53 protein-coding genes, 1 tRNA gene and 1 pseudogene are annotated in these 46,589 nt (G+C 70.6%); 19 read left to right on the top strand and 36 right to left on the bottom strand.

Translation table 11 applies throughout. The features are described from left to right. Nucleotides 1-177: 177 nt before the first annotated feature. The 5 genes from rplA to QM595_RS05120 form a co-directional block, all read right to left on the bottom strand. Nucleotides 178-891, bottom strand: coding sequence for a 50S ribosomal protein L1 (rplA, locus tag QM595_RS05140; protein WP_415170451.1), 714 nt, complete (start codon nucleotides 889-891; stop codon nucleotides 178-180). Nucleotides 892-985: 94 nt separating this feature from the next. Then, the gene (rplK, locus tag QM595_RS05135) at nucleotides 986-1,417 is read right to left on the bottom strand and encodes a 50S ribosomal protein L11 (protein WP_415170450.1); all 432 of its coding nucleotides are present in this window, start codon (nucleotides 1,415-1,417) and stop codon (nucleotides 986-988) included. A 70-nt stretch (nucleotides 1,418-1,487) separates the two neighbouring features. Continuing rightward, a complete protein-coding gene (gene nusG / locus QM595_RS05130) occupies nucleotides 1,488-2,264 on the bottom strand; it encodes a transcription termination/antitermination protein NusG (RefSeq protein ID WP_415170449.1) in 777 nt (258 codons plus the stop codon). A 21-nt stretch (nucleotides 2,265-2,285) separates the two neighbouring features. Continuing rightward, nucleotides 2,286-2,531, bottom strand: coding sequence for a preprotein translocase subunit SecE (gene secE / locus QM595_RS05125; protein ID WP_415170448.1), 246 nt, complete (start codon nucleotides 2,529-2,531; stop codon nucleotides 2,286-2,288). 25 nt (nucleotides 2,532-2,556) lie between these two features. After that, a tRNA-Trp gene (locus QM595_RS05120) sits at nucleotides 2,557-2,629 on the bottom strand. Nucleotides 2,630-2,963: 334 nt separating this feature from the next. Between QM595_RS05120 and QM595_RS05115 the strand changes: the two genes are divergently transcribed. Beyond that, entirely contained in the window at nucleotides 2,964-3,167 is a 204-nt protein-coding gene (locus QM595_RS05115) for a cold-shock protein (protein ID WP_415170447.1), read from the top strand. Between the two features lie 224 nt (nucleotides 3,168-3,391). On the opposite strand, the gene QM595_RS05110 is transcribed toward QM595_RS05115, so the two are convergent. From QM595_RS05110 to QM595_RS05090, 5 genes are all read right to left on the bottom strand, one after another. After that, on the bottom strand, nucleotides 3,392-4,030 hold the full coding sequence (locus QM595_RS05110) for a 3-oxoacid CoA-transferase subunit B (protein ID WP_415170446.1): 639 nt from the start codon (nucleotides 4,028-4,030) through the stop codon (nucleotides 3,392-3,394). Beyond that, the gene (locus QM595_RS05105; RefSeq protein ID WP_415170445.1) at nucleotides 4,027-4,719 is read right to left on the bottom strand and encodes a 3-oxoacid CoA-transferase subunit A; all 693 of its coding nucleotides are present in this window, start codon (nucleotides 4,717-4,719) and stop codon (nucleotides 4,027-4,029) included. Before QM595_RS05105 ends, QM595_RS05110 begins: the two co-directional genes overlap by 4 nt. Next, entirely contained in the window at nucleotides 4,716-5,924 is a 1,209-nt protein-coding gene (locus QM595_RS05100) for a thiolase family protein (RefSeq protein WP_415170444.1), read from the bottom strand. Before QM595_RS05100 ends, QM595_RS05105 begins: the two co-directional genes overlap by 4 nt. Nucleotides 5,925-6,128: 204 nt before the next feature. After that, entirely contained in the window at nucleotides 6,129-6,260 is a 132-nt protein-coding gene (locus tag QM595_RS05095) for a hypothetical protein (protein WP_415170443.1), read from the bottom strand. Between the two features lie 42 nt (nucleotides 6,261-6,302). Beyond that, nucleotides 6,303-7,067 carry an IclR family transcriptional regulator gene (locus QM595_RS05090; RefSeq protein WP_415170442.1) on the bottom strand — a complete coding sequence of 255 codons (765 nt, stop codon included), beginning with the start codon at nucleotides 7,065-7,067 and terminating at the stop codon, nucleotides 6,303-6,305. A gap of 68 nt (nucleotides 7,068-7,135) precedes the next feature. Here QM595_RS05090 and pcaH point away from each other — a divergent pair, with 68 nt between their 5' ends. From pcaH to QM595_RS05050, 8 genes and pseudogenes are all read left to right on the top strand, one after another. After that, nucleotides 7,136-7,879, top strand: coding sequence for a protocatechuate 3,4-dioxygenase subunit beta (gene pcaH / locus QM595_RS05085; RefSeq protein ID WP_415170441.1), 744 nt, complete (start codon nucleotides 7,136-7,138; stop codon nucleotides 7,877-7,879). Continuing rightward, nucleotides 7,876-8,409 (top strand): protocatechuate 3,4-dioxygenase subunit alpha, encoded by a 534-nt coding sequence (gene pcaG, locus QM595_RS05080; protein WP_415170440.1) that lies wholly within the window; start codon nucleotides 7,876-7,878, stop codon nucleotides 8,407-8,409. Before pcaH ends, pcaG begins: the two co-directional genes overlap by 4 nt. 1 nt (nucleotide 8,410) lies before the next feature. Next, a complete protein-coding gene (locus QM595_RS05075; protein ID WP_415170439.1) occupies nucleotides 8,411-9,568 on the top strand; it encodes a lyase family protein in 1,158 nt (385 codons plus the stop codon). Continuing rightward, nucleotides 9,565-9,942 (top strand): annotated as a pseudogene (locus QM595_RS05070) (alpha/beta fold hydrolase); the annotation flags it as partial. The gene QM595_RS05075 and the pseudogene QM595_RS05070, both read left to right, overlap by 4 nt. A gap of 366 nt (nucleotides 9,943-10,308) precedes the next feature. After that, nucleotides 10,309-10,701: a 4-carboxymuconolactone decarboxylase gene (gene pcaC / locus QM595_RS05065; RefSeq protein ID WP_415170454.1), complete on the top strand. Its 393-nt coding sequence runs from the start codon at nucleotides 10,309-10,311 to the stop codon at nucleotides 10,699-10,701. A 24-nt stretch (nucleotides 10,702-10,725) separates the two neighbouring features. Continuing rightward, nucleotides 10,726-11,241, top strand: a complete 516-nt coding sequence (locus QM595_RS05060; RefSeq protein ID WP_415170438.1) for a MarR family winged helix-turn-helix transcriptional regulator — start codon at nucleotides 10,726-10,728, stop codon at nucleotides 11,239-11,241. 75 nt (nucleotides 11,242-11,316) lie between these two features. Beyond that, a complete protein-coding gene (locus tag QM595_RS05055; protein WP_415170437.1) occupies nucleotides 11,317-14,661 on the top strand; it encodes a methylmalonyl-CoA mutase family protein in 3,345 nt (1,114 codons plus the stop codon). A gap of 49 nt (nucleotides 14,662-14,710) precedes the next feature. Further along, nucleotides 14,711-15,892, top strand: coding sequence for a thiolase family protein (locus tag QM595_RS05050; protein WP_415170436.1), 1,182 nt, complete (start codon nucleotides 14,711-14,713; stop codon nucleotides 15,890-15,892). Between the two features lie 92 nt (nucleotides 15,893-15,984). Here QM595_RS05050 and QM595_RS05045 read toward each other — a convergent pair whose 3' ends face one another. The 19 genes from QM595_RS05045 to QM595_RS04955 all read right to left on the bottom strand — a co-directional run bounded on the left by QM595_RS05045 (nucleotide 15,985) and on the right by QM595_RS04955 (nucleotide 33,572). Then, nucleotides 15,985-16,218 (bottom strand): lipoyl domain-containing protein, encoded by a 234-nt coding sequence (locus QM595_RS05045; RefSeq protein ID WP_415170435.1) that lies wholly within the window; start codon nucleotides 16,216-16,218, stop codon nucleotides 15,985-15,987. Beyond that, a complete protein-coding gene (locus tag QM595_RS05040; RefSeq protein ID WP_415170434.1) occupies nucleotides 16,215-17,201 on the bottom strand; it encodes an alpha-ketoacid dehydrogenase subunit beta in 987 nt (328 codons plus the stop codon). The genes QM595_RS05045 and QM595_RS05040 overlap by 4 nt, the downstream gene beginning before the upstream one ends. Beyond that, nucleotides 17,198-18,187, bottom strand: a complete 990-nt coding sequence (locus tag QM595_RS05035; RefSeq protein WP_415170433.1) for a thiamine pyrophosphate-dependent dehydrogenase E1 component subunit alpha — start codon at nucleotides 18,185-18,187, stop codon at nucleotides 17,198-17,200. Before QM595_RS05035 ends, QM595_RS05040 begins: the two co-directional genes overlap by 4 nt. Next, nucleotides 18,184-18,594 carry an acyl dehydratase gene (locus QM595_RS05030; protein WP_415170432.1) on the bottom strand — a complete coding sequence of 137 codons (411 nt, stop codon included), beginning with the start codon at nucleotides 18,592-18,594 and terminating at the stop codon, nucleotides 18,184-18,186. Before QM595_RS05030 ends, QM595_RS05035 begins: the two co-directional genes overlap by 4 nt. After that, nucleotides 18,591-19,076 carry a MaoC family dehydratase N-terminal domain-containing protein gene (locus QM595_RS05025; protein WP_415170431.1) on the bottom strand — a complete coding sequence of 162 codons (486 nt, stop codon included), beginning with the start codon at nucleotides 19,074-19,076 and terminating at the stop codon, nucleotides 18,591-18,593. The genes QM595_RS05030 and QM595_RS05025 overlap by 4 nt, the downstream gene beginning before the upstream one ends. 13 nt (nucleotides 19,077-19,089) lie before the next feature. Beyond that, on the bottom strand, nucleotides 19,090-20,166 hold the full coding sequence (locus QM595_RS05020) for an alcohol dehydrogenase catalytic domain-containing protein (RefSeq protein WP_415170430.1): 1,077 nt from the start codon (nucleotides 20,164-20,166) through the stop codon (nucleotides 19,090-19,092). Beyond that, the gene (locus QM595_RS05015; RefSeq protein WP_415170429.1) at nucleotides 20,163-20,957 is read right to left on the bottom strand and encodes an enoyl-CoA hydratase/isomerase family protein; all 795 of its coding nucleotides are present in this window, start codon (nucleotides 20,955-20,957) and stop codon (nucleotides 20,163-20,165) included. Before QM595_RS05015 ends, QM595_RS05020 begins: the two co-directional genes overlap by 4 nt. A gap of 112 nt (nucleotides 20,958-21,069) precedes the next feature. Beyond that, the gene (locus tag QM595_RS05010; protein ID WP_415170428.1) at nucleotides 21,070-21,684 is read right to left on the bottom strand and encodes a TetR/AcrR family transcriptional regulator; all 615 of its coding nucleotides are present in this window, start codon (nucleotides 21,682-21,684) and stop codon (nucleotides 21,070-21,072) included. A gap of 275 nt (nucleotides 21,685-21,959) precedes the next feature. Continuing rightward, a complete protein-coding gene (locus QM595_RS05005; RefSeq protein ID WP_415170427.1) occupies nucleotides 21,960-22,988 on the bottom strand; it encodes a zinc-binding dehydrogenase in 1,029 nt (342 codons plus the stop codon). Then, nucleotides 22,981-24,561, bottom strand: a complete 1,581-nt coding sequence (locus tag QM595_RS05000) for a class I adenylate-forming enzyme family protein (RefSeq protein ID WP_415170426.1) — start codon at nucleotides 24,559-24,561, stop codon at nucleotides 22,981-22,983. Before QM595_RS05000 ends, QM595_RS05005 begins: the two co-directional genes overlap by 8 nt. A gap of 2 nt (nucleotides 24,562-24,563) precedes the next feature. Then, nucleotides 24,564-25,724 carry an acyl-CoA dehydrogenase family protein gene (locus QM595_RS04995; RefSeq protein WP_415170425.1) on the bottom strand — a complete coding sequence of 387 codons (1,161 nt, stop codon included), beginning with the start codon at nucleotides 25,722-25,724 and terminating at the stop codon, nucleotides 24,564-24,566. Nucleotides 25,725-25,758: 34 nt separating this feature from the next. Next, nucleotides 25,759-27,327 (bottom strand): AMP-binding protein, encoded by a 1,569-nt coding sequence (locus tag QM595_RS04990; protein ID WP_415170424.1) that lies wholly within the window; start codon nucleotides 27,325-27,327, stop codon nucleotides 25,759-25,761. Next, nucleotides 27,324-28,655 (bottom strand): MmgE/PrpD family protein, encoded by a 1,332-nt coding sequence (locus QM595_RS04985; RefSeq protein ID WP_415170423.1) that lies wholly within the window; start codon nucleotides 28,653-28,655, stop codon nucleotides 27,324-27,326. The genes QM595_RS04990 and QM595_RS04985 overlap by 4 nt, the downstream gene beginning before the upstream one ends. A gap of 1 nt (nucleotide 28,656) precedes the next feature. Then, a complete protein-coding gene (locus QM595_RS04980) occupies nucleotides 28,657-29,523 on the bottom strand; it encodes a branched-chain amino acid ABC transporter permease (RefSeq protein ID WP_415170422.1) in 867 nt (288 codons plus the stop codon). 1 nt (nucleotide 29,524) lies between these two features. Then, entirely contained in the window at nucleotides 29,525-30,241 is a 717-nt protein-coding gene (locus QM595_RS04975) for an ABC transporter ATP-binding protein (protein ID WP_415170421.1), read from the bottom strand. After that, complete coding sequence (locus QM595_RS04970; protein WP_415170420.1) at nucleotides 30,234-31,004, bottom strand: ABC transporter ATP-binding protein; 771 nt, start codon at nucleotides 31,002-31,004, stop codon at nucleotides 30,234-30,236. The genes QM595_RS04975 and QM595_RS04970 overlap by 8 nt, the downstream gene beginning before the upstream one ends. Then, complete coding sequence (locus tag QM595_RS04965) at nucleotides 31,001-32,044, bottom strand: branched-chain amino acid ABC transporter permease (protein ID WP_415170419.1); 1,044 nt, start codon at nucleotides 32,042-32,044, stop codon at nucleotides 31,001-31,003. Before QM595_RS04965 ends, QM595_RS04970 begins: the two co-directional genes overlap by 4 nt. Nucleotides 32,045-32,066: 22 nt before the next feature. Beyond that, nucleotides 32,067-33,224 (bottom strand): ABC transporter substrate-binding protein, encoded by a 1,158-nt coding sequence (locus QM595_RS04960; RefSeq protein ID WP_415170418.1) that lies wholly within the window; start codon nucleotides 33,222-33,224, stop codon nucleotides 32,067-32,069. Nucleotides 33,225-33,377: 153 nt separating this feature from the next. Next, on the bottom strand, nucleotides 33,378-33,572 hold the full coding sequence (locus QM595_RS04955) for an SDR family oxidoreductase (RefSeq protein WP_415170453.1): 195 nt from the start codon (nucleotides 33,570-33,572) through the stop codon (nucleotides 33,378-33,380). 42 nt (nucleotides 33,573-33,614) lie between these two features. On the opposite strand from QM595_RS04955, the gene QM595_RS04950 reads away from it, so the two are divergent. After that, complete coding sequence (locus tag QM595_RS04950) at nucleotides 33,615-34,343, top strand: helical backbone metal receptor (protein WP_415170417.1); 729 nt, start codon at nucleotides 33,615-33,617, stop codon at nucleotides 34,341-34,343. A 38-nt stretch (nucleotides 34,344-34,381) separates the two neighbouring features. Here QM595_RS04950 and QM595_RS04945 read toward each other — a convergent pair whose 3' ends face one another. The 6 genes from QM595_RS04945 to QM595_RS04920 are packed head-to-tail and all read right to left on the bottom strand — an operon-like array spanning nucleotide 34,382 to nucleotide 38,628. Beyond that, nucleotides 34,382-35,137 (bottom strand): enoyl-CoA hydratase-related protein, encoded by a 756-nt coding sequence (locus tag QM595_RS04945; protein ID WP_415170416.1) that lies wholly within the window; start codon nucleotides 35,135-35,137, stop codon nucleotides 34,382-34,384. Further along, a complete protein-coding gene (locus QM595_RS04940) occupies nucleotides 35,134-35,706 on the bottom strand; it encodes a dihydrofolate reductase family protein (RefSeq protein WP_415170415.1) in 573 nt (190 codons plus the stop codon). Before QM595_RS04940 ends, QM595_RS04945 begins: the two co-directional genes overlap by 4 nt. Continuing rightward, nucleotides 35,694-36,089, bottom strand: coding sequence for a hypothetical protein (locus QM595_RS04935; RefSeq protein WP_415170414.1), 396 nt, complete (start codon nucleotides 36,087-36,089; stop codon nucleotides 35,694-35,696). The genes QM595_RS04940 and QM595_RS04935 overlap by 13 nt, the downstream gene beginning before the upstream one ends. Continuing rightward, on the bottom strand, nucleotides 36,086-36,901 hold the full coding sequence (gene folP, locus QM595_RS04930) for a dihydropteroate synthase (RefSeq protein WP_415170452.1): 816 nt from the start codon (nucleotides 36,899-36,901) through the stop codon (nucleotides 36,086-36,088). The genes QM595_RS04935 and folP overlap by 4 nt, the downstream gene beginning before the upstream one ends. 38 nt (nucleotides 36,902-36,939) lie before the next feature. Further along, nucleotides 36,940-37,836 (bottom strand): glucosyl-3-phosphoglycerate synthase, encoded by an 897-nt coding sequence (locus QM595_RS04925; protein WP_415170413.1) that lies wholly within the window; start codon nucleotides 37,834-37,836, stop codon nucleotides 36,940-36,942. A 24-nt stretch (nucleotides 37,837-37,860) separates the two neighbouring features. Then, a complete protein-coding gene (locus QM595_RS04920; protein WP_415170412.1) occupies nucleotides 37,861-38,628 on the bottom strand; it encodes an N-acetylmuramoyl-L-alanine amidase in 768 nt (255 codons plus the stop codon). 60 nt (nucleotides 38,629-38,688) lie between these two features. On the opposite strand from QM595_RS04920, the gene galE reads away from it, so the two are divergent. Then, nucleotides 38,689-39,660 carry a UDP-glucose 4-epimerase GalE gene (galE, locus tag QM595_RS04915; RefSeq protein WP_415170411.1) on the top strand — a complete coding sequence of 324 codons (972 nt, stop codon included), beginning with the start codon at nucleotides 38,689-38,691 and terminating at the stop codon, nucleotides 39,658-39,660. 169 nt (nucleotides 39,661-39,829) lie between these two features. On the opposite strand, the gene rfbA is transcribed toward galE, so the two are convergent. Further along, on the bottom strand, nucleotides 39,830-40,696 hold the full coding sequence (gene rfbA, locus QM595_RS04910; RefSeq protein ID WP_415170410.1) for a glucose-1-phosphate thymidylyltransferase RfbA: 867 nt from the start codon (nucleotides 40,694-40,696) through the stop codon (nucleotides 39,830-39,832). On the opposite strand from rfbA, the gene rfbB reads away from it, so the two are divergent. The 8 genes from rfbB to QM595_RS04870 all read left to right on the top strand — a co-directional run bounded on the left by rfbB (nucleotide 40,683) and on the right by QM595_RS04870 (nucleotide 46,440). Next, nucleotides 40,683-41,723 carry a dTDP-glucose 4,6-dehydratase gene (gene rfbB, locus QM595_RS04905; protein WP_415170409.1) on the top strand — a complete coding sequence of 347 codons (1,041 nt, stop codon included), beginning with the start codon at nucleotides 40,683-40,685 and terminating at the stop codon, nucleotides 41,721-41,723. The two genes, rfbA and rfbB, sit on opposite strands and share 14 nt — an antisense overlap. Nucleotides 41,724-41,882: 159 nt before the next feature. Continuing rightward, nucleotides 41,883-43,283 carry a sugar nucleotide-binding protein gene (locus QM595_RS04900; protein WP_415170408.1) on the top strand — a complete coding sequence of 467 codons (1,401 nt, stop codon included), beginning with the start codon at nucleotides 41,883-41,885 and terminating at the stop codon, nucleotides 43,281-43,283. 74 nt (nucleotides 43,284-43,357) lie between these two features. Further along, nucleotides 43,358-43,753 carry a helix-turn-helix domain-containing protein gene (locus QM595_RS04895; RefSeq protein ID WP_415170407.1) on the top strand — a complete coding sequence of 132 codons (396 nt, stop codon included), beginning with the start codon at nucleotides 43,358-43,360 and terminating at the stop codon, nucleotides 43,751-43,753. A gap of 32 nt (nucleotides 43,754-43,785) precedes the next feature. Further along, the gene (locus tag QM595_RS04890; protein ID WP_415170406.1) at nucleotides 43,786-44,370 is read left to right on the top strand and encodes a hypothetical protein; all 585 of its coding nucleotides are present in this window, start codon (nucleotides 43,786-43,788) and stop codon (nucleotides 44,368-44,370) included. A gap of 90 nt (nucleotides 44,371-44,460) precedes the next feature. After that, nucleotides 44,461-44,745, top strand: a complete 285-nt coding sequence (locus QM595_RS04885; RefSeq protein WP_415170405.1) for a DUF2516 family protein — start codon at nucleotides 44,461-44,463, stop codon at nucleotides 44,743-44,745. Between the two features lie 28 nt (nucleotides 44,746-44,773). Continuing rightward, entirely contained in the window at nucleotides 44,774-45,127 is a 354-nt protein-coding gene (locus QM595_RS04880) for a phosphomannose isomerase type II C-terminal cupin domain (protein ID WP_415170404.1), read from the top strand. A gap of 9 nt (nucleotides 45,128-45,136) precedes the next feature. Beyond that, nucleotides 45,137-46,168: an adenylyl-sulfate kinase gene (gene cysC / locus QM595_RS04875; protein ID WP_415170403.1), complete on the top strand. Its 1,032-nt coding sequence runs from the start codon at nucleotides 45,137-45,139 to the stop codon at nucleotides 46,166-46,168. After that, a complete protein-coding gene (locus QM595_RS04870) occupies nucleotides 46,162-46,440 on the top strand; it encodes a hypothetical protein (protein WP_415170402.1) in 279 nt (92 codons plus the stop codon). The genes cysC and QM595_RS04870 overlap by 7 nt, the downstream gene beginning before the upstream one ends. Nucleotides 46,441-46,589: the final 149 nt, after the last annotated feature.

The following is a 46,589-nucleotide window of genomic DNA, read 5'->3' as shown; positions in this document are numbered from 1 at the left end:
GGGCCTCCCACAATTGTCGGATAGGCCGAGCAGGCAGCCCCTGCTCGGTAACCCACGAATCTTGTGAGCGAGGCCCCGGCCCGCAACCCCATCACTCCTCCGGAGGGGTCACTTCATACTGTCTAGCAAAAGGCCCCCAGCCGGTTCGACTGGGGGCCTTTTGCTGTTGTCCTGGGATCAGGCGTCGCCCTCAGCCGCGACATTGCGGGTGCGGTTGGGGTCGACCTGGACGCCCGGGCCCATGGTCGTGGAGACGGTGACCTTCTTGAGGTAGCGGCCCTTGGAGCTGGCCGGCTTGAGACGAAGCACCTCCTCCAGCGCGGCGGCGTAGTTCTCCGCGAGCTGGGTCTCGGAGAAGGAGGCCTTGCCGATGATGAAGTGGAGGTTGGCGTGACGGTCCACGCGGAACTCGATCTTGCCGCCCTTGATGTCGGAGACGGCCTTGGCCACGTCGGTGGTCACGGTGCCGGTCTTCGGGTTGGGCATCAGACCACGGGGGCCCAGGATGCGGGCGACCTTGCCGACCTTGCCCATCAGGTCCGGGGTGGCGACAGCGGCGTCGAAGTCGACCCAGCCACCGGCCACCTTGTCGATGAGCTCGTCGCCGCCGACGAAATCCGCGCCGGCGGCCTGGGCCGCCTCGGCCTTGTCACCGTTGGCGAACACGAGGACTCGGACGGTCTTGCCGGTGCCGTGCGGCAGGCTGACGGTGCCGCGGACCATCTGGTCGGCCTTGCGGGGGTCGACGCCCAGCCGCATGACGACATCGACGGTCTCGTCGAACTTCTTCTTAGACGAGTTCTTGGCGATCTTGATCGCCTCAAGCGGGGCGTAGACCTCGGCCTTGTCGAAGGTCTCCGCCGCCGCGCGGTAGGTCTTGCTGCGCTGCATGATGTTCCTCTTGTTCTCTTAGGAGCCGTGGTTAGCAACGGGCCAGCGCGGCCCTCCCACGTGGACTAGCTGGATGCTGAGCTCACAAGTTCGCTCAGTTGTCGGTGGTGACGCCCATGGAGCGGGCGGTGCCCTCGACGATCTTCATCGCGGCCTCGATGTCGTTGGCGTTGAGGTCGGGAAGCTTGGTGGTCGCGATCTCGCGCACCTGGTCCTTGGTCAGCTTGCCGACCTTGTCCTTGTGCGGGACCGAGGAGCCCTTGGCGAGGCCGGCGGCCTTCTTGATCAGCTCGGCGGCCGGCGGGGTCTTCGTGATGAAGGTGAAGGTGCGGTCCTCGTAGATGGTGATCTCGACGGGGACGACATTGCCGCGCATGGACTCGGTCTGGGCGTTGTAGGCCTTGCAGAAGTCCATGATGTTGACGCCGTGCGGGCCGAGCGCGGTGCCGACCGGCGGTGCCGGGGTCGCGGAGCCTGCCTGGAGCTGGACCTTGACCAGCGCGGCGATCTTCTTCTTGGGAGGCATTGCTTTCTCTTTCTTATCCGTGGTCATGACGAGGACGTACGACGCCCTCTGCCACCTTCGTTGAGCCCGGTCAGACCTTCTGGATCTGGCTGAAGCTCAGCTCGACCGGGGTCTCCCGGCCGAAGATCTCGACGAGGGCCTTGACCCTCTGCGACTCGGCGTTGAGCTCGGTGATGGTCGCGTGGAGCGTGGCGAACGGGCCGTCGACGACCATGACGGAGTCGCCCACGCCGAAGTCGGCGACCTCGACGGGCCGCTTGACCTGGGTCGTGGTGGTGCCGCCACCGCCGGCGACCCCGGCGGCAGCCTCCTCGGCCTCGGCCGCGGCGACGACGGCCGGAGCGAGCATGTTCTCGACCTCGGTCATCGACAGCGGCACCGGCTGGTGCTGGTGGCCGACGAAGCCGGTGACGCTCGGGGTGTGGCGCACGGCCGCCCAGGACTCGTCGGTGAGGTCCATCCGGACCAGCACGTAGCCAGGCAGCACGGTGCGCTTGACCTTCTTGCGCTGACCGTTCTTGATCTCGAAGACCTCTTCGGTGGGGACCACGATCTCGTGGATGTAGTCCTCCATGTTGAGGGAGATGATGCGGTTCTCCAGGTTGGACTTCACCCGGTTCTCCATGCCGGAGTAGGTGTGCACGACGTACCACTCCCCCGGCTTGGCCCACAGCTCGCGACGGAACGCCTCGAGCGGGTCGTCAGCGGCGGTCTCGGTCTCCTCCGACGCCTCGTCCGCGGGGTCACCGGCAGCGCCCTCGTCGAGGGTCTCCTCGATGTCCGAGACGACCTCCTCGTCCACGGGGGTCTCGTCGGAGAGCTCCTGGTCAGACACGCTTTGCTCCATCAATTCGGCGGGTGGTGATCGTCAGTCCCGGCCGCCGAAGATCGCGAAGAACAGCTGGCCCCAGCCCAGGTCGAGCAGGGACGTGATGGCCATCAGGATCAGGACGAACACGAGTACGACGATGAAGTAGGTGGACAACTGCTCCCGGGTCGGCCAGACGACCTTCCGCAGCTCAGCCACCACCTGGCGGTAGAACGTGAAGGGGCCCGTGCGCTTCTCGGTCCGCTCCCGCTTTCTCGGGGCCGGCGCCGCCTTGCTGTCAGCCATGCCTCTCCTTGTTCCAACGTCGGTGCAGGGCACGAGGGACTTGAACCCCCAACCTTCGGTTTTGGAGACCGATGCTCTGCCAGTTGAGCTAGTGCCCTCCGATGGTTGCCTCCACACAGTGGGGCCAGACCCGTCTCAGGGCGCGACTCACCATGTGGCAGAACCACCAAACGTGGAGTCTACGGGAGCCACCCCAGCCGAGTCGAACCGACAGCGGTCCCCGAGGAATCCGCACCTCGCGCGAGCCCGTGCTAGGGTCGTGACCAGTTGAGGAAGGTGTACTGGCCTTCCCGTCGCGCACAGCGACGGTTCATCGTAGTTTCCTTGGTCTTCGGTCCCGCTGGACATCAAGCTCACCGCGAATGTCTTCAGCGTCATACCGACCGGTGACGCGCTACAGCGGCTGCTGGTCATACCGAAAGAGGAACAGTCATGACTCAGGGAACCGTGAAGTGGTTCAACGACGACAAGGGCTTCGGCTTCATCGCCCAGGACGGCGGCGGCGCTGACGTCTTCGTCCACCACACCTCCATCTCCGGCACCGGCTACAAGTCGCTGCGCGAGGAGCAGAAGGTGGAGTTCGAGATCACCCAGGGCCCCAAGGGCCCGCAGGCGTCGAACGTCCGCGGCCTGTGACAACAACGACAGGACCGGCGTCGCTTACGCAGTGACGCCGCCCGGCCACTGAGCCACCGCAACAACGGCGAGACCCGCCCCGTCGAGGGCGGGTCTTGTCGTTGTGAGCGCGAATCCCGGTTGCTGGCCGAGCCTCGGGACCGGTTGTTCCCGTCGGGGTGTTGCCGAGCGGCTCCCCTCGGGGCACCGCCCAGGCCACCATCACGCCGAGACGGCGCCTTTGCTCAGTAGTCTCCTAGTACACCCGGGCCGAGCCGTTCGCGTAGCTCCTCGACGGTGATGCCGAAGGTGTCGCGCACTACCGCGCCGGTGGGGCCGAGGTCGAAGACCGCCAGGTCGGTGTAGAGGCGGCTGACGCAGTCGACGGCCGTGAGCGGGTAGCTGCAGCGCGGCACCAGCTTGGGGGCGCCGGCCTTGGTGAAGAGGGTCATCATCACGTAGGTGTCCTTGGCGCCGATGGCCAGGTCCATGGCGCCGCCGACGGCTGGGATGGCGTCGGGCTCGCCGGTGTGCCAGTTGGCCAGGTCGCCGGTGGCGCTGACCTGGAACGCGCCGAGCACGCAGACGTCGAGGTGGCCGCCGCGCATCATCGCGAAGGAGTCGGCGTGGTGGAAGTACGCCGCCCCGGGCAGCTCGGTGACGGGCACCTTGCCGGCGTTCGTGAGGTCGGGGTCGATCTGGTCGCCGTGGGCCGCCGGACCCATGCCGAGCATCCCGTTCTCGGTGTGCAGGATGACGCCGCGCTCCGGGGGCAGGTGGTCGGCGACCTTGGTGGGCTGGCCGATGCCGAGGTTGACGTAGGCGCCCTGGGGGATGTCCCGGGCGACGCGGGCCGCCAGCTCGTCGGGGGTCAGGCTTCTCATCGGGCTCCCTCCACCATGTAGCGGCGGGCCTCGACCCGGACCACCCGGTCGACGTAGATATTGGGCGTCGCCACCGCCTCGGGGTCGAGGCTCCCGGTGGGGACGAGCTCGCTCACCTGGGCGATGGTCGTGGTGGCCGCGGTCGCCATCACCGGGCCGAAGTTGCGGGCGGTCTTGCGGTAGACCAGGTTGCCGAGGCCGTCGGCACGGTGCGCGCTGATCAGCGCGACATCGCCCCTGATGGGATATTCGAGGACATAGTCACGGCCATCGATGGTGCGGGTCTCCTTGCCCTCGGCCAGCGGGGTGCCGACGCCGGTAGGACAGAAGAACGCACCGATGCCAGCCCCGGCCGCGCGCATCCGCTCGGCGAGACTGCCCTGCGGCACCACCTCCAGCTCGATCCTGCCCTCCCGGTAGAGCCCGTCGAAGACGTAGGAGTCGACCTGGCGGGGGAAGGAGCAGATCACCTTCCGTACCCGGCCGGCCCGGAGGAGGGCAGCGAGGCCGACCTCGCCGTTGCCGGCGTTGTTGGACACCACGGTGAGCTCCTTCGCGCCCTGCCTGATCAGGCCCTCGATGAGGTCGAACGGCATCCCGGCCAGGCCGAAGCCGCCGACCAGCACGGTGGCGCCGTCCTCGATGCCGGCAACGGCCTCGTCGACGGAGTCGTACGTCGTGGCGCTCATGCTGCGGTGCTCTCCAGGCTCTCCAGTACGACGGCCAGGCCCTGCCCGACGCCGATGCAGATCGCCGCGACGCCCCATCGCTCGCCGCGCTCGCGCAGCACCTGGGCGAGGGTGCCGAGGATGCGGCCGCCGGAGGCGCCTAGCGGGTGGCCGATGGCGATGGCGCCGCCGCGGGTGTTGACGATCTCGGGATCTCGCAGCCCGGCCGCGGACCAGGCGTCGATGCAGACCAGCGACTGCACCGCGAAGGCCTCGTTGAGCTCGACCGCGCCGACCTGCTCCCAGCCGATGCCGGCTCTCTTCAGGGCCAAGTTGGCGGCCTCGACCGGGGCGTAGCCGAACGCCTGCGGCTCCAGCGCGTGGGCGCCGCGACCGGCGATCCTGGCCACCGGCGCCAGCCCGATCGTCCCGGCGGCCGACTCGGAGCCGAGCAGCACCGCCGAGGCGCCGTCGTTGAGCGGGGAGGCGTTGCCTGCGGTGATGGTGCCGCCCTGCTCCGGGCTGCGGAAGGACGGCTTGAGGCCGGCCAGGGTCTCGACGGTGGAGTCCGGCCGGATGCCCTCGTCCCGGGTGAGGCCGTCGACCGGGACGACCAGGTCGTCGTAGAAGCCCTCGTCCCAGGCCCTGGCCGCCAGGGCGTGGGAGCGGACCGCGAACTCGTCCTGCCGGGCCCGGCTCACGCCGTACTTCTGCGCCAGCTGCTCGTTGGCCTCGCCCAGGCTGACCGTCCACTCCTGGGGCATCCGCGGGTTGACCAGCCGCCAGCCGAGCGTGGTGGAGACGGCGGCGAGGTCGCCGGCCGGGAAGCCTCGTGCCGGCTTGGGGAGCACCCATGGCGCCCGGGTCATCGACTCCACGCCACCGGTCAGCACCACCTCGGCGTCTCCGGTCTCGATCGACCGCGAGCCGATCATCGCCGCGTCGAGGGAGGAGCCGCACAACCGGTTGACGGTGGTGCCCGGCACGCTGACCGGCAGGCCGGCCAGCAGGGCGGCCATCCGGCCGACATTGCGGTTCTCCTCGCCGGCGCCGTTGGCGTTGCCCCAGACGACCTCGCCGATCTGCCCGGGGGCCAGGCCCGGCGCCTTGGCCAGCACCGCCTCGATGACACCGGCAGCCAGATCGTCGGGACGGGCACCGGCCAGGGCGCCGTTGAACCGGCCGAACGGAGTCCGCACCGCGGTGTAGAGATAGGTATCGCTCACGATTGCCGACGCTAGTCGTTGGCGCTCATACCGTGAAGTATCAATATTGACGTCTATTAAGATCCTGCAGATATGGATATTCGTCATTTGCGCTACTCCGTCGCGGTCGCGGAGGAGCGACACTTCGGCCGGGCGGCGCGGCAGGGCAGGGCAGTAGGCCGTCGCGGCTCCGCCCGCCCGCCGAGAGGTCCCTGATCGCCCGACTCAGGAACGCGCTTCCTCGCGCTCCGCTCGCTCGGTGTCGACGGCCCGGAGCCGGTCACCCAGGCGCTGCTGCTCGACCGCCGCCGCCATCGCGGCCTCCAGCTCTGCCCGCGCCGTCGCAAGGTCGCCCATGCGGTCAGCGTAGAGCGACCGGAATCGCCGTCGCCCGACGCCCTACCGCATCAGCCGTGTCTGCGACGCCAGGCGTCGACCGACGCCCCGGGCGGCGACCTCCAGCGCGGCGACGAGTCGGCCGCGATCCCGCTTGAGGCTGGCGACCACGACGCCGATCGCCGCCACCACGTCTCCCTGGCGACGTACCGGCACGGCGACCGAGCAGGCGCCGGCGGTCATCTCCTCGACGGTCGCGGCATAGCCGTCGCGACGCACCCGCTCCAGCTGCGCGGTGAGCGTCCAGGGGTCGGTGATGGTCCGGGGGGTGACCGGGGCGAGGCCGGCCAGCACCCGACGCCGTACGTCGTCCGGGGCGTGGGCGAGCAGCACCTTGCCGACCCCGGTGGCGTGCATCGGCAGCGTCGAGCCGATGCTGCTGACGACCGGCACCGACGCGCGACCGGAGAGGCGGTCGAGGTAGAGCACCTCGTCGCCGTCGCGGACGGCGAGGTGGACGGTGGCCAGCGTGGCGGCATAGATGTCGTGGAGGAACGGCGAGGCGGCCTCGCGCAGAGTGGACTGGACCGGCGCCAGCAGCCCGATGTCCCACAGTCGCCGGCCAATCACATAGTCGCGGCCAGCCCTGGCGAGCGCGCCGTGCTCGACGAGCTCGCCGGCCAGCCGGTGCACGGTCGGCAGCGGCAGATCGGCGTGCCGGGCGATCGCGGAGAGCGAGAGCCGGGGGTGGCGCTCGTCGAACGCGCCGAGGATCGCCATGACTCGTCCGGTGACGGTGGCGCCGGGGACGCCTGCATTCCCTGCCATGACCGCGATTCTTCCACTGAACGGAAGATTGGTGGCAGCGGTCACAGGGCGTCACGATGCTGGCGAGCATGGACTCACAAGAGGTCATCAGCGCCGAGATCGCGGGCATCGAGACGGCCTACGAGCAGGCGGGGGTCGAGACGGACCAGCCGCGGCTCGACTATCCGCCGTACCGGAGCTCGGTCCTGCGGCACCCGACCAAGGACCTGCACCACGCCGACCCGGAGACCATCGAGCTGTGGGCGCCGTGCTTCGGCCACCGCGACCTCGACCCGCTGGAGGCCGACCTGACGATCGGACACGCCGGCGAGCCGATCGGCGAGCGGATCGTGGTGACCGGCCGGATCACCGACGGCGAGGGCCGGCCGATCCGCCGCCAGCTGGTCGAGATCTGGCAGGCCAACGCGGGCGGGCGCTACGTCCACAAGCGCGATCAGCATCCCGCGCCGCTGGACCCCAACTTCACCGGTGCCGGCCGCTGCCTGACCGACGACGACGGCTGCTACCGGTTCCAGACCATCAAGCCGGGGCCCTACCCGTGGCGCAATCACCACAACGCCTGGCGGCCGGCGCACATCCACTTCTCTCTGTTCGGCACCGACTTCACCCAGCGGCTGGTGACGCAGATGTACTTCCCCGGCGATCCGCTGTTCGCGCTCGACCCGATCTATCAGTCGATCACCGACGCGAAGGCGCGCGAGCGGCTGGTGGCGACCTACGACCACTCGCTGACCAGCCACGAGTGGGCGACCGGCTACCGCTGGGACGTCGTCCTCACCGGGGCGTCCCAGACCTACCTGGAGCAGGCATGATCCCCGCAACGCCCGGTCAGACCGTTGGCCCGTTCTTCCACTACGGCCTGCCCTACGACGGCGACCGCGACCTGGTCCCGCCGGGCTCCCCCGGCGCCGTGCTCCTCCACGGCCACGTGTACGACGGCCAGGGGGCCGGCCTGCCCGACGCGCTGGTGGAGATCTGGCAGGCCAGGCCGGACGGCTCGATCCCGCAGGTCCCGGGCTCGCTGCGCCGCGACGGCTGGACGTTCACCGGATTCGGCCGGGCCTCCACGGGACGCGACGGCCGCTACACCTTCTCGACGCTGGTGCCAGGCAGCACCCCGGCGTTCTGGGCGGTGACGGTCTTCGCCCGGGGACTGCTGGACCGGCTCTTCACCCGGGCCTACCTGCCGTCGCCGGCGCTGGAGTCGGACACCTTCCTGACCTCGGTGCCGGCGGAGCGGCGCGCCACGCTGATGGCTGTGCCCGACGAGCAGGGGTTCGTCTTCGACATCCGGCTGCAGGGCGAGGGCGAGACGGTCTTCCTGCGCTTCCCCGGTCAGTGAGATGGGGGATCTCTACTGGCCCGGCGACGAGCGCGCCGGGACGCTGCTGAGCGACGAGGCCCTGGTGACCGCGATGGTGGCCGTCGAGCAGGCCTGGCTGGACGCCCTCGCGGCCGCCGGCCTCACCACCTCGATGCCGCTCGCGGCGCCCTCGGTGGACGACCTGACGGCCGGCGCGGAGTCGGGCGGCAACCCGGTCATCGGCCTGGTGCCGCTGCTGCGGCGGCAGTCGCCGTGGGCGCACCGGGGCCTGACCAGTCAGGACGTGCTCGACAGCGCGCTGATGCTGTGCCTGCGCGAGGTCGCCGACCGGGTCACCGACGAACTGCGCGCGCAGGTCTCCTCGCTGGTCACCCTCGTCGCCGCCCACCGGTCGTCACTGATGGTTGGCCGCACGCTGGCCCAGCACGCGGTGCCGGTCACGTTCGGGCTCAAGGCGGCCGGCTGGCTGACCGGCGTCCTCGACGCCGCCGCCACGCTCGGCGCGCTGAGCTTTCCGGCCCAGCTCGGCGGCGCGGCGGGGACGCTGTCGGCGGCCGCCGAGCTCAGCGACGACCCGGTGCCACTCTCCGCGCGAGCCGCGGTGGCGCTCGGCCTGGAGGCCAGGCTCCCCTGGCACACCTCGCGCCGGCCGGTCACCGCGATCGGCGACGCCCTGGTGGCCTGCACCGACGCGTTCGGCAGGGTCGCGACCGACGTCGCCACCCTGTCCCGCCCGGAGATCGGCGAGGTCGCTGAGGCGGCGGGCGGTGGCTCGTCGACAATGCCCCAGAAGCGGAACCCGGTGCTGTCGGTGCTGATCCGGCGGGCCGCCATCACCACACCCGGTCTGGCCGCGACGCTCCACACCGCGGCCGCGCTGGCCGGCGACGAGCGGCCCGACGGCCCCTGGCACGCCGAGTGGGCGACGCTGCGCGATCTCGGCCGTCGTACCGTCGTCGCGGCCTCGCAGACCGCCGAGCTGCTGGCCGGGCTGCGCGTCGACGCCGCCCGGATGGCGGCCACCGCCGAGGCGGCCCACGCCGAGCTGACCGCCGAGCGCGACGCGATCGCCGGCTTCACCGACCGCGCGCCGGGCACGGACGACTACCTGGGCGCCACCGACGCCATCATCGACGGCGTGCTCGGCCGCGCCACCGACTTCTTGGAGACCGCATGAGGATCACCGGTGTCGAGCTGGCCGGCCACGCCGGCCTGCCGCTGCTGGTCGTGGGGCCCTCGCTGGGCACCTCCGCGACCGCGCTGTGGGGGCCCGTGGCGCGCCGGCTCGGCGACGCCTTCCACGTCGTCGGCTGGAACCTGCCGGGGCACGACGGCGCGCCGGTGGGCGAGCCGTTCACGCTGGAGGAGCTGGCCGTCGGCGTACTCGCCTATGTCGAGGGGATCCTCGCCGCCCGGGGCGACTCGACCTTCGGCTACGCCGGCGACTCGGTCGGCGGCGCGGTCGGGCTGTGCCTGCTGCTGGACGCGCCCGAGGCCGTGACGGGAGCCGCGCTGCTCTGCACCGGCGCGAGGATCGGCGAGCCGTCGATGTGGCGCGACCGGGCCGCGACGGTGCGCGCCTCCGGCACCCCGACCCAGGTCACCGGCTCGGCGCAACGCTGGTTCGCCGCCGGGTTCCTGGAGCGCGAGCTCGAAGTGGCGACCTCGCTGCTGACCGTGCTGCAGCACGCCGACGCCGAGGGCTACGCGCAGGTGTGCGAGGCACTGGCGTCGTACGACGTGCGCGACCGGCTGGGCAAGATCACCGCGCCCGTGCTGGCGATCGCCGGTGCCGAGGACGCCCCCACGCCCCCGGCCGGGCTGGCGGAGATCGCCATCGCCACTCGCGGCACCCTGGAGGTGCTCGACGGCGTCGCCCACCTGGCCCCGGCAGAGGCGCCCGACCGGGTCGCAGCGCTGCTCCGCGCCCACCTCGCGCCCAGCGTCTACGACGCCGGGATGACGGTGCGCCGCGAGGTGCTGGGCGAGGAGCACGTCGACCGCGCCAACGCGGCCATCACCGACCTCACCGCCGACTTCCAGGAGCTGATCACCCGCTACGCCTGGGGCACCATCTGGACCCGCCCCGGCCTGACCCGCCGCGACCGCTCCATCGCGGTGCTGACGGCGCTGATCGCCCGCGGTCACCACGAGGAGCTCGCTATGCACGTCCGGGCCGCGCTGCGCAACGGGCTGACCCGCGACGAGATCGGGGAGGTCATCCTCCAGTCGGCGATCTACTGCGGCGTCCCCGACGCCAATACCGCCTTCCGCATCGCGCAGCAGGTGTTGACCGAGTCAGCCGGCTGACATCCCCGGGATAGCCTGTCGCGCATGCCCGACCGCGACCCGATCCGAGAGGCGCGCCGCCAGTGGCTCGAGCACGGCTGGGACGAGGCGGCCGACGGAATGGCGATGGTGACCTCGATCGCCCGGGTGCATCAGCTGCTGATGGAGCGGATCGAGGCGGTGCTCCGACCACTGCGGCTCAGCTTCGCGCGCTACGAGGTGCTGCGACTGTTGGCCTTCACCCGCGCCGGCGCGCTGCCGATGACCCGGCTCGGCTCGCTGCTCCAGGTCCATCCCACCTCGGTCACCTCGGCAGTGGACAAGCTGGAGGAGCAGGGCTTCTGCCGGCGCAGCCGGGGGTCAGCCGACAAGCGGATCGTGCTCGCCGAGATCACCGACGAGGGTCGCATGGTGGTCGAGAAGGCGACCGAGGGGCTCAACGAGGTGTTCGCGACACCGGGCCTCTCCCGCGCCGACGTCGGCGCGCTGACCGGCCTGCTGGACCTGCTCCGAGCGGCCGCCGGCGACCTCGTCGAGCGGGCGGCGGAGGCTACTGACTAGTCACCCTCGACGGAGTTGCTTGGACGTCCTACCATCTGATTAGTAGGACTTCCAACTATCTCTCCCGGAGCAGCCGTGCACCTCCCCCAGAACCCCGTCCGGTTGGTCACCGCGAGCAGCCTGTTCGACGGTCACGACGCCTCGATCAACATCATGCGGCGGATCTTCCAGTCGCAGGGCTGCGAGGTGATCCACCTCGGCCACAACCGCTCGGTCGCCGAGGTCGTCGAGGCGGCGATCGAGGAGGACGTCCAGGGCATCGCGGTGTCGTCGTACCAGGGCGGGCATGTGGAGTATTTCGAGTACCTCGTCCAGCTCCTGCGCGAGCGCGGCGCCGGTCACATCCACGTCGTCGGGGGCGGTGGTGGAGTCATCGTGCCCGAGGAGATCGCCCGGCTGCGCGGCTCCGGCGTCACCATCTTCTCCCCCGAGGACGGCCAGCGAATGGGCCTGCCCGGGATGATCAACTCGGTCGTCGAGGCCTGCGACGTCGACCTGTGGGCGCAGCGCGCGGTCACCGCAGACGAGGTCATCGCCGGCGACCGGATCGCGCTCGCCCGCGCCATCACCGGCGCCGAGCTCGGCCGGCTCGACCCCGAGGCGCTGAGCCGGCTGCAGGAGGCCGCCGCCGGCCACGCCACCCCGGTGCTCGGCATCACCGGCACCGGCGGCTCGGGCAAGTCCTCCCTGACCGACGAGCTGGTACGACGGCTGCGGGTCGACCAGCAGGACAAGCTGCGGGTCGCGGTGATCGCCGTGGACCCGACCCGGCGCAAGGGCGGCGGTGCGCTCCTCGGCGACCGGATCCGGATGAACAGTCTGGACCTCACCGGCGCCGGGCTGGACCGGGACCGGGTCTACTTCCGGTCGCTGGCCACCCGCGGCGCCCACGAGCTGCCCGACCACCTCGGCGACGTCATCGCGGTGACCAGGGCGGCCGGCTTCGACCTGGTGATCGTGGAGACCCCCGGCATCGGGCAGGGCGACGCCGCGGTGGTGCCCTTCGTCGACGTCTCGCTCTACGTCATGACGCCGGAGTTCGGTGCCGCCTCCCAGCTGGAGAAGATCGACATGCTCGACTTCGCCGACGCGGTGGCGATCAACAAGTTCGAGCGGCGTGGTGCCGAGGATGCGATGCGCGACGTCGGTCGGCAGCTGGTCCGCAACCGCGAGGCGTTCGGCTCCTCCCCCGACGACATGCCGGTCTTCGGCACCTCCGCGGCCACCTTCGACGACGACGGCGTCACCGCGCTCTACCAGCACCTGCGCTCGCTGCTGACGGAGAAGGGCCTGCCGGTCCAGGACGGCACGCTGGCCCCGGTCGCCAGCAAGCGCTCCACCCGGATCCGCGAGGTGCTGCCCGGCGACCGGGCCCGCTATCTGGCCGAGATCGCCGACACCGTCCGCAGCTATCACGCCCGCACCGAGGAGCTGGTGGGCCAGGCCCGCAGAGCCGATGCCCTCGCGCTCGCCGAGAGGTCCCTGATCGCCCCGCGAGAGGTCCCGGATGGCCCCGCGAGTGGTCCCGGATTGACCGTCGATGGACAACAAGAGACCCCTCGAGGGGCAACGAGAGACCTCTCGGGGGGCGATCAGGGACTTCTCGGCGAGTGGTTGGCTGCTCACGCCGAGGCCGCCCGGCAGGCGTTGCCGGCCGACCTGCGCCGGCAGATCGAGGAGTGGCCGAACGTGGTGGCGTCGTACTCCGGCGACGAGCAGGTAGTCACCGTCCGCGACCAGGAGATCGTCACCAAGCTGACCAAGGAGTCGCTCTCCGGCAACAAGATCCCCCGGGTCGCGCTGCCCAGCTACGACGAGGTCGGGGAGCTGGTGCGGTTCTGGCGCAAGGAGAACCTGCCCGGCTACTTCCCCTTCACCGCCGGCGTCTTCCCGTTCAAGCGCGACGGCGAGGACCCGGCCCGGATGTTCGCCGGCGAGGGCGACCCGTTCCGGACCAACCGCCGGTTCAAGCTGGTCTCCGCGGGCCAGCCGGCAACCCGCTTGAGCACCGCCTTCGACTCCGTGACCCTCTACGGCCGCGACCCCGACGAGCGCCCGGACATCTACGGCAAGGTCGGCACCTCGGGCGTCTCGGTGGCCACCCTCGACGACATGAGGGCGCTCTACGACGGCTTCGACCTGACCGCGCCGACGACCAGCGTGAGCATGACGATCAACGGCCCGGCGCCGACGGTGCTGGCCTTCTTCCTCAACACGGTCATCGACCAGGAGGTCGACAAGTTCCGCGAGAAGGAGGGTCGCGAGCCGTCCACCGCGGAGCGCGAGGAGCTGGCGGCGTACGCCGTCTCGACCGTCCGCGGCACCGTCCAGGCCGACATCCTCAAGGAGGACCAGGGCCAGAACACCTGCCTGTTCTCCACCGAGTTCAGCCTGCGCTGCATGGGCGACATCCAGCAGTGGTTCATCGACCACCGGGTCCGCAACTTCTACTCGGTCAGCATCTCCGGCTACCACATCGCCGAGGCCGGCGCGAACCCGATCAGCCAGCTCGCCTTCACCCTCGCCAACGGCTTCACCTACGTCGAGTCCTACCTCGCCCGCGGCATGGCGATCGACGACTTCGCGCCCAACCTGTCGTTCTTCTTCTCCAACGGCATGGATCCCGAGTACTCGGTGATCGGCCGGGTCGCCCGCCGGATCTGGGCGGTCGCGATGAAGGAGAAGTACGGCGCCTCGGAGCGCTCGCAGAAGCTGAAGTACCACGTGCAGACCTCGGGTCGGAGCCTGCACGCCCAGGAGATGGACTTCAACGACATCCGCACCACGCTGCAGGCGCTGATCGCGATCTACGACAACGCCAACAGCCTGCACACCAACGCCTACGACGAGGCGGTCACGACGCCCTCGACCGAGTCGGTGCGCCGGGCGCTGGCGATCCAGCTCATCATCAACCGCGAGTGGGGCCTGGCGATGAACGAGAACCCGCTGCAGGGCTCCTTCGTCATCGAGCAGCTCACCGACCTGGTGGAGGAGGCGGTGCTGGCCGAGTTCGAGCGGATCTCCGAGCGCGGCGGCGTGCTGGGCGCGATGGAGACCGGCTATCAGCGCGGCCGGATCCAGGACGAGTCGATGCTCTACGAGCACAAGAAGCATGACGGCAGCCTGCCGATCATCGGCGTCAACACCTTCCGTCGACCGGAGTCGGCCGGGGAGGAGGCGGAGAAGATCGAGCTGGCCCGGGCCACCGAGGAGGAGAAGCAGTCGCAGCTGACCCGGCTGCGCGACTTCCAAGAGCGGCACCGGTCCGAGGCCGAGGCGGCGATCGCCCGGCTCAAAGAGGCGGCCACCTCCGGCGAGAACGTCTTCGCCGTCCTCATGGACGCCGCCCGGGTCTGCTCGCTGGGTCAGGTCACCGAGGCCTTCTTCGAGGTCGGCGGGCAGTATCGTCGCAACGTCTGAGCACCGCCGGCCAGCCGGCGACGCGGCCGACCAACGACAAGGAGCGAGCGTGACCGAGCCCGAGAAGATCGTCGTCCTGGACGGCGCCCGTGTCCCCACCGGCAGCTTCGGCGGGGTCTACAAGGACGTCCCCGCCCACGAGCTCGGCGCGGCCGCCGCGACGGAGGCGCTCTCCCGCGCCGGCGTCGAGGCTGCGGACATCGCGGAGGTCGTGATGGGCTGCATCGGCCAGGTCGGCCCCGACGCCTACAACGCCCGCCGGGTCGCGCTCGCGGCCGGGCTGCCGCAGAGCACGCCGGCCTTCACCGTCAACCGGCTGTGCGGCTCCGGCCTGCAGGCGATCTGGTCGGCCGCGCAGGAGATGCGCTGGAACGACCTGGACTTCGCCCTCGCCGGCGGCGACGAGTCGATGACCCGGATGCCGTTCTACGACTTCAACGCCCGCGCCGGCTACAAGCTCGGCGACCGGACGCTGGCCGACGGCACCTCGCTGATGCTCACCGACCCGTTCCACGACATCCTGATGGGCGTCACCGCCGAGAACGTCGCCAAGAGGTACGACGTCTCGCGCCAGGCCCAGGACGAGTTCGCGCTGCTCTCCCAGCAGCGGGCCGCCGCCGACGCGGCGAAGGCGGCGTTCGCCGAGGAGATCGTGCCCTTCGAGGTCGGTGGCCGGCGGCCCTACACCGTCGAGGTCGACGAGCACCCCAAGCCCGAGACCACCCTGGAGACCCTGGCCGGGCTGCGGCCGGCGTTCGCCAAGGACGGCACCGTCACCGCCGGCAACGCCTCGGGCATCAACGACGGCGCCGGCGTGGTCGTGCTCGCCACCGAGTCGGCGGCCCGCGAGCGCGGCCTGACCGGATTGGTGACGCTGGAGGCGGTCACCACCGCGGCCAACGAGCCCGAGCTGATGGGCTACGCACCGACGTACGCCCTGGCCAAGCTCTTCGAGAAGACCGGCCTCACCCCGGGCGACATCGACATCATCGAGCTCAACGAGGCCTTCGCCGCGCAGGCCGTCGCGGTGATGCGCGACGCCAAGCTCGACCCCGAGAAGGTCAACCCCTACGGCGGCGGCATCGCGCTGGGCCACCCAGTCGGCGCCACCGGCGCGATCCTGACCGTCCGGGTCGCCAAGCACCTGGCCCGCACCGGTGGCGAGTGGGGCATCGTCACCATGTGCATCGGCGGCGGCCAGGCGCTGGCCGGGCTCTTCCGCCGCGTCTGAGGCGACGATCCGGCGGAGCAGGGCAGCTGCGCGGCTCAGAACGTGTTGGGAAAGTCCTGGCCGTAGCGAGCGAGGACTTCCCCAACACGTACTCAGTCTGAGAGGCGTGCGATGACCTGGCCCGGAACGACGTCGGTGCCCTCCTCGACCAGCAGCTCGATCAGGGTGCCGGAGAAGGGCGACTCCAGCTCTGAGTTGGTCTTGTCGGTCTCGAGCTCGGCGATGGGGTCTCCCTCGGCGACATGGTCCCCGACCTGCTTGAGCCAGGTCAGGAGGGTCGCATCCTCCATGGTCAAGCCCCACTGCGGAACCACGATGTCGCTCATGAAGCGCTCCTCACTGTCTGGACGGTGTCGGTGATAGCCCGGGCGATCGCCTCGGGCTGGGGAAGATAGGCGGCCTCGAGCTGGGGGGCGAACGGCGGCGGCGCGAAAGGGGCACCCAGTCGCCGCACCGGGGCCCGGAGGGTGTCGAAGCACTGCTCCGCGACGACTGCGGCGATCTCCGCGCCGACCCCGAAGTCGACGACGGCGTCGTGGACGACCAGCAGCCGGCCAGTCTTGGCGACCGAGGCGAGCACCGTGTCGCGATCCCACGGGGAGATGGTCCGCAGGTCGATCAACTCGACGTCGACGTCTCGGACGAGGTCGAGCGCGGCCAGCGCCCGGGGCGCCGCGCCGCCCCAGGTCAGGACCGTCAGGTCGGCTCCGGTCCGTCGTACGGCGGCCTGCCCGATGGGGACGATCTCGTCCTCGTCCGACACCTCGCCGCGAGCCGACCACTCGGCCAGGCTCTCGATGACGTAGACGGGGCCGTCGTCGCGGATCGCCGCCTTGAGCAGGCCGCGGGCGTCGGCCGGGGTCGAGCCCCAGACGACCTTCAGGCCCGGAACGTGGGCCAGCCAGGCCTCCAGGTTTTGCGCATGCTGGGGGCCGGTACGCCGGCCGCTCGCGCACACCGAGCGGATCACCATCGGCGCCGCGAAGTTCCCGGCCGACATGTAGGACACCTTGGCCGCCTGGTTGACGACCTGGTCCATCGCGACCGTGACGAAGTCAAGGAACATCACCTCGACGACGGGCCGATAGCCGGCCATCGCGGCACCCAGCGCGGTGCCGACGATGGCCGCCTCGCTGATGGGCGTGTCCCTGACCCGCTCCGGCCCGAAGGCGTCCAGCAGGCCCTTGGTGGCGGCGAAGGGACCACCGGGGGCGGCGACGTCCTCGCCGATGACGACGACCGACGCGTCGCGCGCCATCTCCTCGTGCAGGGCGCGATTGATCGCCTGCCAGTACTTCAGGGTGCTCATCGGGCAGCCTCCGGGTAGACGAAGCGGGTGAGTCCGGCGGGGTCGCTCGGCGCCATGGCCTCGGCCTGCTCGGCGGCGGCGGAGACCTCGGCGGCGACCTCGGCCGCCATCCGGTCCAGCTCCTCCTCGGCCACGCCGTACGACGACACGAGAGCGGCCCGCCAGGCGGGCAGGGGGTCGCGCTCGGTCATGGCCTGGAGCTCCTCGCGCGGGCGGTACCTCTGAGGGTCACCCTCGAAGTGGCCCCGCCACCGGGTGGTGCGGGCCTCGATCAGGGTCGGGCCGTCGCCCGCCCGGGCGCGCGCGACGGCCTCACGCGCGGAGAGCAGCACCGCGCCCACGTCGTTGCCGTCCACCTGCTGCGCGGCCATGCCGTAGACCGCGGCCAGCTCGGTGACACGGGGATTGGCCAGGTGGGCGCTGACGGGGGTCATCTCGGCGTAGCCGTTGTGCTCGCAGACGAAGACCATCGGCAGCCGCCACAGCGCGGCGAGGTTGAGGCACTCGTGCAGCACGCCCTCGGCGACGGCCCCGTCGCCGAAGAAGGCGACCGAGACCTGTCCCCGGCCGGACAGCTGGGCGGCGTACGCCCCGCCCACGGCCATCGGGATGCCGCCGCCGACGATCGCGTTGGCCCCCAGGATGCCGACGGCGTTGTCGGCGATGTGCATCGACCCCGAGCGACCCAGGGCGTAGCCGCCCTCTCGCCCGTAAAGCTCCGCCATCATCTCCAGCACCCGGCCGCCCTTGGCGATGCAGTGGCCGTGACCGCGGTGCGTCGTGGTGATGTAGTCCTCGTCGCCGAGGGCGGCGCACACGCCCGCGGCGACCGCCTCCTGGCCGATGGAGAGGTGGATGAAGCCGGGCAGCCTCCCGGCGGCGAACAGCTCGCCGGCCGTGGTCTCGAAGTGCCGGATGACGAGCATCGTCCGGTGGAGCGCGAGCGCACTCTCCCGATCGATACGTTCGAGGTCGACGGTGGTCACGACTGGTCCTCCTTGGGCTTGAGCCGGACGACGGCCCGGCCCGGGGCGCACACGACCCCGTCCTGGTTGGTCTCGCGGAGCTCGCAGACCAGGCGGTCGCCGTCGATCTCGACGACCTCCCCGGTGATCGTCAGCTCGTCGCCGGGCACCGCGAAGTGGCGGTTCTGCCATGAGAACCCCTCGACCCGGCCACGGTCCCCGATCCAGCGGCGTACCGCCGCGAGCAGCCAGCAGCCGTGGAGGTGGCTGTGGACCAGCACGTCTGGGTAGCCCTCGGTCGCGGCGTAGGCCTGGTCGTAGTGGATCCGGTGCGGGTTCCAGGTCACGGCGCTGAACCGGAACAGCGAGATCGAGGTGGGCCGGACGAGGAGCGGCGTGACCGGCGCTCCCACGGCGAGTTCGCTCACGACAACTCCTCTCTGCCGAGGAACCGCTCCCGGCACTCGGTCAGCAAACCCTGGTCGTCCAGGTAGCGGCGCTCCACGGTCAGCACCAGCAGCCGACCGCTCCTGGTCTCCTTCAGCTCCACCTCGGCGATCCTCACCTCGAGCCGGAGCGGCACTCCGGCGACCACGTCACGGTGGAACGTCAGCTCCTGCCCACCGCCCATCAGCCGCAGGCCCGCCAGATCGACCCCGGAGAACGGGTCGGCGGCGTTGCCGTCGGGCAGCAGGTCGCGCTCGGCGGGACCGCCGCCCCAGGCCAGCACCGAGGAGAGGAAGAGCGGCGAGGCGAGTCCGGCGATGTCGTCGGGGACGCCGCCGGACACGGCCGCGTCGAAGCGGTCGAGGTCGAGCTCGCGGACGGCGCCGAGCTCGACGTGGGTGGTCCTTCCGACGGCGTCGCGGGCACCGGCCCACACCCGCTCGATCAGGCTGTCGAGGTCCATCGTCGCGCTCCTCTCAGCGAGCGGGGTCGAGCAGGAGCTTCCCGAAGACTCCCCGGCTCTCCAGCAGCCGCTGTGCCTCGGTGATCTCCGCCAGCCCGACGACCTGCTGGACGATCGGCCGGACCAGGCCGCGGGCGGTCAGGTCGAGGATGGTCAGGAAGTCGTCCCGCGACCCGGCATAGGAGCCGATCACGGTGTGCTCCTTGATGAAGAGGTGCCAGAGGTTGATGCCCACCTCGAAGCCGGAGTGGCCGCCCGAGGTGACGAGCCGGCCACCGCGTGCCATGGCCGTCAGGCTGCCCTCCCAGGTGGCGGCGCCGACGTGCTCGAAGACGAGGTCGGCACCCTTCCGATCGGTGTGGTCACGCACCAGTCGCGGCCAGCTCGGGTCGTTGTGGTCGACCACCAGGTCCGCGGGGAGCGCCTCGCACGCCCGGCGCACCTTCTCCTCACCGCCGACCGTCGCGATCACGCGGGCTCCGCTGAGCTTCGCGATCTGGACGGCGAGCGAGCCGATGCCGGAGCCGGCGGCGATGACGAGGACGTCCTCGCCGGCACGGAGCCCGGCACGGGTGTGCAGCATGTGCCAGGCGGTCGGGCCGGTGACCGCGATGGCCGTCGCCTCCTCGTAGGACAGCGATGCCGGAATGGGGAGCACCTGACCGGCCGGCGCGGCGACGTACTCGGCGTAGCCGCCGGCGGTCTGCACGCCGAAGATCAGCCCGGCGCGACACATGTTGGTCTGACCCCGGACGCAGGAGCGACAGCTCCCGCAGGCCACCACCGGGTCCACCACGACGCGCTGGCCCACCAGCTCGCCGGCGACCCCGGCTCCCACGGCCACCACGTCGCCGGAGACCTCCGTCCCGGAGATGTGCGGCAGCGGCACCGCCTGGGGCGTCTGACCGGTGCGAGTGAGCAGGTCGACCTGGTTGAGGCCGCAGCTGCGCACCCGGATCAGCACCTCCCCCGGGCCGTAGAAGGGTGTGGGGACGTCGTCGTCGACGCGGAGCACGAGCCCGTCGCTCGCCTGGTGGAGTCGGGCCGCTCTCATCGTCGCCGGGATCGCCGGGCCGTCGAGCACGGTCATCGGCCGCCCGCCAGCTTGTCGAGATAGGCCCGCTTGCGCTGCTTGAACTCCTCGGACTGGAACGCGAGGCCGTTGGCGATCGCCTCGACCTGCAGCTGCTCCCTGAGGCTGGAGGCGTGCCCGAGCCGTACGACGGTCTTGAGCATGCGGACGGCATCGCCGCCCATCGCGCCCACCTGCTCGGCGAAGCCGTCGACGGCGGCGGTCAGCGCCGCGGCATCGGCGTGGACCTCGTTGACCAGGCCCCAGCCGAGCGCCTCCTCGGCGCTGACCCGGTAGCCGGTGAGCGCCATGTGAGCCGCGTGCGAGGGACCCGCGACGCGCTGCACGAGCCACGAGAGCCCGAAGTCCTGCACCACGTCGAGAGCACCGGGCACCATCCACATGCGGGCACCCGCGACGGCGAAGCGTAGGTCACAGGCCATCGCGATGCCCAGGCCGCCACCGCCGCAGGCGTGCCCGTTCAAGGCCGCGAGGGTGGGGAAGGAAAGCTCGTAGATCGCCTCGATGAGGCGGTGCTGCCAGTCGAGGAGCCGCTTACCGGAGTAGACCGACGGGTCGTCGACGTGCTCCATGAAGAACGGCGTGTCCAGGTCCACGCCGGCCGAGAACAGCCGGCCGCGCCCGGTAATGACCAGGCAGTTGACGTCGGCCACCGCCAGCTCCCGCAGTGCGTCGAGGAGCTCCTCGAGCATCTGCGGGTCCAGGGCGTTCAGCCGGTCGGGCCGATCGAGCGTCAGGACCACCGCTCTCTGACGGCGATCGAGGGTGATCGTCGAGTATTCGCTCATTGCCACACACTTTCACAAGAATTCGACCGACTAGTCGGTCGGGGCCGAATGTAGTCAGCCCACACACGTCCGTCAAGGGTGTGGTCGAAGCCGCCCGCCGCAGGGCGAGCCGTCAGGCGAGCCGCTCGGGAAGCCGCTCGAAGCCGGGCTCGCTCACGCCAGCCATGAAGGTCTTCCAGACGTAGGTGGCGATCTGCTCGGGCGTGAGCGAGCCGCCGGGGCGGTACCACTGGTAGGCCCAGTTGCACATCCCGAAGAACGTCATCGCGGCCAGCTGCGGGTTCTCGACCGAGAGGTCCCCGGCGGCGGTCCCCTCCTCGAGCACCTGCCGCACGTAGCCGTAGTACTCGTCACGACGCTTGGCGATCCTGGTCTGGGAGCGCTTGTCGAGGTCGCGGTGGTTCTCGAAGTAGATCCGGAGATAGCCCGGCTTGGACTCCAGCAGGCCGAAGATGTCCTGAGCCACCCGCCGGAGGATCTCCGGAGCGGGCAGGCCCTCCTTCACGTAGCCCTGGAGCGGCGGCAGCACCGCAGCCACGCACTCGTCGTGGATCCAGGCGACGATCTGGGCTTTGCTCTGGACATAGTGATAGAGCGTGGGCTTCTTCAGCCCGACGGCCTGCGCCACGTCCTCCATCGAGGAGGTGTGGAAGCCTCGCTCGTTGAAGAGCGCGGCAGCAGCACGGGTGATCTCCGCCTGACGTCCCACCGGGGCCTGCTTCGCCACCGACTCCCCTCTCCGGCTGTCTGGATCTCGCGTAGGCGCACTCTATAGCGCTCACCGAGCACGCCGAAGAGGGACTCGACCGAGTAGTCGGTCAGCCAGCAGCCGCCGCACCTCGCGTGCCACCTCCGCCGGGCATTCGTACATGGGGCTGTGGCCGGCGTCGACGACCGCGAGCCGGGCGCGCGGGACGAGCTCGGCGAGGCCCCTAGCGTGCTCGAGCGGACGTACGCCGTGGCCGCTTCCGGGCAGAGCGAGAAGTCGGATCGGCGCGGATCTCATGGCCGGCGCATCCCCGTCACGGCGACGCGGCCGACGGAGCCACCGCCGGTGACCCGCGCCAGTGCTGCCGGCACCTCCTGGAAGTCGAGGACGTCGGAGACCAGCGGCCGGATCCCGGCCCCGGTGACCGCGTCGACGAGCCGGGCGTACTCGGCGGCGACCATCTCGGGGGCCTTCGTGCGGTACCGACCCCAGTGCAGGCCGACCACCGCGTAGTTCTTCACCATCGCCAGGTCCGGTCGCACCACCGGCAGGTCACCGCTGGCGAATCCCACCAGCACGATCCGGCCGGCGAACCGGATCACCCGCTCGGAGACGGTGTGGGACTCGCCGCCGACCGGGTCGACCACGAGGTCGACGCCCCCGTCCGACGCATCCTTGATCCGAGCCGCCAGGTCGGGCTCGCCTCGCAGGAACACCGCCTCGCAGCCCGCGGCCAGGGCGGCGGGCGCCTTGGCCACGCTGCCGATGACACCGAGGACCCGGGCCCCCGCCGCAGCGGCGAGCTGGACGGCGGCCAGTCCCACGCCACCCGCGGCGGAGTGGACCAGCACCGTCTCGCCGGGCGTCAGGCACCCGCGCACGTGCAGCGCGAACCACGCGGTCTGGTAGGCGACCGTGAAGCAGGCGGCCTCGGTGGCGGAGTAGAGGGCGGGCGGCTCGAAGGCGTCGGCGTCCTCGATCACGGCGTACTCGGCGAAGCCGCCGCCCAGGCCCGCGCCGAGTCCTGCCACGCGGGTGCTGAGCGGTCGCTCAGCCCCGGCGACCACGCTCCCGGCGAGCTCCATGCCCGAGACGGCGGGCAGCGGCGGACTGGACTGGTAGTCGCCTCGCACGATCAGGCCGTCGGCGAAGTTCACCGCCGCCGCCTCGACCGCCACCAGCAGCTGACCAGGCCCCGGTACCGGCACCGCCGTACGGCGCAGCGCCAGCACCTGCGCCGGATCGCCGTGCTCGGCGAAGCACCAGGCCCACATCTCGGCGGGGAGTCCACCAGCCATCCGCTCAGCCGTCTGCTCAGCCATCGCCGGCCCTCCCGGCGTAGCGCTCGACCAGGTCGTACTTCCGGATCTTCCCCGACGGCGTCCTCGGCAGCTGCTCCACGAACCAGACGACGGTCGGCAGCTTGTAGCCCGACAGCCGCTCCCGGCAGAGCTCCACGAGCTGTTGGGAGGTTGTGGCATGACCCGGGAGAAGCTCCACTGCCGCCGCCACCGTCTCGCCCCACCGCTGGTGCGGCACGCCGAAGACCGCCGCATGCCGCACCGCGGGGTGCTGCTCGAGCACCGCCTCCACCTCGGCGGGGAAGACGTTCATGCCGCCGGAGATGATGAGCTCCTTCCTCCGGCCGGTCAGGAAGAGGAATCCGTCGGCGTCGAGGAATCCGAGGTCGCCGGTGCGCAACCAGCCGTCGTCGAAGAGCGCGCGGGTGGCCTCGATGTCGCCCCAGTAGCCGGCGCACAGCGTGGGTGCGAGCACCTCGACCTCGCCGATCTCGCCGGGCGCGGCCGGTCCCGTCTCGGACCTCACCCGTATCCGGGCGTTGAGCGAGGGCACGCCCGCGGATCCCGGCTTGTCACGGGCGGTGGCCGGGGGCACGAAGCAGACCGTCCCACCGCCCTCGGTGAGGCCGTAGACGTGGGCCACCCAGACGCCGGGAAGGAGCCGCGCGGCACGCTCCAGCATCGCCGCCGGGACCGGCGCGCCGCCGCACATGATCATCCGCAGCGCGGGGGCCTCGGCCGGGCGGCGCTCCAGCAGGTCGAGCACGTCGCCGAGCATCGTCGGGACGAGCAGCAGGTGCGTCACGCCATGCCGTACGACGGCCGCGAACACCTCCTCGGCCGCAAAGCCACCGGACCGCTTGAGGTGGACCGTCCCGCCCTGAAGCAGGATCGCCCACACGAGCTGGTGCCGGCCGCCGATGTAGTTGAGGTCGAAGCTGACGTAGGTCACGCTCTCCCGGGTGATGGTGAAGTCGGCGATCTGCTGCAGCGCGTTCCAGACGACGCCGCCGGTGGTCCAGATCGCTCCCTTGGGCAGCCCGGTCGTGCCCGAGGTGAAGATGATCTCGTGCGGATCGATCGACCGCCCCTGCTCCTCGGCGGCCCAGTCCGTCGAGGCACCGGCCTCCAGCAGCTCCGCGTAGTCGTCGGCCGCCGACGAGCCCGCCCCGAAGGCGACCACCACGCGCAGGTCGGGCAGCTCGCCCGTCGCCCGGGCGGCGAGCAGTCCGGGCATGAGCTCAGGATCGACGAGTGCGACGCCGGCGCCGGACCGGGCGAGCACCGCGACCGCCTCGACGGTCGTGTAGCGCCAGCTCATCGCCACCAGCACCGCGCCGGCGTGGCTCACGCCGAGCTCCACCTCGAGGTACTCGATCCGATTCCTCGCCAGCAGCGCGACGCGGTCTCCGGGCCGGACCCCGCATCGGGTCGCCAGGCCGGCGGCCAGCGCCGTCGCCCGCCGCACCAGCTCGGCATACGTGCGCGACTCCGGCCCGAGCGTCAAGGCCACTCGGGTAGGATCGACTGCGTTCCTGGCCAGGTTGGCGAGCAGCGAAACGGGCTGGTCGGCACCGGCGTGCGGCGTGGCCATCGCTAGAACGACCTGGGCAGCCCGAGCCCCTCGGCGATGAGGTTGCGTCCCATCTCGTTGGTGATCGGCCCGATCCGGTACAGACGTACGTCGCGCCAGTAGCGCTGCATGTCGGTCTCCTGGGCGTAGCCCATGCCGCCGAGGATCTGGATGCCCATGTCGGCGGCCTTGGTGGCGTGCTCGGAGGCGATCACCTTCGCCATCGTGGCGGCGGTGCCGACCGACTGCCCGGACTGCTGCAGCCAGGCGGCATGGTAGATCGCCAGTTCGCTCTGCCGCTGCCACATGGCCATGTCGGCGACATAGTGCTGCAGCGCCTGGAACTGCCCGATCGGGCGCCCGAACGCCTCCCGGACCTTCATGTAGCCCACGGCGTCCTCCAAGACGCCGTCGAGGACTCCGAGACAGAGCGAGGCGACGATGATGCGCTCGTTGTTGAGGCTGGTCAGGATGCCGCGCCAGCCCTCGTTGGGCTGGCCCACGACGAGCCGGTCCGGCACGAAGACGTCGTCGAGGAAGACCTCGCAAGAGCCGACCGCCCGCATCCCGAGCTTGGGGATCTGCCGGATCGACAGTCCTGCCGACGGGTTGGGCACCAGGAACAGCGTGGTTCCGTGGTGCAGCCGCTCGGCGTCCGGGTCGGTCTTCGCGAGCAGCAGCAGGTAGTCCGACACGTGCGCGGCGGTCGACCAGATCTTCTGGCCGCTGATCCGCCAGCCGCCGTCGACCTTGGTGGCTCGGGTGCGCATCGCGCCCAGCAGGTCAGTGCCGCCCGAGGGCTCGGTGACGGCGATCGCGATGCGCGTCTGGCCGGCGGCGAGCCGGGGCAGCAGCTCGGCCTTGACCTCCTCGGAGCCGGACTCGGCGATCGAGCGGGCACAGAACGACGACAGTCCCCAGGTCCAGACCAGCCCGCCGAGCGTGCGGGAGAGCTCCCTGCCGATGATGACCTGGGAGAGCACGTCGGGTCCCGAGCCGCCGTACTCCTCGGGCAGGCCCACGGCGTGCAGTCCCTGCTCGGCCATGAGATCCCAGAGCTCCTGCGGATACTGGTGCTCCTGCGCCTCCCACTCCCGTGCTGCGTGCTTGGGCAGCTTCTTCTCCACCCAGCTGTGCAGCTGGTTCCGGAAGTCGTTGTGCTCCGGCGTCAGTGCGAAATCCACGTCACATCCTTGCTATCTGTCGATGGCGCGAGCGCTACGGCGTCGTGTCGCCGCCGTGCCGCAGCACGCCCTTGGAGACCTTGCCGATGGAGGTCTTCGGCAACTCGGTCAGAAACTCGAACTCGGTAGGGACCTTGAACCTCGCCAGCCGCTCCGAGCAGAAGTCGGCGAGCTCCTCGGCGGTGGCCGCCGCGCCCGGCACCAGCACGACCACGGCCTTCACCGCCTGGTCGCGGATCGGGTCGGGCACGCCGACGACGGCCACCTCCGCCACCGCGGGATGCTCGACCAGAGCGCTCTCGACCTCCAGCGTGGAAATGTTCTCGCCGGCGCGCTTGATCATGTCGACGCTGCGATCGAACCAGTAGAGGTAGCCCTGCTCGTCGGCCCACGCGCTGTCGCCGGTGTAGAGCCAGCCGTCCCTGATGGCGCGAGCGGTGGCCTCGGGATTGTCGTGGTAGCCCTTCATGATCGTGCGACCGGGCACTCCCTGGACGACGATCTGGCCGACCTCGCCAGGCCCGACGTCGTTGCCGTCCTCGTCCACGAGGCGCACGACACGCCCGGCGCTCGGCATGCCGATCGACGGCCACCGCTTGGGTCCGAAGACCGGCGCGAGCGTCACCAGCGTCATCGTCTCGGACAGGCCGTAGGCGTTGATCAGCTCGACGCCGAACCGCTTCTCGAACCGCTCCTTCTCCTCCGTGGAGATGTTGAGGGCGTAGAAGGTACGGCGCAGGGCATGGTCGCGATCGGTCTCCCGCTCGGGCTGGGCCAGCAGGGTCCGGGCCTGCATCGCCACCAGGCTCACCTGGGTGGCGCGATGGCTGCGGACCTGGTCCCAGAACCGGGTGGCGCGGTACTCCTCGAGGACGATCGCCGTGCCGCCCACGGTGAGCGAGGACAGCACCGTGATGACCTGGGCGTTGACGTGGAAGATCGGCAGCGAGGTCAGCGCCCGGTCGGTGCTGTCCATGGCGAGGCCGCTCGACTCACGCAGCCCGCCGTGGAGAGCGTTGGCGTGGGTGAGCAGGACGGCCTTGGGTCGCGCCGTGGTCCCGGAGGTGAAGAGCATCTGTACGACGTCCTCGGAGTCGACCTGCACCTGCGGCACGGCCGCCCCGGCGACGCGGAGCCCGTCCAGGAGGACCATCCCCGGCTCGGCCTGGCTCGTCCGCGCCAGGAGGCGCAGTCCGACGGCGGGGACCGTGTCGGCCGCGGCCGTGACCACGTCGAGGAACCTCGGCTCGGTGACCACCGCCTTCGAGCCGGAGAAGTCCAGCACGTAGGACAGCTCCGAGGCGGTGTTGGCCACGTTGGCAGGCACCATGGTGGCCCCGATCGTCGCGAGCGCGAACCAGATCTCGAGGATTTCGGGGCTGTTGGCGAGGAAAACGGTGACGCGGTCGTGCTGCCTGATCCCACGCTCCCACAGGCCTGCGGCGATCCGGTCGACCTCGGCCTGGAACTCGGCGTACGTCGTCTCAGAGACGTTGCCTTCGCGGTCCTCGTAGACCAGGAACGTCTTGTGCGCGTTCCGCTCGACACGCTCGTCGAGCAGGTCGCGCAGCGTCCGGTCGCCGACGATGTCGTGGGCGGTCACGACGCGATCACCGTGTCGACGATCTCGGCGACCTGGGTGCCCAGGTCGCCGAAGGCGAGCTCGGCGAGGCGGTCGAGGTCGATCCCGGCCGGCACTTCCCGCTTGAGGCGTTCGACGTTCATCAGCAGCTCCTCTCGTGGCCAGTTGAAGGCCGAGCCTCCATCTCGCTCGACCCGCTCCGCATGGCCGTCGGGATACTCGACCTCCAGGACGAAGCAGCGCGGCGCCAACGTCGGGTCCGCGACGACTTCGAGCCGCCGGGAGAGGTGCTGCAGCGCCTCCTCGTGGGATCGGAAGAGGTCATCGGCGGTGACGTCGCCCTGGACGAGCCCGAGCGTCAGGCAATAGCTCGCGCTCATCAGCGCCGCGCCGGCGTCGTCGAATGGCGCGGTCCCGTCGGTGCCGGGATAGTGCGCCTCGGCTGGGGCGAGCCGGATGCTGGCCCGGGAGAACTCCGGCCTCCCGACTCGCTCGTGCAGCTCGGTCGCCGCAGCCACCGGAGCCTGGAGGATGGCACAGACGGGATAGGGCTTGAAGGTGACGTCGCGGGTGCGCCAGACCTCGCCGAGACCGGCCTCGGACAGCGGGGCGGCCAGCGCGGCATCCCGGGCGAAGGCGGCGAAGAACCCGGCGCCACCTTCGAGCGCACCGGCAGCGCCGGTGCCGCCGCTCGCGGCCAGTGACGCGGCCTCGATCCCGGATCGCGCCGCGGCGCCGAGCTGGAGCTGCCACTCCAGCGAGCCGTCGACCCAGGTCTGGTTGGTGCCGGACGCGAAGGAGCCGGCGATGGCGATCGCGTGGCTGCTCCCTGTGGGGTCGAGCCTCAGCAGACTCGCCGCGGCCGCCGCGGCGCCGAAGCCGCCGTAGATGCCGCTGGCGCGGAAGCCGTACGACGTGGTGAGGGGCGCGGCCACGGCGCTCACCGCAGCCGCCACCTCGTAGCCGGCGACCAGAGCCGTCAGGGCATCGCCCAGGGTCGCCGCCTTCGCCTCGGCGAGGGCCAGCACCGCCGGCGTCGTCGCGGCGCCCACGTGGGTGAGGCCGGGAAAGTAGACGTCGTCCTGGGCGCGGGCATGGATCAGGCAGGCGTTGGCGAAGGCCGCGTCGGGAGGCGCCAGCTCCAGACCGCTGATCAGCGTGTGGGCGCCCGAGCCGCCCCAGCGACGCCTGGACCACTGGTCCGCGACCTCCGCGAGCCGGTTACCGGCCACCGCGACGCTCAGGTTGTGGACCAGGGCGAGTCTGGCCTTCTCCAGGACATCGGGCGGGATGTCCGCGGTCCGCAGTCCGGAGACGAAGCCACCCAGGGATGCGACGAGCCCGGTCACGTCAGACCTTCACTTTCTCGCTCCGGCCGAGGATGCCGACCGGACGTACGACGAGGACGAGGATGAAGACTCCGAAGACGAGCGTGGCGCGCCAGTCCTGGGAGACATAGCCGGCGAAGAAGGTCTCGAGCAGGCCAAGGATGACGGCGCCGACGATGGCGCTGCTGATCCGGCCGAGACCGCCGAGGATCGCGCCGACGAAGGCGATGAGCGCCAGCCGGGTGCCCATCTGGGGACTGAGGGAGAGGATCGGGGCGGTCAGGATCCCGGCGGCCCCCGCGAAGACGCCCGAGAGGGCGAAGAGGCCGATGACGACCCGGTTGGTCGGGACGCCGAGCGTCTCGGCCATCTCCTTGTCCTGGAACATCGCCCGGATGGTGGTGCCGCCACGGCTGGAGAAGATCAGCGCCAGCACGCCGAACAGCACCAGGCTGGTCACCAGCACCGCGATGCTGTGGTTGGAGATCGACAGCAGCCCTAGCTGCTGGGTCCCCGAGCCGAACGGGCTTCGCGCCGGCCGGGGGATGCCGCCGGCGACGAGTTGGACGATCTCGGCGAGCACGATCGAAAACCCGAAGGACATGATCACCGCGGCGAGCATGTCCTTCTCGGCGACCTTCCGGTAGATCAGCACCCAGGACAGCACGGAGATGAGCACGCTGACCACGAGCGCGATGAGCGCCCTCACCACGACGGGCAGGGAGTCGAAGGCGGCGTAGGTGAGGTAGCCCGCCACCATCGCCTGGGCGCCGAGTGCGAAGTTGACGAAACCCGTCGCGGTGTAGAGGACGGCGTACCCCGCGGAGATGAGGGCGTAGATCGCGCCCGTCACGAGGCCACCGGCGGCGAGGAGGACGAAGGTCTCCACCTCAGCCCACCTTTCCCAGGCCGCCGAGATAGAGATCGCGCATCTCGGCGGTCGCCTCCAGCTCGGCGACGGTCCCCTCCAGCACGATGGCGCCGTTGGACAGCAGATAGCCGCGGCTGCAGATGCGCATCGCAAGTCGGGCGTTCTGCTCGACGAGGAGCACACTGAGGCCGCTCCCCGCCAGCTCGCGCACGGTGTCGCCGACCTGCTGGTAGATCACCGGCGCCAGGCCGAGCGACAGCTCGTCGATGATGAGGAGCCGTGGCCGCTGCACCAGCGCGCGGCCGATGGCGAGCATCTGCTGCTCACCACCGGAGAGCAGGCCGGCGAGGTGGCCCCGGCGCTGCGCCAGCCGGGGGAAGAGGTCGAACGCGTCGTCGATGCGCTCCTTGACCCCCGCATGCGAGGCCACCCGCGCGGCGACCTCGAGGTTCTCCACCACGGTGAGCTGCGGGAACACGTGTCGCCCCTCGGGCACGGCCGCGATCCCCAGCCTGGCGCGCTGGTGGGCGGGCAGCCTCGTGACGTCCCTGCCGTCCCAGGTCAGGGTGCCGCGGGTCAGCGGGTTCAGTCCGACGATCCCGCGCAGGGTGGTCGACTTCCCCGCTCCGTTGGGGCCGATCAGGAAGACGGCCTCGCCCTCGCCGACGCTGATGCTGAGATCCTCGACGATGGTGATCGGGCCGTAGCCGATACGGCCGTGGGTGAGCTCAAGCATCCTCGCTCCTGCCGATATAGGCCTCGATCACCTGCGGCGTCTCCCGGACCACGGCCGGCTCGCCGTCCGCGATCACCCGCCCCTCGCTGAGGACGGTGAGGCGGTCGCAGATGGTCATCAGCAGTCCGACGTTGTGCTCAATCACGAGCACCGTGTAGCCGCTGTCGCGCAGCGTGCGCAGGGCGTTGCCGAGCACCTCGACGTCGGCCCCCGGCAGACCGGCGGCCGGCTCGTCCAGCACCAGCAGGCTGGGCTCGCTCGCGATCGCGCGAGCCAGCTCGACGAGCCGGCGACGGCCGTAGGGCAGCTCGGCCACGAGCCGCTTCACGTCGTCGCCGAGACCCAGCTGCTCCAGAATCGTGAGCACGTGCTGGCGGTTCTCGCGCTCCACCCTGCTCGTCCTCGGCGTGTAGAGGAAGGTGTGCGGGAAGCGATAGGAGATGTGCCGGTGGCGCCCGGCCATCACGTTGTTGAGCACGTTCTCGTCGTCGAAGAGCTGTGAGGTCTGGAACGAGCGCGCCATGCCGAGCGCGGCGAGCCGGTACGCCGGGAGCCCGGTGATGTCCCCGCCCCGGAAGTGGACGGTGCCGCCGTCGATGCGGTCGACGCCGGTGACCATGTTGACCAGCGTCGTCTTGCCGGCTCCGTTGGGGCCGATCAGGCCATGCAGCGTCTCGGTCTCGACCGTGAGGTCGGCGCCGTCGACGGCGACCAGGCCGCCCCAACGGCGGGTGAGGCCTCTGGCCTCGAGGAGCGCGGTCATGCCGAGCCCTGCTCTCCGCCACGGCAGGCCCTGGCCTCGCGTGCCCGCAGCCATCTGGCGAGCCGAGGCGAGGTGGCGAGACCGCCCAGCCCCTGGGCCAGGAACCGCAGTGTCACCACGATGAGCAGGCCGTAGATGAGGAGGACGGAGTCCGAGGCCCCGAAGTCCTGGGCACGGTTGCGGAAGTAGGTCAGGGCGACAGCCACGATGATGACGCCGGGCATCGAGCGCACTCCGCCGACGATGGCGATCGCCAACACCGAGAGGGTGAGCTCGATGCCGAAGACCGACGGGTCGACGACGAGGGACCAAGCGCTATAGAGCGCCCCGGCGAGAGCGGCGAACGCACCGGCGACGGCGAAGGCCAGCAGCTTGTAGCGACGGGTGTCGATGCCGATGCTCCTGGCCGCGATCGGGCTCTCGCGGGTCGCCATCATCGCGCGACCGATCTGGCTGTGCCGGATGCTGGCGATGATGACGACGAAGAGGTAGAGGAAGCCCAGCCCCACCCAGAACAGGAGCTTGGGGTCGTCGAGCGAGGATCCGAGGAAGGTGACGTCGAACCCGGTGCGACCCTGCGGTCCGCCGAGCCAGTCGGTGTTGCGCACGACGTTCTCGAGGATGAAGCCGAACGCCAGCGTGGTGAGGGCGAGGTAGAGGTCGGTGATCCGCAGCGTGACCGCGCCCATGACCAGGCCGAGCAGCGCGCCGACCACCGCCACGAGCGCCAGGCCCAGCGCCCCGTCGAGACCGAGGTCGTCGCTCGCCACGACGATGGCATAGGCGCCGGTGCCGAACATGGCCGCCTGTCCGAGCGAGAAGATGCCCATCAGGCCCATGAGCAGGTGCAGCGCCAGGCCCAGGATGCAGATGATCACCATGTAGGCGATGAGGTAGTTGAACGCGTAGTCGCCCACGAGCGGGACCAGGGCGACGACGACGGCGACGACCAGCGCGGCGGCGATGGCAACCGGCGTCGTGGGCCATCTGCGGCGGCGCCGCGAGGGCGCCGCCGCGGGTGCGAAGAGGGTGTTGGTCATGGTGTTCGAGAGCCGCTGGGCGTCAGTTCTCGGGCCAGACGACCTCGTAGCCGTCGCCGGTCCAGTTGGCGATCTGCGAGCTGGCCAGGCCGCGCCGGTCGTCCTTGGAGAAGGTCCAGCCGGTCCGGGCCAGGCCGGCGAAGTCGCTCAGGCTCTCCAGGCCGGCGGTGATCTCCTCGGTCGAGGTGCCCTTCTCCTGGACCGCCTTCGCCAGTCCCAGGGTGGCGTCATAGGCCATCGCGGAGATCCAGCCGGGCGTCTCGATGCCCTTGGCCTTGAGCTTGTCGGTGAGCTCCTGGTTGATGCCGCCCGGGAACCAGGGCGAGACCGTGAGGTAGCCGACCGCCGCGTCGCCGGCGAGGTCGATCGTGCCCGAGGCGTCGGCGCCGATCCAGGTCGCCTTCAGGCCGAGCTCCTTCGACTGCCGCAGCAGCTTGGCGATGTCAGCCGGGTTGGAGTCGCTGAGGAGGACGTAGGTCGGGTCGGCCTGCTTGAGCTGGGTGATCAGCGGCGTGTAGTCGGCCTGGTCGGGGTCGTGCGGGATGGAGGCGACCGGCGTGATGCCCACGTCGGCGAGCTGCTCGGTCTGCTGCTGCGCGCCGCCCTTGCCGAAGTCGGTGGTGGCGTTGACGATCGCGACCGTCTCACCGGGCTGCAGCTTGGCCTTCACGTAGTCGATGACCGTCTGGTTGCTCCGGTCGCTCTGGGTGCTCCAGCGGAAGGTGTTGTCGTAGTCGTCGGTGATCTGGTTGAGCACCGCCATCACCAGGTGCGGCACGCCGGCGCGCTCGCTCACCTCGGCCGAGGGCAGGATGTCGACGCTCACGATCGGGCCGATCACGGCCGAGAGCTTGTCGGCGGTGACGGCCTGCCGGGTGGACTGGACGCAGATCGCCTGGTCGCTCTGGCAGTCGTAGATCTTCGGCTCGAACGTGTAGTCGTAGTCGCCCGAAGCGTTGAGATCGTCGACCGCCGCCTGCACGCCCGCTTCGAGCTGGGTGCCGTAGGCGGCGAAGTTCCCGGTCTTCTCTGCGACGACGGCGAACTTGAAGGCACTCTTGCCTCCGTCGCCGCCGTTGCTGCTGCCCGAGTCGTCCTTGTCGCTGGAGCCACAGCCCGCGAGCGCCAGTGCCACCGAGGCCACCAGGACCGAGGTAAGGCCAAGCCTGGATCGAGCCATCGACAGTTCCTCCTTGAACTACTTGGTCCCGAGACCTTGATTGGGGTTCCCGACCGTCCGGTCGGTCGACACCCATCGAACTCGATGAATGTGATCTAGGTCAAGTCTCGGTTCGACAATTTCGTGACTACGGTCACAAGGGCGGCGACCCGGTCAGTGGAACGAGAGACCGCCGTTGACGTCGAGAAGCACGCCGCAGACATAGCTGGCCATCGGCGAGGCGAGGAAGGCGATCGCTCGCCCGACCTCCTCAGGCTCGCCCCACCTGCCGATCGGAAAGCCGTCGACGTCGTAGCCCCGAGCCTCGACCATCGGCGTGGCGATCGGGCCCGGCACCACGCCGCCCATCCGCCGCACCGGGCCGCCCCGTCCCGGCGATATCGTCGGGACGTGAGCGACCGTCCGTCGACGCCCCACGACACCGTGCACCCGGCCTGCCGAGTCGTCTCGCTGGTGCCGTCGATCACCGAGGGCCTGGCGACGGTACGCCGACAGGCGATCGTCGGGGCGACCGACTGGTGCACCCACCCCGCCGACCTCGACGTCACCCGGGTGCGCGGCACCAAGAACCCCGACCTGGCCGCGATCCGGGCGCTCGAGCCCGACGTGGTGATCGCCAACAAGGAGGAGAACCGAGAGCTGGACGTGCGCCGGCTGCGGGACTCGGGCATCCGGGTCGAGGTGACCGAGATCGAGACGGTCCCCCAGGCGATCGCGGCCTATGAGCACCTGCTCGACGACGTGCTCGGCTGGCCGCGACCCGAGTGGCTGGCGCGGGCGCGCGAACTGTGGACCGGGCCGCTGCCGCCTATCACCCGCCGGGTCGTCGTACCTGTCTGGCGGGATCCGTGGATGGTGGTGGGCTCACGCACCTTCACCGGCGACCTGCTCCGTCGCCTCGGCTGGGCCAATGTCTTCGAGGACCACGAGCAGCGCTACCCGCATGTCACCGTCGAGGAGATCGAGGACGCCGGTCCGGACGTGGTGCTGCTCCCCGACGAGCCCTACGTCTTCACCGCCGACGACGGCCCGGAGGCGTTCAGCGTCCCGACCGAGCTGGTCAGCGGCCGGCTGATCACCTGGTACGGGCCCAGCTTGATCGAGGCCGCGGAGTTGTGACCAGAGAGTGACCTATCGGACCACGAATCCTTCACAACTCAGCCGAAGGCCGGCTTCTCCTTGGCCAGGAACGCCCGAACCCCCTCGGCGAAGTCGGGGCCGGTGTAGACGTCGTGGAGCAGCTGCTCGTCCGAGGCGGGGGCGGCCTCGATGGTCCTGGCCAGTGACAGCAGCTGCGACTTGGTCGCCCGCAGCGTGACCGCGGAGAGCGCCAGGATCGAGTCGACCAGCTCCTCGACGGCCGGCGAGAGCGAGTCGACCACGGAGAGCACCGCGCCGACGGCGTGCGCCCGGTCGGCGCCGACGAGCCGGGCGGCCAGCAGCATCTCGCGGGTGATCGGCTCGCCGAAGACGGCGGCGCAACGGTAGACGATGGGCGCGGCGAGCGCGTTGCCGAGTGTCCGCGCGATGGGATAGCCGAACCGCGAGGACTCGGTGGCGACGCGCAGGTCACAGTGGGTGGCCACGGCAAGCCCGCCCCCGACGCAGACCCCGTCGACGGCGGCGATGGTGACCTGCGGCAGGGCGAAGAGCTTGTCGAGCAGCGAGCGGATCCAGTCCTCGTAGGCGACCGCGTCCTGGGAAAGAAAGTCGGAGATCTCGTTGCCGGCGGCGAACGCCCGGCCGCCGGCGCCGCGCAGCACCAGCACCCTCACCGACTCGTCGGTGGCCAGCGAGTCGCACAGCGCGTGCATCTCGCCGTACATGTCCCGCGTGAACGCATTGTGCTTCTCGGGGCGGTTGAAGGTCACCTCGACGACGCCGTCGCGCCGCTCCACCAGAAGATCAGTCACGCGCGACAGGCTACTAGCCACCTCGTCAGCAGCGTCCCGTCCTGCTCCACCAGCGAGGTCAACGAGAGGGGTACGTCGACCAGCGGCCCGGCCAGGATCCGCCGGCCGTCGCCGGCGAGGAGCCGGGGCGTGAGCGTCAGGCAGAGCTCGTCGACCAGGCCGGCGCGGACCAGGTCGCCGAGCAGCGACGGTCCACCCTCGCAGAGGATCCGGGACAGCCCCTCGGCGCGCAGCGAGTCCACCAGTGCCCGCAGCTCGGCAGCGCTGCCGCCGGGCACCAGCCGGACCGAGTCCTCCCCCTGGAGCGAGAGCGGCAGCCGATGGCCGACGACCACCAGGGGTACGTCGGCGGGCCGGTATCCCTCCGCCCGCGCCGTGCCAGCTCCGACCAGGAGGGCGTCGGCACCTTCGCGGAGCTGGCTGAAGGCCTCCCGATCGACCTCGTTGTTGACGGTGCCCGACAACCCGTCGGCGCCCTGGGCGGCGCCGTCCACAGAGGACACCATGTTGGCCCGCAGCCACGGCCCGTCGGGCCACTCGTATGACCCGGACCCGATCAACGCTGCCATCTCATCACCCAGTACTGCACCCCATAGGGCGCGTCGTCGTAGTCCACGGACACCAGCCGGGCTCCTTCCAGCAGGTCCGCCAGCTCGCCGAACGACTCGGTCGAGGCCCACAGCTCCTTCGCCAGACCGTCGTCCACGGCCCGTAGGTCGGCCGGCGAGGGGGCGACCAGCGCGGCCCGCAGCTCGGCGTCGAAGGGCTCGGCCCGCGGATCGAGATAGCCCGGCGCCTTCTCGGTCCGCTTGGCCGAGCCGTTGCCGACCAGCACCGTGTCGGCCCAGGTTTCGGCGCCGGCCACCGCCGTACGCAGCTCGGGCACCGGATCGATCAGCGAGGCGTACTCCGGCCGCAGCGCCAGCACGCCCGGCACCAGCGCGATCCTCATTGGAGCCCCCTGATCGCCCTCGCCGGCGGCCGCCGGCCGGCGATCGACCACACCATGTCGACGCATCGCCGGGTCTCCACCACCTGATGCACCCGGTAGATCCGCGCCCCGGCCAGTGCACAGACGGCGGTGGCGGCGAGCGTGCCGGTCAGCCGGGAGCCCACCGGCAGGTCCAGGGTCTCGCCGACGAAGTCCTTGTTGGACAGCGAGACCAGCACCGGCCAGCCGGTCTCGACCATCTCAGGGAGCCGGCGGGTGACCTCCAGGGAGTGGAAGGTGTTCTTGCCGAAGTCGTGGGCGGGGTCGATGACGATCGACTCCTTCGTGACGCCCGCGTCGAGGGCGCGCTGGGCGTAGGAGAGGCAGTCGGCGAGCACCGCCGCCATCACGTCGTCGTACTCGATCCGATAGGGCCGCGTCCGCGGCGTCACCCCGCCGGTATGGGTGCAGACGATGGCGGCGTCGTGCTCGGCGGCGACCGAGACCAGCTCGGGGTCCGCGCCACCCCAGGCGTCGTTGATGACGTCGGCACCGGCCGCACAGACCGCGTCGGCGACCGAGGCGCGCCAGGTGTCGACCGAGATGACCAGCGCCGGGTACGCCGCGCGCACCCGGGCCACGAAGTCGACGACCCGGGCCCGCTCCTCCGCCTCGGAGATCTCCGCACCCGGCGCGGCCTTGATGCCGCCGATGTCGACGATCTCGGCGCCCTGCTCGACGACCTCCGCGACGCGCTCGAAGGCCGCCTCCTCGGCCCAGGTCGCGCCCTGGTCGAAGAAAGAGTCGGGGGTTCGGTTGACGATCGCCATCATCAGTGGCCGGTCGTCGTCGAAGGTGTGCCTGCCGAGCCTCACGACGCCGCCTCCAGCAGCGAGGCGGCGGGCGGCCGCTCGACGGCGAGTACGTCGCGCTCCACCGCCTCGACGGCGCCGTCGTGACGCCGGAACTGACGCAGCGCGACCGTGTCCGGTGCGGGCCGGTCCAGCCGGCGGCCGGCGGCGGCCAGGAGCTGCGCCGCCATCACGCCGAGGTCCAGCAGGTCCTGGTGGCGGTGGCCCCGCAGACCGAGGTCCACCTGCGCGATCGCCTCGGGGCCGAGCCGCGCCAGGGTGTCCACGAGGGCGGCCAGCTCGACCGCATAGCCGGTCGGCACCGACAGCGAGGCGAACAGCGAGCGCCGTACCGCCCACTCCCCGGCCAGCGGCTGCACCAGTCCTGCCAGCGCCGGCCACTCCAGCGCGATCAACGGCCGCGCCACCAGCTCGGTCACCCGGCCGCCGTCGAGCGGACCCAGCTCGCCGGGCCGCTCGTAGAAGCCCTTCACCAGCGAGGCCGACGAGGTCAGCAGCGGCCCGAGCAGGCCGGGCACGAAGTGGGTGTCCCACTCGACCAGGTCGGCGTCCATGAAGACCAGCAGGTCACCGCTGGTCACGAAGAGCGACTTCCACATCGCCTCGCCCTTGCCGGGATGGCTGCCCAGGTCGGGGCGGATCGAGGCTGCGGCGAAGACGGCCGCGCCGGCGTCGGCGGCCACCCGGGCGGTGGCGTCGGTGGAGTCGGAGTCGATCACGACGATCTCGTCGACCAGCGCGACAGTGTCGACCAGCGCGGTGCGCAGCCGGGTCACGATGTCACCGACGGTGGCTGCCTCGTTGCGCGCCGGCACCACCAGCGACACCGTCGTCGCGCCCTTGCGAGCGACCAGGGAGTCGAGTGTCCACTCGTCCCAGTGGTGAGTCGCGATCACGTCACGACACTATCGGGCCAAGTGTCAGCGCAGCGCTCGCACGATCCCCTTCACCAGCGCGCGGGCGTAGCCGCGGCGGCCCTGGGCCGAGGTCATCCGGCGGGCCTCGGTGGCGTTGCGCATATTGCCGAGCTCGACCATCGCCACGGGTACGTCGGACAGGTTGAGCGTTCCCAGGTCACCCCGGACGTCGAGACCGTCGCCGCCGGCGATGTAGTTGGCCCGCGGCAGGTCCGCCCTGACCAGCGCCGCGCGCAGCGTCCGGGCGAGCCGCAGCGAGGGCGCGGCGATGTCGTCGGTCCAGCCCTCGATCCGGGCCGGGGCGATCACGTGGAAGCCCCGCGCGCCGGGAGACAAGGACCCGTCGGCGTGGATGGACACCTTGAGGTCGGCGTGGATCTTGTTGCCGGCCCGGCCCCGGACGTCGACGCACGGCCCCCACGCCGAGCGCGAGTTGGAGTGCCGGGTCATGATCACCCGGACGCCGCGCTCACGCAGTGCCTTGGCCACCAGCCGGGCCACCTGCCAGTTGAACGTCGCCTCCGGGTAGCCGCCGTTGGTCGAGGTGCCGGTGGTGTTGCACGGCTTGCGGGTCGGCCCGGCCGTCACGAGCCGGTTGATCTGGGTCGGGTGGCTGGCATTGCCGAGCTGGTGGCCGGGGTCGAGCACGACCACCTTGCCGGACAGGTCGCCGGCCGGCGCCGTCCGCGCCACGTCGACCCGCTCCGCCGAGGCCGTCCCACCGAGACCGAGGACGAGCAGCACGGAGACGGCGAGAGCGCGGAGAAGCACCCGACGACCCTAGGGCATGTCCGGATATCGTGAACGCTCCGGAGGAAAATGGAGGATGAGATGTCCTGGATGGTGACCGGCGGCGCGGGCTACATCGGCGCGCACGTCGTACGGGCCCTGCTGGCCGCCGACATCGAGCCCGTCGTGGTCGACGACCTGTCCACCGGCTTCGCCCGGTTCGTGCCCGACGGCGTCCCGTTCGTCACCACCACCATCCTCGACCAGGCCGCCCTCGAGGACGCCATCAAGAACCACGGCGTCGAGGGCGTCATCCACCTCGCCGGCTTCAAGTACGCCGGCGTCAGCGTGAGCCGCCCGCTGCACACCTATGCCCAGAACGTGCAGGGCACCGTCAGCCTGCTGGAGGCGATGACCGCCACCGGCGTGGACAAGATCGTCTTCTCCTCCTCGGCGGCCACCTTCGGCACCCCAGACGTCGACCTGGTCACCGAGCAGACGCCGACCAAGCCCGAGAGCCCGTACGGCGAGACCAAGCTGATCGGCGAGTGGCTGATCCGCGACGCCGCCACGGCGTACGGCCTCAAGCACACCAGCCTGCGCTACTTCAACGTCGTCGGCTCCGGCACCGAAGAGCTGTTCGACGCCAGCCCGCACAACCTCTTCCCGCTGGTCTTCGACGCGCTCACCAACGGTCGTGTGCCGCAGGTCAACGGCGACGACTACGACACCCCGGACGGCAGCTGCGTGCGCGACTACGTCCACGTCGCCGACCTCGCCCACTCCCACGCCGTGGCCGCCCGCAAGCTCGCCGCCGGTGAGAGCCTCGAGCCGGTCTACAACCTCGGCAGCGGCACCGGGTCGAGCGTGAAGGAGATCATGATCGCCGTCCGCGAGGTGACCGGCATCGACTTCACCCCCCAGATCGGGCCACGCCGCCCCGGCGACCCCGCCCGCATCGTCGCCACCGGCGAACTCGCCGCCCGGGACCTCGACTGGCAGATGCGCCACACCCTGCGCGACATGGTCGCCTCCGCCTGGTCCGCCCGCCAGGCCGCCGGCGACGCCTACTAGCGCGAGTCGGCAGAAGTGCGGGTCTGTAGAGGCCCGAGTCGGCACAAGTGCGGGCCTGGTCCACAGCGGGCTGTGGAGTATTCCGGCACTTGTGCCGACTCGGCACTCCTGGAGCCAGCACTTGTGCCGACTCGGCACTCCTGGAGCCAGCACTTGTGCCGACTCGCGCTCAACGGTGGTCGAGGAGCCTCAAGAGGTAGGCGCCGTACCCGCTCTTGAGCAGGCTCTGGGCGCGGTCGGCGAGCTCCTCGTCGGAGAGCCAGCCCATCCGCCAGGCGACCTCCTCGGGGGCGCCGATCTTGGTGCCCTGTCGGTGTTCGATGGCGCGGATGTAGTTGGCGGCCTCGTTGAGGTCCTCGATCGTGCCGGTGTCGAGCCAGGCCGAGCCGCGCGGCAGCACCTCGACATGCAGCCGGCCGGCCTCGAGATAGAGCCGGTTGAGGTCGGTGATCTCCAGCTCGCCACGCGCGGACGGCTTCAGCGAACGCGCCAGTTCGACGACGGAGTTGTCGTAGAAGTAGAGGCCCGGGACGGCGTAGGAGCTCTTGGGCTCGGCCGGCTTCTCCTCCAGCGAGAGCGCCCTGAAGTCGGCGTCGAACTCCACCACGCCGTACGCCGTCGGGTCGGCGACCGGGTAGCCGAAGACCGCCGCCCCCTCGAGCTCCTCGAAGCGACGCAGCCTGGTGCCGAGCCCGGCGCCGTAGAAGATGTTGTCGCCGAGCACCAGTGCGGCGCGGTCGGAGCCGATGTGCTCGGCACCGATCGTGAACGCCTGCGCGAGGCCGTCGGGCGAGGGCTGCTGGCGGTAGGTGATGGTGATGCCGAACTGCGAGCCGTCGCCCAGCAGCCGCTCGAACGCCTCCGCGTCGTGGGGGGTGGTGATGATCAGGACGTCCCGGATGCCGGCCAGCATCAGCGTGGTGAGGGGGTAGTAGATCATCGGCTTGTCGTAGACCGGCATGAGCTGCTTGCTCACCGCGAGCGTGATCGGGTGCAGGCGCGAGCCGGTGCCACCGGCGAGGATGATTCCCTTCACCTGCGTCAGGTTACCTAGACTCAGTCTCGTGAATCGCATCCTCGTCACCGGCGGAGCCGGCTTCATCGGCTCCAATTTCGTCCACCACGTCGTCGCCACCACCGACGCCGAGGTGACGGTGCTCGACAAGCTGACCTACGCCTCGAGCGAGGAGTCCCTCGCCGCGCTGCCCTCGGACCGGGTCAGGCTCGTGGTCGGCGACATCGCCGACTTCGACACCGTCGACCCGCTGGTGGCCGCCGTCGACGCGGTCGTTCACTACGCCGCCGAGTCGCACAACGACAACTCGCTCAGCGACCCGGCGCCGTTCATCAAGACCAACCTGGTGGGCACCTTCACGCTGCTGGAGGCGGCTCGCAAGCACGACGTACGGTTCCACCACGTCTCGACCGACGAGGTCTACGGCGACCTGGAGCTCGATGACCCCAAGCGGTTCACCGAGGACACGCCGTACCAGCCCTCTTCGCCCTACTCCGCGAGCAAGGCCGGCTCCGACCACCTGGTCCGCGCCTGGGTCCGCTCCTTCGGGGTGCGTGCGACGATCTCCAACTGCTCCAACAACTACGGTCCTTGGCAGCACATCGAGAAGTTCATCCCGCGCCAGATCACCGAGGTGATCGAGGGCCGCCGGCCCCGGCTCTACGGCGATGGCCTCAACGTGCGCGACTGGATCCACACCGAGGACCACTCCAGCGCCGTGATGGCGATCCTGGAGCGGGGCCGGATCGGCGAGACCTACCTGATCGGCGCCGACGGCGAGTTGTCCAATGTCGAGGTGGTCAAGGCGATCCTGCGCCACTTCGGCCGCCCCGAGGACGACATCGAGTGGGTCACCGACCGCGCCGGTCACGACCGCCGCTACGCCATCGAGTCCGGCAAGCTCCGCACCGAGTTGGGCTGGCAGCCGAAGTTCCAGGACTTCGACAAGGGCCTGGCCGACACCATCGCCTGGTACCAGGCCAACGAGGCGTGGTGGCGCCCGCTCAAGGCCGAGACCGAGGCCAAGTACGCCGCCAAGGGCCACTGACGAGTCGGCAGAAGTGCAGGTCGTCAGACCGCCGAGTCGGCACAAGTGCAGGCCCGCCCCCAGCACTTCTGCCGACTCGAGCCCCTATGGACCAGCACTTCTGCCGACTCGAGCCTCTACAGACCCGCACTTCTGCCGACTCGGCGATAGGGAGAGAGCATGACTGAGCTGACGATCGAACCGACCGCGATCCCGGGGCTGCTGGTCGTCCGGCTGCCGCTGCACGGCGACAGCCGCGGCTGGTTCAAGGAGAACTGGCAGCGGGAGAAGATGGTCGCCCTCGGCCTGCCCGACTTCGGTCCGGTGCAGAACAACATGTCGTTCAACGCCAAGCGGGGCGCGACCCGAGGCATCCACACCGAGCCGTGGGACAAGTTCGTCTCGGTCGCCGTCGGCCGGGTCTTCGCCGCCTGGGTCGACATGCGCGCGGGCGACAGCTTCGGCAACACCTTCTCGATCGAGATCGGCCCCGACGTCGCGGTCTTCGTGCCGCGCGGGGTCGGCAACTCCTACCAGGCGCTGGAGGACGGCACCGTCTACTCCTACCTGGTCAACGACCACTACGTGCCCGGCAAGGTCTACCCCGCGCTCAACCTGCGCGACGAGACCGCGGCGATCCCGTGGCCGATCCCGCTGGACTCGGCGGAGGTCGAGATCAGCGACAAGGACCAGGCCAACCCCAGGCTCGCCGATGTCGTGCCGATGCAGCCGAAGAAGACCCTCATCGTCGGCGCCAAGGGCCAACTCGGCCGCGCGCTGAGCAGGGTCTTCCCCGACGCCGACCAGGTCGACCTCGACGAGCTCGACATCTCCGACCCCGCCGCGGTGGCCGCCTGGCCCTGGCAGGAGTACGCCGTCGTGCTCAACGCGGCCGCCTACACCGCGGTCGACCTCGCGGAGACGCCGGAGGGGCGTCGTACCTCCTGGGTCGCCAACGCCACCGCGCCCGCGCTGCTGGCCCACGCCGCCACCGAGCATCGGCTGACCCTCGTACACGTCTCCAGCGACTACGTCTTCGACGGTACGGCGACCAGGCACACCGAGGACGAGCCGCTCTCGCCGCTGGGGGTCTACGGCCAGTCGAAGGCAGCCGGCGACATCGCGGTGCAGACGACGCCGCGGCACTACCTGGTGCGCACCTCCTGGGTGATCGGCGAGGGCAAGAACTTCGTGCTGACGATGAGGTCGCTCGCCGAGCAGGGCGTCTCCCCCAGCGTGGTCTCCGACCAGATCGGTCGGCTCACCTTCACCACCACGCTCGCCGATGCGATCGCCCACCTGCTCACCACCGGAGCGCCGTACGGCGTCTACAACGTCTCCAACGGCGGCGACCCGCTCTCCTGGCAAGCCATCGCCGCCGAGGTGTTCGCGCTGTCCGGCCGGAGCAAGGACGACGTCGCCGCGACGACCACCGAGGACTACTTCAAGGGCGCTGTCGATGCCGGCAAGCCGATCAGTCCGCGGCCCCTCAACTCGGTGCTCGACCTGACCAGGCTCGAGGCCACCGGCTTCACCCCGCCCGACCAGCTCACCGCGCTGCGTGCCTACCTGGCGGAGTAGCCGCCAACCGGATGTGTCCGTCCGCACATCCGCCCTGCTTGCAACTGTTATCGTTTGCTAGCAGACTGGGAAGCATGGTCAAGAGCAAGGGCAAGGTCTCGTCGACCGCACGCGCCCTGGGTGAATATCTCAAGGAGCAGCGGATCTCGGCTCAGCTCTCGCTGCGCCAGCTCGCCGACCAGGCAGGGGTCTCCAACCCCTACCTGAGCCAGATCGAGCGCGGGCTGCGCAAGCCGTCCGCCGAAGTGCTGCAGCAGATCGCCAAGGCGCTTCGCATCTCCGCCGAGCAGCTCTACGTGCGCGCCGGGATCCTCAACCCCGAGGACGGCGTCGGCGGCTCGGTCGAGCTGGCCGTGCTGGGCGACACGAAGCTGACCGAGCGGCAGAAGCAGTCGCTGCTCGACGTCTACGCGTCCTTCCTGGCACTCAACAACCGACCCGTCGAGTCACCGCAGACCGACGAGTCCTGAAGTAACGCTCGTCCCACGAAGGAGAAACTGACATGCCGAAGTTCGAGCTCCCCAAGATCGACCTGGACCTGGCCAAGGTCGAGGTGCCCAAGCCGGTCTACGCCGGCGCCGGTGTCGCCGACCTCGCGGTCGAGGCCGTCAAGGACTACGTCGAGACCGTCACCAAGAGGGTGACCGGCTACCAGAAGGACCTGACCAAGCGAGTCAGCGACTACCAGCGGTCGGTGACCGGCTTCGAGCCGAAGGCATTCGCCGGCACCGCTCGTAGCAAGGCCACCAGCCAGTTCGAGACGCTGACCACCGAGGCGCGAGCCCGCCGCGCGCAGGTGGAGGCCAAGGTCACCGAACTGCAGGACGGCGCCAGGTCGCTGCCAGGCAAGGTGACCTCCTACTACAAGGAGACCACCTCGACCGCCACCGACACCTACGGCGACCTGGTCAAGCGGGGCGAGGTCCTCGTCGCCAAGCTTCGGGGCGAGACCCCGGCTCCGGTCGAGCCGGCTCCGGTGAAGGCCCCCGCGAAGAAGGCGCCCGCCGCCAAGAAGGCCCCCGCGAAGAAGGCGCCCGCCGCCAAGAAGGCACCGGCCAAGAAGGCTCCCGCCGCCAAGAAGGCCTGAGGTCGTTCGCACCCCAGGGCCCGTCCGCACCCTCCTTGCGAGGATGTGGACGGGCCCTGGTCGGTCTCTGTCTCGCGTAGGATCGTGGCCATGGACCACCTGCTCGGCATTCCGAACGCCGTCTCCCTGGTGGTGTACGTCGTGTTGCTGGCGGTCAAGATCTTCGCCTTCGTCAGCAGCCTGCTCTACTCCGCCGAGCACTACCGCGTCGCCGAGAAGTGGAGCAAGGGCGGCTGGGTGGCCGTGACCGGCATCGCAGCGCTGCTGCAGGGCGCCTGGTTCGTGCCGATGTTCGTCAACCTCGCGCTGACCATCGCGACCTTCGTCTACCTGGCCGACGTCCGGCCAGCACTGGCCGGGCTCCGCCGCCGTTAGCGGTGGCCCAACCGGTAGCCTTCTCCGCGTGATCGGGGAGAAGGACGACCGCCCGTGGGGGTACTGGCAGGTTCTCGACGAAGGCGACGGCTTCAAGGTCAAGCGGATCACCGTGAGGCCGGGGTCCCGGCTCTCGTACCAAACTCATCAGCACCGTGCCGAGCACTGGGTGGTCGCGAGCGGCACCGCCACCTGCGTCATCGACGGCGAGACGGTCGTCGTCGGGGTCGGCCAGTGCCTCGACATCCCGACCGGGGCCGCCCACCGGCTCGGCAACGCCGGCGAGGGAGAGCTGGTGATCATCGAGGTGATGCGCGGCTCCTACCTCGGCGAGGACGACATCATCCGGCTCGAGGACGACTTCGGCCGCGCCGAGGCCTGAGCGATCACCATGACCATCCAGCACCACCCCGCCCCCGGTGAGCTCGACGATCTCGAGCTGATCGCCTCCGGCGCGCTGCCGGGGCCGCTCGACCTCGCACTGCCGGCCGAGGTCGCGGCCGCCGCCAGCGAGGCCGGCGTCGTCGAGCTCGTCGACCCGGAGGGCCTGCCGCTCGCCCGTGTCGGCTGGCCCTCGGGGGAGGTGACGCCGTTGAGCCGCCCGGAGTACGGCCCGTTCCGGCGGCTCCACCTCACCCCGGAGCAGGCACGTGCCCAGCATCCCGACGGCTTCACCGCCGTCCTGGTCGGCGGCGTCGCCGACCGGCCGGCCGCGCTGCGGGCCGCGCTCTCGTCGTACGACGACGTGGTCGCGATCCCCGTCTCCCACGACCATCCGCGGCTGGCCGAGGTGCTGGCGGCCTACGGCGATCCCGCCGTCGCCCCGCCGGTCGAGGCCACCGGCTCCGGCGGCCTGGTGGTCTTCTTCACCGGGCTCTCCGGCAGCGGCAAGTCGACGCTGGCGCGGGCGCTGATGGACATCCTGCTCGAGGGTGGCCGCCAGGTCACCTCCCTCGACGGCGACGTCGTACGACGCCACCTCTCGGCCGGGCTGACCTTCTCCAAGGCGGACCGGGAGACCAACATCCGCCGGATCGGCTGGGTCGCCGCCGAGATCGCCCGGCATGGCGGCATCGCGGTCTGCAGCCCGATCGCGCCCTTCGACGCGACCCGGCAGGACGTACGCCACTACGTCGAGGACGCCGGCGGCCGGTTCTTCCTGGTCCACGTCGCGACGCCGCTGGCGGAGTGCGAGCGGCGCGACCGCAAGGGCCTCTACGCCAAGGCCCGTGCCGGTGAGATCCCGGAGTTCACCGGGATCTCCTCCCCCTACGAGGAGCCGAGCGACGCCGATGTCGTCGTCGACACCACCGGCCGCACCATCGAGGACGCTCTGGGGGACGTGCTCGACGGCCTGCGAGCCACCGGGCTGGTCGACGTGCCGGAGCCGGCCGAGCCGTTCCACGTCCTCTCCTGGTGCTGACCGCGGAGAGCGCTCACCGCAGCTACATCCTCGACGACCGCCCGGACATGGTCGGCAAGGTGCTGACTCTCGGGCAGGCGGCCGCCGCGATCGAGCGGGTGGGGACCGGGCTGGGCCGCGAGGAACTGCTGCTGCGGCTGGCGCGGTCGCGGGGCAACGCCGGCCTGGCGACCGACATCGGCGACCCTTACCGACGTGGCCCGGAGGCCGCGGCCGAGTGCGCCGACCACATCAGCCGGCTGCTCGGCGTCGTCATCCCTGCCCTGAGGTAGCCGACAGCGGCCGCGACAGGCTACTAGTGGTCGTCTCCGGAAGTTCGTCCCGGGTCTGCGCGGCCCAGGCACACCCATCGCGGCGTTGGCGCCGCTCGGAAGACGCCCGGTATGCCGTCGCGACGCCGCCTTGCGCTGCGCGCACCTGG

Source organism: Nocardioides sp., assembly GCF_047607185.1.
In the GTDB taxonomy this organism is placed as follows: Bacteria; Actinomycetota; Actinomycetes; order Propionibacteriales; family Nocardioidaceae; genus Nocardioides.
Note: the sequence above shows the minus strand (reverse complement) of the source record. Positions and strands in the feature narration are given on the sequence as shown.

Bases quoted from the DNA above. Each gene is read 5' to 3' on its own strand.
- rplA (WP_415170451.1), bottom strand. From the start codon at position 891: ATGCAGCGCAGCAAGACCTACCGCGCGGCGGCGGAGACCTTCGACAAG.
- rplK (WP_415170450.1), bottom strand. From the start codon at position 1,417: ATGCCTCCCAAGAAGAAGATCGCCGCGCTGGTCAAGGTCCAGCTCCAG.
- nusG (WP_415170449.1), bottom strand. From the start codon at position 2,264: ATGGAGCAAAGCGTGTCTGACCAGGAGCTCTCCGACGAGACCCCCGTG.
- secE (WP_415170448.1), bottom strand. From the start codon at position 2,531: ATGGCTGACAGCAAGGCGGCGCCGGCCCCGAGAAAGCGGGAGCGGACC.
- QM595_RS05115 (WP_415170447.1), top strand. From the start codon at position 2,964: ATGACTCAGGGAACCGTGAAGTGGTTCAACGACGACAAGGGCTTCGGC.
- QM595_RS05110 (WP_415170446.1), bottom strand. From the start codon at position 4,030: ATGAGAAGCCTGACCCCCGACGAGCTGGCGGCCCGCGTCGCCCGGGAC.
- QM595_RS05105 (WP_415170445.1), bottom strand. From the start codon at position 4,719: ATGAGCGCCACGACGTACGACTCCGTCGACGAGGCCGTTGCCGGCATC.
- QM595_RS05095 (WP_415170443.1), bottom strand. From the start codon at position 6,260: ATGGGCGACCTTGCGACGGCGCGGGCAGAGCTGGAGGCCGCGATGGCG.
- QM595_RS05090 (WP_415170442.1), bottom strand. From the start codon at position 7,067: ATGGCAGGGAATGCAGGCGTCCCCGGCGCCACCGTCACCGGACGAGTC.
- pcaH (WP_415170441.1), top strand. From the start codon at position 7,136: ATGGACTCACAAGAGGTCATCAGCGCCGAGATCGCGGGCATCGAGACG.
- pcaG (WP_415170440.1), top strand. From the start codon at position 7,876: ATGATCCCCGCAACGCCCGGTCAGACCGTTGGCCCGTTCTTCCACTAC.
- QM595_RS05075 (WP_415170439.1), top strand. From the start codon at position 8,411: ATGGGGGATCTCTACTGGCCCGGCGACGAGCGCGCCGGGACGCTGCTG.
- QM595_RS05060 (WP_415170438.1), top strand. From the start codon at position 10,726: ATGCCCGACCGCGACCCGATCCGAGAGGCGCGCCGCCAGTGGCTCGAG.
- QM595_RS05045 (WP_415170435.1), bottom strand. From the start codon at position 16,218: ATGAGCGACATCGTGGTTCCGCAGTGGGGCTTGACCATGGAGGATGCG.
- QM595_RS05040 (WP_415170434.1), bottom strand. From the start codon at position 17,201: ATGAGCACCCTGAAGTACTGGCAGGCGATCAATCGCGCCCTGCACGAG.
- QM595_RS05025 (WP_415170431.1), bottom strand. From the start codon at position 19,076: ATGGACCTCGACAGCCTGATCGAGCGGGTGTGGGCCGGTGCCCGCGAC.
- QM595_RS05020 (WP_415170430.1), bottom strand. From the start codon at position 20,166: ATGACCGTGCTCGACGGCCCGGCGATCCCGGCGACGATGAGAGCGGCC.
- QM595_RS05015 (WP_415170429.1), bottom strand. From the start codon at position 20,957: ATGAGCGAATACTCGACGATCACCCTCGATCGCCGTCAGAGAGCGGTG.
- QM595_RS05005 (WP_415170427.1), bottom strand. From the start codon at position 22,988: ATGGCTGAGCAGACGGCTGAGCGGATGGCTGGTGGACTCCCCGCCGAG.
- QM595_RS05000 (WP_415170426.1), bottom strand. From the start codon at position 24,561: ATGGCCACGCCGCACGCCGGTGCCGACCAGCCCGTTTCGCTGCTCGCC.
- QM595_RS04975 (WP_415170421.1), bottom strand. From the start codon at position 30,241: ATGCTTGAGCTCACCCACGGCCGTATCGGCTACGGCCCGATCACCATC.
- QM595_RS04970 (WP_415170420.1), bottom strand. From the start codon at position 31,004: ATGACCGCGCTCCTCGAGGCCAGAGGCCTCACCCGCCGTTGGGGCGGC.
- QM595_RS04965 (WP_415170419.1), bottom strand. From the start codon at position 32,044: ATGACCAACACCCTCTTCGCACCCGCGGCGGCGCCCTCGCGGCGCCGC.
- QM595_RS04960 (WP_415170418.1), bottom strand. From the start codon at position 33,224: ATGGCTCGATCCAGGCTTGGCCTTACCTCGGTCCTGGTGGCCTCGGTG.
- QM595_RS04955 (WP_415170453.1), bottom strand. From the start codon at position 33,572: ATGGGCGGCGTGGTGCCGGGCCCGATCGCCACGCCGATGGTCGAGGCT.
- QM595_RS04940 (WP_415170415.1), bottom strand. From the start codon at position 35,706: ATGGCAGCGTTGATCGGGTCCGGGTCATACGAGTGGCCCGACGGGCCG.
- QM595_RS04935 (WP_415170414.1), bottom strand. From the start codon at position 36,089: ATGAGGATCGCGCTGGTGCCGGGCGTGCTGGCGCTGCGGCCGGAGTAC.
- folP (WP_415170452.1), bottom strand. From the start codon at position 36,901: ATGATGGCGATCGTCAACCGAACCCCCGACTCTTTCTTCGACCAGGGC.
- galE (WP_415170411.1), top strand. From the start codon at position 38,689: ATGTCCTGGATGGTGACCGGCGGCGCGGGCTACATCGGCGCGCACGTC.
- rfbB (WP_415170409.1), top strand. From the start codon at position 40,683: ATGATTCCCTTCACCTGCGTCAGGTTACCTAGACTCAGTCTCGTGAAT.
- QM595_RS04900 (WP_415170408.1), top strand. From the start codon at position 41,883: ATGACTGAGCTGACGATCGAACCGACCGCGATCCCGGGGCTGCTGGTC.
- QM595_RS04895 (WP_415170407.1), top strand. From the start codon at position 43,358: ATGGTCAAGAGCAAGGGCAAGGTCTCGTCGACCGCACGCGCCCTGGGT.
- QM595_RS04890 (WP_415170406.1), top strand. From the start codon at position 43,786: ATGCCGAAGTTCGAGCTCCCCAAGATCGACCTGGACCTGGCCAAGGTC.
- QM595_RS04885 (WP_415170405.1), top strand. From the start codon at position 44,461: ATGGACCACCTGCTCGGCATTCCGAACGCCGTCTCCCTGGTGGTGTAC.
- cysC (WP_415170403.1), top strand. From the start codon at position 45,137: ATGACCATCCAGCACCACCCCGCCCCCGGTGAGCTCGACGATCTCGAG.